The organism is Parvibaculum sp. (assembly GCF_049671045.1).
In the GTDB taxonomy this organism is placed as follows: Bacteria; Pseudomonadota; Alphaproteobacteria; order Parvibaculales; family Parvibaculaceae; genus Parvibaculum.
In genome coordinates this window covers 1-42,103 of sequence record NZ_JBATUH010000094.1, presented here as the reverse complement: position 1 = coordinate 42,103, position 42,103 = coordinate 1, and the positions used below count along the sequence as shown (strand labels likewise).

Genomic DNA, 42,103 nt, shown 5'->3' with positions numbered 1-42,103 from the left:
TGGACCCGTTTCGGCATGAAATACACCCTCACCCTCATCGGCAACAGCGCAACCTCGCTCGGCGACGAACTTGCCGCCGCCGCTTCCGGCCTGCTCCCCTCGCCCGCCGCGCCGGACTGGCTTGCGCCTGGGCTCGCCTGCGACATCGCCTTCGAGGCGGAGGACGGCAAGGCGATCGAAGCGGGGCTGCGCAAGCATTTCGAAGGCGCCCGCGTCGACCTCTCGGTCCAGACCTCGGGCAAGCGGCGCAAGAAGCTTCTCGTCGCCGATATGGATTCGACCATCATCCAGCAGGAATGCATCGACGAACTTGCCGCCGAACTCGGCATCAAGGAGCGCATCGCCGCCATCACCGAGCGCGCCATGCGCGGCGAGATCGCCTTCGAGCCGGCGCTCAAGGAGCGCGTCGCTCTCCTCAAGGGCCTCGAGCTTGCCTCGCTGGAGAAGGTCTATCGTGAGCGCATCGTCGAAACGCCGGGCGGGCGCGCCCTTGTCGGCACGATGCGCGCGAACGGCGCGACCTGCGCGCTCGTCTCGGGCGGCTTCACCTTCTTCACCGAGCGTGTCGGCAATGCCGTCGGCTTCAACGTCAATCAGGCGAACACGCTTCTCTTCGCCGACGGCAGGCTCACCGGCGAGGTGGCGGAGCCGATCCTCGGGCGCAGCGCGAAGATCGAGGCCCTGGTAAAACTCCGCGAGGAACTGAAGCTCGCGCCCCATGACACGATGGCGGTCGGGGACGGCGCGAACGATCTCGGCATGATCGAGGAAGCCGGGCTCGGCGTCGCCTTCCACGCGAAACCCGTCGTCGCCGAAGTCGCGGACGCCCGCATCGACCATGGCGACCTCACGGCGCTGCTCTATCTGCAGGGCTACCGGCAGCAGGACATCACGGGCTGAAGGCCGGCCGAGACGGTCCTAATCGACCGGCACGGCCGCGAAGCGCGAACTGCCCCCGCTCAGTAGCCGCAGCAGGACGGATTTGCGCCCGGCCTTCTTCGCGTCATTGACGGCCGCCACCACATCCTGCGGACCCTTCACCTGGGTTTGTCCGGCCTCGACGATGACGTCGCCCGGCTTGACGCCCTTTCCTGCGGCGGCGCTCGCGGGCTTGACGCCTGCCACCACCGCGCCGCCCGTCCCCGTCTCGAGCTTGAAGCGCGCGCGAACGTCCGGTGTCGCCGCGAGGAGATCGAGGCCCAGGATCTGGACCTTCTCTTGGGCGGGCGGCGGCGCGATCTTCTGCGCCACGGCCGCCTCGTCCGCCTCGACGAGCTTGGCGACCTTGATCTTCAGGCGCATTTCCTTGCCCGCCCGCATGACCACGATGGTCGCCTGCTTGCCGATCTCGGTTTCGGCAACGATGCGCGGCAGGTCGCGCATTTCGCGGATGTCCTGCCCATCGAACGATGTGACGAGATCACCCGTCTCGATCCCCGCCGTGGCGGCCGGTCCGCCGGGCGTCACGCCCGCGACGAGCGCCCCGTGAGGGTCGGCAAGCCCGAGCGTCGCGGCGATCTCCGGTGAGACGGACTGGATGCGGACGCCGATCCAGCCGCGCCGGATCTGGCCATAGCGAAGTATCTGATCGACGATCGGCGCGATCGTGCTCGATGGCGTCGCAAAGCCGATGCCGACGGATTCGCCCGAAGGCGAGATGATGGCCGTGTTCATGCCGATCACTTCGCCGCTCAGCGAGAAGAGGGGTCCGCCCGAATTGCCGCGATTGATGGCGGCATCGGTCTGGATGAAGTCGTCGTAATTGCCGGCATGAATGTCACGATTGAGCGCCGACACGATGCCCGTCGTCACGGAACCGCCAAGGCCGAACGGGTTGCCGATCGCCACCACCCAGTCACCGACGCGCAGCTTCCTCGAATCTCCGAACGCCACATAGGCCAGAGGCCGCTTCGTCTCGACCTTGAGTACGGCGATATCCGTCTTCTCGTCCCGGCCCTTGACCTTCGCCGGCAGGGTCGTGCCGTCGGAGAAAGTGACGTCGATCCGGTCGGCGCCCTCGATGACGTGATTGTTGGTGACGATGATGCCCGCCGGGTCGATGACGAAGCCCGAGCCGAGCGACTGGACCTTTTCGGGCCGGCCGGGCAAGGCCGGTATCCCCGGCTGCCCCTCGAAGGGCGCGCCCTCGTCCGGAATGCCCTCATCGTCCGGGCCCGCGCCGCCCGGCAGCGTCTGGCTCGTCGAGATGTTGACGACGGCTGGCGAAAGCTTCTGGGCAAGTTCGGCAAGGCTCTGCGGCACCATGCGCGCGGCCGCCTCGATCCGCGCCGTCCCCGCTGCCGACAGGACGAGAAGAACCGCGAATGCAAGCGCCGCCCGACGGCCCCATCCATCGCATAGCCACCGAACTCGGCTCATGAAACGCTCCCGATCGCCGTCACCAGAGCCCGTTCCCGGACTCTACCCCCGCACCAGCCAGACGAGCACAACACCGCTTGCCAGTGCAAGCAGTCCGCCTGCCCTGAGCGCCTGATCGGGCTGGGTTCCGAGAGATGCGAGCGCGCGCCGCATGGCCCCGGGAAAGGCCGCATAGAGCGCGCCTTCGATCGCAAGCACCAGCCCGAGCGCCGAGAGCAGCTCCGTCACTTGCCGCTCCCTCAGCGCTTCGCGCCCGTGCTGCCCGTTTCGCTGCCGAAATAGCTGAAGAACTCCGAATCCGGCGCGACCACCATGGTCGTGCTGTCGCCCTTGAGGCCCTTCTTGTAGGCCTGCATGGAGCGATAGAAGGAGAAGAACTCCGGATCCTGGCCGAATGCCTCGGCGAAGATCTTGTTGCGCTCGGCGTCGCCCTGACCGCGCGCGATCTGGCCGTCGCGTTCCGCATCGGCGAGGATCACGGTCACGTCGCGGTCGGCGCGGCTGCGGATGCGCTGGGCCTCTTCCTGGCCTTGCGCGCGGATTTCGGCCGCTTCCCGCTCGCGCTCCGTCTGCATGCGGCGGAAGATCGCCTGGCTGTTGGCCTCCGGCAGGTCGGCGCGGCGGATGCGCACGTCGACGATCTCGATGCCGAGATCGGTCGTCGCATGGCTGAAGGCCACCTGGATCTTCCGCATCAGCCCGGCGCGATTGTCGCGCACCAGCGCCTCAAGCGTGTTGTCGCCGAGCGTGTTGCGCAGCGCGGAGCCGAAGCTCGGCTGAAGCCGCGTCTCGGTCAGCCGGGGATCGCGAACCGCCTGATAGAACTTCAGCGCATCGACGATGCGGTAGCGCGCGAAGGCGTCGACAACGAGACGCTTCTGGTCGGAAGCGATGATTTCTTCCGTCGGCGATTCCAGATTGAGAAGCCGCTTGTCGATGTAGACGACGTTCTGGATGAACGGCAGCTTCCAGTGCAGCCCCGGCTTGGTGATGACGCCGCCGCGCGGATCGCCGAACTGCAGCACGATCGCCTGCTGCGTCATGCTGACGGTGAAGAGCGACGAATAAAGGACAATGATGGCGACGAGGACCGCTGCGCCCACGCCGATACCTACGGACTTGTTCATGGGCGTGCCTCCGAGCCGATCGGTGAAGCGGCGGACGATGTCGTATCCCCGGCGGGCGAGCCGGACCGCGCCTGCGGTCGCAAGCCCGAAAGCGGCAGATAAGGCAACACATTCTTCTCGTTGGGAGAGATGATCACCTTGTTCACGTCGCCAAGCACGCCTTCCATCGTTTCGATATAGATTCGACGGCGCGTCACATCCTTCGCCTTCTTGTACTCGTTGTAGATCGAGATGAAGCGCTTCGCTTCACCCTGCGCCTCGGCAACGATCTGCTCGCGATAGGCTTCCGCGGCCTGCGTGATCTGCGCCGCGTTACCGCGCGCCTTGGGTACGACGGTATTGGCGTAGGTGTTCGCCTCATATTGGAGGCGTTCCTGGTCGGCACGGGCCGCCTGCACGTCGCGGAATGCGTCGATGACGGCCGCGGGCGGATCGACCTTCTGAAGCTTTACCTCGGTGATGGAGATGCCGGCGCCGTAATCGTCGAGCGCCTGCTGCATCAGATCGCGCACCTTTGCCTGCACCTCGGTCCGGCCGGTCGTCAGCAGCACCTGGATCTTCGACTGGCCCACGACCTCGCGCATGGCGCTCTCGGCGATCGCCTTCACCGCGCGGTCCGGGTCCTCGACCTTGAAGAGATAGTTCGGCGCGTCCTTGATGCGCCAGAAAACGGCGAAATTGATGTCGACGATATTCTCGTCGCCCGTCAGCATCAGCCCTTCGTCGCCCCCGCCGCCGCCCTCGCGCGTGCCGATATCGGTGCGGTTGACGCGCGTCACCGTCGGGAACGCCACGCTCTCGATCGGGTAAGGCAGCTTCATGTGGAGGCCGGGCGGCGCCAGGCGCACGAATTCGCCGAAGCGCGTCACGATGCCTTGCTGGTCGGTATCCACCCGGAAAAACGAACTCCAGACGAGAAGCGCGACGATGAAGAGCCCGAAAACGATGAAAGGCCCGCTCGTGCCGCCTGTTCCGCCCGGCAGAATCTCACGGAGCTTCTCCTGCCCGCGCTTGATGAGTTCGTCGAGATCCGGCGGCTGATTGCCGCCACGCGATGGCCCCTGCCCCCAAGGGCCCCTGTTGCCGCCGCCGCCCTGCCAGCCGCCGCCGCCGTTCTGATTGCTCCAGGGCATCAAAAATCCTTTGAAATGAAGAGGATGATCCGGTGTTGGATTTGGACGTACCCGGGTTTATATGACACTCACCTTCCCGGTGCAACGCATTGGCGGGACAGTGCGCCGCAGGCAAAATCGCACGCAACGCATCTTTATCACGCTTATGATGCAGGTGGCGCGGCGCCGGTCCGCTCCGCCACGCGCGCGCAGACAAAACGCCGCAGAGAGAATCTCCCGCTGACCGATACCCCCGAGTGAAACCGATGAGCAGCGTAACCCAGAATGACATCGTCAAGGCGCTTTCTGGCGTCATCGACCCCGAGAGCGGCCGGAATGTCGTCGCCGCCGGCCTTCTTCGCGGACTGATCGTGCGCGATGGCCATATCGGCTTCAGCCTGGAGGTTTCGCCCGAGCGCGGCCCCTCGATGGAGCCGGTCCGCCGCGAATGCGAGGAGGCGGTGCGCAAGCTGCCCGGCGTTCTGAGCGTCACGGCCGTCGTCACCGCCCATCGCGATCAGCCGCAGCAGGCCCCGCGCCCCGCGCCGCAGGCCGCGCATGGCCACGATCATGGACACGGGCACGGGCAGCGGCGCACATCCGCCCATTCCGGCCCGATCCGCGTGCCCGGCGTCGCCGCGATCGTCGCGGTCGCCAGCGGCAAGGGCGGCGTCGGCAAATCGACCGTCGCCGTCAATCTCGCCCTGGGCCTTGCGAAACTCGGCCGCCGCGTCGGCCTGCTCGATGCCGACATATACGGCCCCTCCATCCCCCGCATGCTCGGCATAAAGGGCAAGCCCGAGGCCAATGCCGAAACGAAGAAGCTCATTCCCATGAGCAATTACGGCATCAAGACCATGTCGATCGGCTTCCTCGTCGATGAGGATACGCCGATGATCTGGCGCGGGCCCATGGTCCAGTCCGCGCTGACGCAGATGCTCATGGATGTCGAATGGGGCGAGCTTGACGTGCTCATCGTCGACATGCCGCCCGGCACGGGCGATGCGCAGCTCACCATGGCCCAGCGCGTGCCGCTGACCGGCGCCGTCGTCGTCTCCACGCCGCAGGACATCGCGCTCATCGACGCGCGCAAGGGCTATGCGATGTTCGAGAAGACGCATGTCCCCGTCTTCGGCATCGTGGAGAACATGGCCTATTTCGTCAGCCCCGGTTCGGGCGAGAAATCCTATATCTTCGGCCAGGGCGGCGCGCGGCGCATGGCCGAAACGCTGGGCTGCGACTTCCTCGGCGAGGTGCCGCTCCACATGACAGTGCGCGAAACCTCGGACGCCGGAACGCCGGTCGTCGCCACCGCGCCCGACAGCGAGGAGGCGCGCCCCTTCATCGAGATCGCCCGCCGCGTCGGCGCGCATCTGGACCGCGCCCTCTCATCGACCGAGCACAGGGCGCCGAAGATCGTCATCGAGGATTGAGACGAGACACGCGCGCATGGGTGAAAACGAAAATGGCCGGCTCGCAAGAACCGGCCATTCGCATTTCGAGCCTTTGGCGGCAGTTGTCAGCGGCCCGCCTTCAGCGTCGCCTGCTCCTTGCTACCGTCCGGCGCGGTCAGTTCCCACGCATCGCCCACATTGTGGGCTTCGGCCGCGACGCAATAGGGCTTGGCGTCCGGCGCCGCATTGTCCGCCGTGAAGCAACCCTGGCTGCCGTCGATCTTCCACTTGCCGCCGACCGACTTGCCGTCGGCGAGCGTCTGGGAATAGGTGCCATCCTTGTTGATGTGGACGGCGCGCTCGCCCTGCGCGTTCGAGACGACGACGGTGTTGTCGTAATAGTTGGCGAACGGATCGTCCGCAGCGAGCGAAAATCCGGTCAACGCAAAAAACGCAACAAGGACACTGAACATCAGGCGCATTTTCTTCTCCCTGATTGATGACCCTGTGCCCGCGGGGCATGGCATGGTGACATGCTCACATGCGCCCGCAAGGCCCGTTTCGAGACCGGAACAGCCCCGGCAAGACGGGTGTTCCGGTGAATTCCGGCTCAGCGGCCGGCCTTGATCGTGATGGTGGTCTGCGTTCCGTCGGCGCCGGCGACCTGCCAGCTATCACCGACATTATGCGCTTCGGCCTTGGCGCAGAAGGGCTTGGCATCCGCTGCCGGCGCCGGGTTCGTCTGCGTGTAGCAGGCCTGATCGCCGTTGATCGCCCAGGTGCCGCTGACCGTCGAGCCATCCGCGAGCTTGGTCTGGTAGGTGCCGTCCTGGTTGACGAAGGCGTGCATCTCGCCCGAATTCGGGTTCGAGAGCACGACCGTGTTGCCATAGTAGCTCTCGAGCGGATCGGCGGCATAAGCCGCACCTGCGAACGCAACCAACGCAACGACTGTCGTGAAAGAAATACGCATTCCAGCCTCCCCATTTCGTAATGCGGGTTTCCCCCGCTGGCGGCGGCATCATTGCATGCGATTCGCAACGGCGGAAGCGCCGTTCCGCAGCCGGAATTTCCGGCTGCGGACTTGTATCGCGCGATTACTTGTTGAGGAAATTGAGCGGCAGTCCGCTCACCGGCCAGTCCATCGAGATGAGCCGCCCGCTCGAGGAGAGCGTGATATAGGCCGTCTTCAGGTCCTTGCCGCCGAAGCAGATATTGGTGGTGAGGAAATCGTCCGTCGGCGTATGGGTGATCTTCGAGCCGTCGGGCGAGAAGGTCGTGATGCCGCCATTGAAGATCGTCGCGACGCATATATTGCCCTGCGAGTCGACGGCGAGACTGTCGAAGAAGCAGAGCTGCGGACCGGAGCCGACATAGCGGCCGGGAAGCGGCCCCGCCTGCTTGGCGATCTCGCCCGGCGCCACAATGTCGAACGCCCAGAGACGGCCGGGAATGGTATCGGCGACATAGACGGTCTTTTCGTCGGGCGAGAGGCCGACGCCGTTCGGCGAGACTATGGGGAAGACCACTTCCTTGATCATCGAGCCGTCGATCTTGGCGTAGTAGAGCCCGCCGCGATCCTGCGTGCGCCCGCGACCCTTGCCGAGATCGGTGAACCAGAAGCCGCCATGCTTGTCGAAGACGATATCGTTCGGGCCGTTGAGCGGAATGCCGTTGCATTCGCGGTAGAGCACTTCATGCTTGCCCGTCTTGAGATCGACGCGCTCGATGCGCCCGCCCGAATAGTCCGCAGGCGCATCGCCCGGAACGAGCGCGCCATCGACTTCATGGAACTCGAAGCCGCCATCGTTGCAGACATAGCATGCGCCATCCGGCCCGATGGCCGCGCCGTTCGGGCCGCCGCCCAGCTCGGCAATGACCTCGACCTTGCCGGCCGCGGTGACGCGCGTGAGCGTGCCGCGCTTGATCTCGACGAGAATGATGCTCCCGTCGGGCATGGCGATCGGCCCTTCCGGGAACAGCAATCCGCTGGCAATGAGTTTCGCGTTCGACATCAAATCCTCCCTGATCCGTTTCGATCTGATTTTTTGAATGCCGTCATTCTGTCAATGCGCCGCCTGGAGAGCAATGGCCGATCACGGCCGCCGCGCGCTCGACCGCCTCTATTCCGGAAAGGAACGCACCCTGAACGGTTGAGAACCAGCGCGGATGTACCGCCTCGCCGGCGAGAAAGACGCGCCCTCCAACGGGCTCGGCAAGGATGCGCCGGTCGTCCCCATGGCCCGGCAGCGCGCAGGAATAGGCGCCGAGTGTATGCGGATCGCTGCTCCATGCCGTCGCCACGACCTTTTCGAGATGCGCGAGGATCGACGCGCCGAACATGGTGACGAGCGCGTCGCGCGCCGTCTCGATCATCGCCGCCTCGCCTGCCGCCTCCATCTCGGCGGCGAAGCGTCCGCCGAGATAGGCGATGGCGAGTTCCGCGCCGAAGGGGCGGATCTGAAAGCTGAGCGCATGGCGCGAGGGCGCGCGCTCGTCCATGAAAGAGGCGTGGCTCGTATCGGGAAGGCCGAAGACATCGCGCGAGAATTTGAACGCCACCTTGTTCGCGGCGCCCGTCCGCACATTCTCGAGCGCGCCCTGAAGCCTCGCCGGAAGGCCCGGCCTGAAGCGGATGAGGCCGTGCGCGAGAACATTGGTCGAAACAGTGACGATGGCGCTCCGCGCCCGTATCGTGCCCTTCGGCGTTTCGATCGCGACGCCCTGCCCGCTCCAGTCGATGGAGGTCGCGACCGTCTCGAGGCTCACGGGGATGTCCGCGCCATAGGCTTCGATCAGCGCGCCATAGCCTCTCACCAGCGGCCAGTTCTCGCCCGTGTCCTCATAATGCCAGAGATCGAGCGTCGAAATTTCCTCCGGCGGCAATCCGCTGATCGCTTCATCGACATGCTCGATGAGCCTGTACCAGCGCGAACCCCGGTCGAGCGCCGCCGCCACGGGAACGTCGCGCCCCTCCGCGCCCAGGGCATCGGCGGCGCCGAATGCCGCGTCGATCGCGCAGGCATAGTCGTCGCATTCCCGCCCGTCGGCCCATCTCATGCCGAGATGGAGATGGCGCGTGCGAAAACTCTGCCGCATGAGATAGGGATGGCCGAGTTCATCCGCGATGCGCGTCAGCGGATTGACGGATGCGGAATGAAGCCAATGCGCGCCGCGATCCCAGGCCACGCCGAGCGAGGCCGTATCCGTATGCGTGCGGCCGCCAATGCGGGACTTCGCCTCGATGAGCACGAAGGCGAGCCCCAATTCCCGCGCGCGCTTCGCCGCCGCGAGTCCCGCCGCGCCCGCGCCGATGATCGCAATGTCGGCATCGCCCGCCATCATGTCTTGATCCAGTAGCTGAGCTTGGCCTTGCCCGTTTCGGCATCATGCGGGGTGAAGCCGTCCAGCACGCCGCCATTGGCGGCGATGACCTTTCTCGATGCCTCGTTATCCGCGTCGCACGTCACCAGCACGCGCCGCAAGCCCTCGGCGCGCGCCAGCGGAAGAATGAGTCGGAGCGCCCGCGTCGCATAGCCCAGCCTGCGCTTCCAGGGCACGATTGAATAGCCGATATGCCCCGGCACATGCGGCGGCAGCGCTTCCGTGCCGTGCTGGAAGCGCAGACCGATCGCTCCGCAGAACTCGCCGTCGTCGATCCAGAAAATGCGGAATGGCAGGCGCGGCATCCTGCTGCCATCGGCAAGCGTCACCATCCCCTCAGGGTCGGTGAGATCGCGGAGAAAGCCTTCCGGATCGGCCTCGACCGCCTCCAGCTCCTCCGCGCTCACATCGCGCATCGTATTGGGCGACCAGCCCGCGCGCAGCGCCGCCGCATACCCGCCGAGAAGCGCGGCACATGGTGCGACGAGGCTGATCTGCGATGCGCTCAAGCGGCTTCCCTCAATAGACGACCACCGAGCGGATGGACTTGCCCTCATGCATGAGGTCGAAACCCTTGTTGATGTCTTCGAGCGGCAGCGTATGGGTGATGAGATCGTCGATGTTGATCTTGCGGTCCATGTACCAGTCGACGATCTTCGGCACATCCGTGCGTCCGCGCGCGCCGCCAAAGGCCGAGCCCTTCCACACACGGCCGGTGACGAGCTGGAAGGGGCGCGTCGAAATCTCCTGCCCCGCGCCCGCGACGCCGATGATGGTCGAGACGCCCCAGCCGCGATGGCAGCATTCGAGCGCCTGCCGCATCGTCGTCACATTGCCGATGCACTCGAAACTGTAATCCGCGCCGCCGCCCGTCAGCTCGACGATATGGCCGACGAGATCGCCCTTAACCTCCTTCGGATTAACGAAATGCGTCATGCCGAACTGGCGGGCGAGCGCCTCGCGCGCGGGATTGATGTCGACGCCGACGATCATGTCGGCGCCCACCATCTTCGCGCCCTGGATGACGTTGAGCCCGATGCCGCCGAGGCCGAAGACGACGACATTTGCGCCCGCCTCGACCTTCGCGGTGAAGATGACCGCGCCGATCCCCGTCGTCACGCCGCAGCCGATATAGCAGACCTTGTCGAAGGGCGCGTCCTTGCGGATCTTCGCCACCGCGATCTCGGGGAGCACCGTGTAGTTCGCGAAGGTGGAGCAGCCCATATAGTGCAGCACGGGCTTGCCCTTCCATGAGAAGCGGCTGCTGCCATCGGGCATCAGGCCCTTGCCCTGCGTTGCGCGGATCGAGGTGCAGAGGTTCGTCTTGTGGCTCGTGCAGCTCTTGCACTGGCGGCACTCGGGCGTATAGAGCGGGATCACATGGTCGCCGACTGCCACTGAAGTGACGCCGGGGCCCACCTCCACCACGACGCCCGCGCCCTCATGGCCGAGAATGGCGGGAAAGAGCCCCTCGGGGTCTTCGCCCGAAAGCGTGAACGCATCGGTGTGGCAGATGCCGGTCGCCTTGACCTCGATCAGCACCTCGCCCGCCCGCGGCCCCTCGAGTTGCACCGTCTCGATCTCGAGCGGCTTTCCCGCCTCGAATGCCACTGCCGCGCGAACGTCCATCGCCATATCCTTCTTTCGAGTTTGAATTCACATATCCTGGCGGCGCTGCGCCAGCGCCTCAAGCCTTGTCGTCCGCCATCGCCGCGGTGAAGAAAGCGACGGCGTTGCGGTACGCCTTCTCTGTTGCGGCCGGATTGTAGCGCATGATCACGCGCCCGCCCTTGCCCTGATTGCCGAAGGGATCGCTCACCTCGACATCGACGCCCGGCATGTCGAAGCCGTGATGCGCCTCCGCCATGACCTCGATGCGGATTTTCGCGCGGTCGCTTTCATCGAGCGCGGCGACGAGCTTCGCCGAAATTTCCGGATCATTGTCATATTGGTCGAGCGCGCCGGTGACGAGCAGCAAGGGCGTATCGACGAGATTGCCGAACTCGAAGCCCGGCACGCAGTTGAAGATCCAGGCGGAGGGATAGACCGGCATGATCGCCCGAAAGGCGCCGTCCGGCAGGAAGACGTCATTATGCCGGCGCGTCGCCGCCAACATCGCCGTCACGCCGCCGAAGGAGAAACCGGCAACCCCGATGCGCGCCGCATCGACCTGCGGATGGGCGGCGAGAAAGGCCCGCGCGCCATAAAGGTCCGGCAGCGTCTCGTGAACGGATTTCGGCCGTCCCCCTGCCCCGCCGACAAGGCCGCGCGCCGCCCAGAGATCGGGTTCGAGTGTCACGAAGCCCGCCGCGTTGAGCGCGTCGGCATAGCCGCCCTCGCGCGCTGAAGGCCCGGCCGATCCGTGCAGCAGAATGACGGCAGGCATTTTCCCTTCGATATGCGAGGGAATTCTGAGTCGCGCGGCAATGATGAACGGCGTCTCATGCAGCGAGGGAAAGGTGATGTAATGAAAGCTCGCCGAAAGGTTCATCTCGGGGGTGGTCATTTCCGCTCCAGCACGACAAAGGAATAATCGGCGCTGTCCTTCTCGCCCGCGCCATGCCGCTCGCGCGAAACCTCGCGCCATGCCGCCCGGTCGAACGTGAAATATGTATCAGCCTCGGGCTTCGCATGAACTTCGGTGAGATAGATGCGCGTCGCCCGCGCCAGCGCCTGCTCGTAGATCTGCGCGCCGCCGATCACCATCGTCTCGCCGGCGCCAGCTTTCCGCGCCAGCGCCTGCGCATGGGCGAGCGCCGCATCGAGCGACGAAAAGACTTCCGCGCCCGCCGCCTCGAAGGCCCCGTCCCGCGTGACGACGAGGTTGGGCCGCCCTGGCAATGGCTTTCTCGGCAGCGACTCCCATGTCTTGCGGCCCATGATGACGGGCTTTCCCATGGTTACGCGCTTGAACCATGCCATGTCGCTCGAGAGCCGCCACGGCATGCCATTGTCACGGCCGATGGCGCCATTTTCCGCAATGGCGACGACGAGCGCGATATGAACCTTGTCCGTCATGGGGCGGGCGTTACCTGAGATGCTGCACGCGCAGAGGCTCGGGATCGAGCGGCCGCGTGTTGAGATTGATGGCGATCATCCCGCCGACGGCGAGCGCGAGCATGACGAGCGTCAGCAGCACGGTCACGAGACGCTGCCGCCTCACACCGCGACCGGGGCGGCGATGTGCGGATGGGCGTCGTAGCCCTCGAGCCGGAAGTCGTCATAGGTGAAATCGAAGATCGACTTCACATCAGGATTGATGTGCATGCGCGGCAGCGGCCTCGGCTCGCGCGAGAGCTGCAGGTTCGCCTGCTCCAGATGATTGAGATAGAGATGCGCGTCACCGAAAGTGTGGATGAACTCGCCTGCCTCGAGCCCCGTCACCTGCGCCACCATCATGGTGAGCAGCGCATAGGAGGCGATGTTGAAAGGCACGCCGAGGAAAATATCCGCCGAGCGCTGATAGAGCTGGCAGGAGAGCTTTCCGTCCGCGACATAGAACTGGAAGAGACAGTGGCAGGGCGGCAGCGCCATCTGATCGACATCGGCGACGTTCCAGGCCGAGACGATGAGGCGACGCGAATCCGGATTCCGGCAGATCTGCTCGACGACATTCTTGATCTGGTCGATTTTCTCGCCGGAAGGCGTCGGCCATGAGCGCCACTGATAGCCATAGACCGGGCCGAGATCGCCCTTCTCGTCCGCCCATTCGTCCCAGATGCCGACGCCGTTCGCCTTGAGATAGGCGATGTTGGTGTCGCCTGCGAGAAACCACAGAAGTTCGTGAATGATCGACTTCAGATGCAGCTTCTTCGTCGTGACGAGCGGAAAGCCCTCGGCGAGATCGTAGCGCGACTGCCAGCCGAAGACGCTGAGCGTCCCCGTTCCCGTGCGGTCGGTTTTCCGTGTGCCGTGGTCGCGCACATGGCGCATCAGATCGAGATACTGTTTCATCGCTGCCGCTCGATTCGAGTGTCCCGACAGTCTAGAACCTCGCGCCTGCCCCCGGTAGTGGAAAGCGCCCCGCGCATGGTCTGTGGATAAGTCGTATCCGCCGGAAATGGCGGATTTCAGTCGCCCGTCTGTGCCGTGGGCCGCGCCAGCCGCGACAGCAGCACCACCGGCAGAAGGCCCGCCAGCACGATCAGGAGCGCGGCGATCGCCCCGTCCTCATAGGTACCGCGTGCCGCCTCCGCATAGAGATGCGTCGAGAGTGTCTCGAAATCGAGCGGCCGCAGAAGCAGCGTCGCCGGAAGCTCCTTCATGCAATCGACGAAGACCATGAGCGCGGCGGTGGCGAGCGCCGGACGCAGCAGCGGCAGGTGAATGAGCCGCATCAACGCCATGCGGCTCGCGCCGAGCGTGCGCGCCGTCTCGTCGACGGCGAGGGAGATCTTCGCAAGCCCCGCCTCGAACCCGTTCACCGGCATGACGAGAAAGCGCGCCGCATAGGCATAGATGAGCGCCGCGCCGGAGCCTGAAAGGAGGAGCCCGGTCGATATGCCGAAGACGTCGCGCGCGAGCCCGTCGACCGCATTGTCGAAATTGGCAAGCGGCGTGAGAAGCGCGAGCGCCATCACCGTGCCGGGCACCGCATAGCCGAGCCCCGCCATGCGCCTGGTGAGCGCGGCGGCGGCGCCGGGCGTCACCCGCGCCGCATAGGCGACCGCGAAGCCCGCCGCGAGCGTCACAACCGTCGCGATGGAGGCGACGAAGGCCGTATTCGCCGTCTCCGTCACGATGGAAGGCGAAAGACCGTCCGCCCGCAGGCGGACGAGCGTTTCCCAGACGAGATAGCTCGATGGAACGAGAAAGCCGAAAATGACCGGCAGGCTGCCTGCGAAAAGCATCGCCGCGCCGGCAATCTGCCCCGGCCGCCGCACGGGCATGGGCTCGACGCTTTCGGAGGACACCGCCTCGTCTCCATGCCGCCTGCCCCATCGCTCGATCAGCATCAGCGCCACGACGATGGCGAGCATGATGAGCGCGATCTGCGCCGCGCCGGGTAGGCTCGAGCGGTTGATCCATGTCGAGTAGATCGAAACCGTGAATGTGCGCACGCCGAGAAATTCGGCCGCGCCAATATCGTTCAGCGTTTCGAGAAGCGCGAGGCTCGCGCCAACGGCGATGCCCGGCCGCGCGAAGGGCAACACGACGCGGAAGAAGACCGCCGCGCGGCTCGCGCCGAGCGTCTGCGCCGCCTCGATCATATTGGCGGGTTGCAGAAGGAACATCGCGCGGGTCGAAAGATAGACGTAAGGATAGAGCACGAGTCCCAGCAGCAGGATGCAGCCCCCCATCGAGCGGATGTCGGGAAGCCGCAAGGCGCGCGGATCGGCAATGCCGAAAATCTCGCGCAGTGTGCTCTGCACCGGCCCGATCGGATGGAGAATGTCGAGATAGGCGAAGGCCACCACATAGGTGGGAACGGCAAGCGGCAGCAGCAGCGCCCATTCGAGCACGCGCCTGCCGGCGAAATCATAGGCCGTCACGAGCCATGCCGCGCCGACGCCGATCGTGAGCACCATCGCCCCGACACCGGCCATCAGAACGATCGTTCGCGTCGCCGCGCCGGGAATGACATTCGCGACGAGATGTGGCCACAGATCGCCCGAGCCCTGCGCCGCGATCAGCGCCAGCGTGACGAGCGGCAGCAGGATCAGAAGGGCGACGCTGGCCGAAACGGCCAGCCAGCCGAATTCCGCCCGGCTGCGGCGAACCCGCCGGGCCGCCATCGTCGCGCACGCAAGGCTTCCCTGTATCAGCTATCGAACTCCACTTTGTCGACGAGCTCGCTTGCCTGCTTGCGATGCGCGGAAATTTCGGTCAGCGCAACCGGATCGACCTTGAGGGGCCCGAGCGCCTCGATCAGCGGCGCGATCCTGACGCCCTGCTTCACGGGATACTCGAAATTGGCTTCCGCATAAAGAGCCTGGCCCTCATCCGAGACGAGGAATTCGAGAAGCGCGATCGCCTCCTCCTTGTGCGGCGCATGTTTGGCGAGCGCGGCGCCCGACACGTTCACATGCGTGCCGCCCTTTTCGAAGGTCGGCAGCACGACATTGATCCCGTCGCCCCAAGCCTTCTGCTCCGGCTTGCCCTTGCCGCTGCGCATCAGCCCCACATAGTAGGAATTGCCGATGCCGATGTCGCAGATGCCGCCGAGAATGTCGCGGGCGATGTCGCGGTCGCCGCCGCCGGGCTTGCGCGCGAGATTGGCCTTCACGCCCTTGAGCCAGGTTTCGGTCGCGGCCACGCCGTGATGCGCGATATGGGCGGCGATCAGCGCCGTATTATAGGGATGCTGGCCCGAGCGCATGCAGATCCTGCCTTTCCATTTCGGATCGGCAAGTTCCTCGTAGGTGATTGAAGTAAGCGAGGTGAGCGATTTCGACGCATAGAGCACGCGGGCACGCGAGGAAAGCGCGAACCAGTTGCCGCCGGCGTCGCGCAGATTGGCCGGGATCGCGGCCTCGAGCGTTGCCGATTTCACCGGCTGGGTCACGCCCTTGTCGGCGAGTTCGATGAGGCTTCCGACATCGACGGCCATCAGAAGATCGGCGGGCGAGTTGCGCCCCTCGGCCGCGACGCGCTCGGCAAGCCCCTCCTTCATGAAGACCGTCTTCACCTTGACGCCGGTCTTCTGCGTATAGGCCTTGAGCAGCGGCTCGATGAGCCCCGCTTCCCGCGTGGTGTAGATATTGATCTCGCTCGCATGGGCGGCACCCGCAATGAGGCTGGCGGCGGCGGCTGCAAGCGCGAATAGGCGAAGGCGGCGTCTGATCGTCATCTCGTCCTCATTTTCGGGGGAATCGTGCCCCGGCAGCGTTCTTGGCGCGGCACTCTATTGGTGGTGAGAATGATTATCAAGAACAACCGCTATTTCCTGCCGGCCTGCGACCCCATGCCTTTATTTCGGCGGCGCCACTCCCTATATTCACCCCGTCGGCTTCGGCCGACTATGGCGATAAACGGGCTGTGTAATAAGCCATTCGGACCCGGGGGCGGTACCCGGCGCCTCCACCAGTTTCCCCTGTCGCGGCAGGGTCCATTGGGGGCGAAACAGGATCGACGAGGGTGTAAAGACAGTGCTTTTGCCCGGCATGGTTCCGCCGTTATCGGGCCGTCTTATAGTTGCCAACGACAACTATGCTGAGGCTGCTCTCGCTGCGTAATGCAGTGCCAGCACTTCAAATCAAGCCCTTGCTCCTAGCAGGGTAAGGCGGGGTTCGGGGGTACCTGGCAACAGAAACCCCCACTTCCTTCGCCGACGGGAGCTTCCCTGTCATGCCGAGTGCCGATCCGGGGGCTGATGAGCGCCCCTCCATAGAGCCGCGGAACATCCATTTCGATTTCGACGCGCGCCTGCCCGTCAACTGGCATTCGGGCGATCCCGCCATCGGCCATTTCTATGACGCGCTTTCCCTCACCTTTCCGGAGGGCGAACGCTTCTTCATCGAAAGCGTGCGCCGCTTCGCCGACCGCATCGAAGATCCGGCGCTGAGGCGCGACGTGCGCGCCTTCACCGCGCAGGAGGCGACCCACTCCCGCGAGCATTCCGCCTATAATCATCTCCTTGGCGCGCGAGGCATTCCGGTCGAGCGCTTCGAGCGCCTCATGCGCCGGGCGATGCGAGTGTCGCAGCGCTGGATTCCGCCGAAGACGCAGCTTGCCGTCACCTGCGCCTATGAGCACTACACCGCGCTCTTTGCCGAATCGATCCTCGGCGACCCGCGCGTCATGGCCGGGGCGCACCCGCTCTATCGCGATCTCTGGCGCTGGCATGCCATGGAGGAAGAAGAGCACAAGGCCGTCGCTTTCGATGTCTATCGCACGGTCGCTCCCGGCCTTTCCGGCTATCTCCGCCGCGTGCTCGCCATGGGCGTCGCGACCGTCGATTTCATGATCGCCATTCCGCTCCTTCAGGCGTGGCTCATGGCGATGAGCGGCGAGTTCTGGAACCTTCGTTCCTGGATGCGCGCCTTCCGCCACCTCTGGATTTCGCCGGGCGTCTGGCGGCGCGTCATGTTCGGCGTGTTCGCCTATCTGGCGCCCGGGTTCCATCCCTCGCGCCGCCGCCTCGCGCCGGAAGTGCTCGCCTGGCGCGCGCATTACCGCGCCACGAAGAACAGGACAGCGGAAATGAGTCCGGGCCTTTTCGGCGAAGGCTGAAAGCGCATCGCGGACTTGCGCGCGGCGCCCCTTTGCATCAGGAATGCCGCCTGCGCGTTTCCGCTGGCCATCTGGACCTAGCGGGCAAACGCTGATTGAATCATGACAATGCGCCCGGCTGCCCGAGTCGGGCCAGTTGCGTTGGGAGACGAGCTTGGCCGAAGATCTGATGCGGTACGACCTGATGGCGCAGGAAGCGCTGCGAGGCGTCATTCGCCGCGCCCTCGAAGTTGCGCAGAAGAAGGGTCTGCCCGGCGAGCACCATTTCTACATTTCCTTCCGCACGGATGCGCCGGGCGTGGAAATCTCGGAAAAGCTCCGCAAGCAATATCCCGAAGAGATCACCATCGTCCTCCAGCACCAGTTCTGGAATCTCGAAGTGCGCGAGGACGGCTTCTCCGTCGATCTCACCTTCAACAAGATCCCCGAAACGCTCGTCGTGCCCTATTCGGCCGTGCAGGCCTTCTTCGACCCGAGCGTCCAGTTCGGCCTTCAGTTCGAAGTGGCAAAGCCCGAAGGCGCGCCCGCCCCTGCGGAAGCGCCGAAGCCCGCGCCCGAGAAGGGCGAGCAGCCTTCATTGCCGGGCGATTCCGCCGTCGTCAGCCTCGACGCCTTCCGCAAGAAATAGCCGCCTCCGCCTGGCCGGAGACCGCGCCGGGCCCCCGCCCGCCGCGCGGGCGCTCCTTGGCCCCGCCTCCCGCGCGTGCTAAATCAGCGCCAAATTCGAATGGCCTGTAGAGGGAGAGCGCGAAATGACGAAGACCCGGACGGAAACCGATACATTCGGCCCCATCGAAGTTGCGGCCGACAGGTATTGGGGTGCGCAGGCGGAGCGCAGCCGCGGCAATTTCAGGATCGGCTGGGAAAAACAGCCGCTTCCCGTCATCCGCGCCCTCGGTATCGTCAAGCGCGCGGCCGCCGAAACCAACATGGCGCTCGGCAGGCTCGATCCCAAGATCGGCGAGGCGATCGTCAAGGCCGCGCAGGAAGTGATCGAAGGAAAGCTCGACGACCACTTCCCGCTCGTCGTCTGGCAGACGGGTTCGGGCACGCAGTCCAACATGAACGCGAACGAGGTCATCTCGAACCGCGCCATCGAAATGCTCGGCGGCGAGATGGGCTCGAAAAAGCCCGTTCATCCGAACGATCACGTCAACATGTCGCAATCGTCGAACGACACCTATCCGACGGCCATGCATGTCGCCTGTTCGGAAGAGATCGTTCACCGCCTCATCCCCGCGCTCCAGAAGCTGCGCAACGCGCTGAACGACAAGGCGCAGGCGTGGAAGTCGATCATCAAGATCGGCCGCACGCACACGCAGGACGCAACGCCGCTCACGCTCGGCCAGGAATTTTCGGGCTACACCCAGCAGATCGAGAACGGCATCGCGCGCATCGAGCAGACGCTGCCGATGCTGATGCAGCTCGCGCAGGGTGGCACCGCCGTCGGCACCGGTCTCAACGCGCCCGTCGGCTTCGCCGAGAAGGTCGCCGAGCGCATCGCCGCCATCACCGGCCTGCCCTTCACCACGGCGCCCAACAAGTTCGAGGCGCTTGCCGCACATGACGCGATGGTCTTCAGCCATGGCGCGATCAACACGGTCGCCGCTTCGCTCTTCAAGATCGCCAATGACATCCGCTTCCTCGGCTCGGGCCCGCGCTCGGGCCTTGGCGAGCTTGCGCTGCCGGAAAACGAGCCCGGCTCGTCGATCATGCCGGGCAAGGTGAACCCCACCCAGTGCGAGGCGATGACGCAGGTTTGCGCGCAGATCTTCGGCAATCACGCGACGCTCACCTTCGCGGGCAGCCAGGGCCATTTCGAGCTCAACGTCTTCAACCCCGTCATGGCCTACAACTTCCTCCAGTCCGTGCGCCTGATGGCGGATGCGGCGGTGAGCTTCACCGACAATTGCGTCGTCGGCATCGTCGCCCGCGAGGACAATATCAAGGCGGCGCTCGATCGTTCGCTGATGCTCGTGACCGCGCTCGCGCCAAAGATCGGCTATGACAACGCCGCGAAGATCGCCAAGACCGCGCACAAGAACGGCACCACGCTTCGTGATGAAGCCGTCGGCGGCGGCTATGTCACGAACGAGGAATTCGACGCCATCGTCCGGCCCGAAAAGATGATCGCGCCGGAGTGACCTGACCAAATCATGCCATCCCGGCCTCAGCGCCGGGATGGCATCCGAAGGATCGGCGCATGCCCGCAGAGATCAAGCGCTCCGTCACCATTGCCGGCCATCGCACCTCGATCTCGCTCGAACGCCCCTTCTGGGACGCGCTGAAGGAAATCGCCTGCTCGCAGGACGTATCGGTGAACGAGCTTGTGCGCCGCATCGACGAAGCGCGCGACAGCGATGGCAATCTTTCAGGCGCCGTCCGCGTCTATATTCTCGCGCATTTCAAGACTAAGGCCGCCTCCTGCGCGACGTGAACGCATGGCGCCCCAGCGCTTCCACCAAATGTGGGAGATGCTCTAGTTCAGCGACGCCTTGGGTTCCGGCCGCGCCATGGGCAACGGAACGCCTGCCGCTGCCGGGGCCTTGTTGGCAGCCTCATCCGCGCCAAGGCCGATGAGCTTCTTCAACTCCTTCGGGATGAACTTGAGGCCCGCCTTCTCGGCCGTCTCCTTGAGGAGCCGTGTCGAGACAAAATTCTGGAGCGCCGCCGTGTCGATGCGCCGCTCGATGGCGCCGGTCTTGCCAGCGGCTGTGATCGTGAAGGCGGGCGCGCCTTCGGGATCGGCGAGCGTCACCTCCAGCTCGCTGTCCGCGGCGAGCCGCGCCAGATCGAACATGGCGGCGAGTTTCGCCGTGCCGCCCTTGAGTTCGAGCCCTTCCTTGCGGAAGCTCACGACCGCATCCTTCATCGTGAAGTCGCCCTCGAGGCCGCTGACCGGCGTATTGCCCTTACCGAAAGCGCTTTCCTGCAATGCGGCAAACTCGTCGAGCGAGCGGAGCTTCTTCAGCCCGTCGCTGAAGGCAGGCAGGTTCATGGGCGTCAGCCCGGCGCTGCGCGTGCGAAACGAACCCGCGCCGGACACGGACGAGATGAGCGCGAGCCAGCTCCGCCCCTGCCCTTCGAGTTCGGCATTGATGTCCATCCTGCCCGTGCCGAAGGACGCGCCGAAGACTTGCGGCCCGACAAGCGCCATATCCGCTCCCTCGACGACGATATTGAGCCCGATGCCGGGCTCGCCCGAGGCGCCGCCCTCGAAGCGCGCGCCGATGGTGGCGTTGCCATCGGCAAATCTCGCCTTGAAGGGCGTCGCCGAAAGCACGCCCTTGGCGAGCGAGAGGCGCATGTCGCTCTTGTCGAGGCGAAGCGTGCCGAGTTTCAGCGTGCCGGCCTTCAGCGCCACATCACCATCGAATGTTCCGAGGACGGACCAGTCGAGCGGCGCGGCCGGCCATGTCGTGCGGTCCGCCTCTCCGGCCGAAGCCAAGACGGGCGTGAGGTCGATCGCATTCGCTTCGAGCTTCGCGCTCAGTTGCGGCAGCTTGTCCTCGCCGCCCGCGCCATAAGTCGCATCGCCTGAGAGGTGAAAATTTCCGGCCACGGTTTCGAGATTGGTGAGCGCGAGCGCCGCGCCATCCGCCTGCACATCGGTCGAGAGGACGAAGCTCGGCCCCCCCGCCTGCGCGACCGCGAAGGACGAGACCGCGGGAGACGCCCCCGCCGCGGCGAGAACCGACGTCATGGCCGAGGCCGAAATATCGACATGGCCAGCAAAGCTCGGCGTCCCCAGCGGATCGGTGAGCGCGCCCTTCGCGACGAGCGTTCCTTCGCCCACATTGACGCGCAGCGCGGTGTCGTATGGCTTGTCCGCCGCGCCGCTCAGCTGCAGCGACATGGTGCCCGCACCCGTCAGCCCGTCGCCGGGCTTCAATCCCAGAAGCCGCAGGAGCGCCCGCCCGTCGCCATTCATGGCGTTGGCGATGAGGTCCGCGCGGTCGACATTGCCGTCGGCGGTGCGCCCGCGCTTCAGCACCGCGTCGACGCGGCTCGAGCCGATCGCGCCTTTGACGACGATAGTGTCGAGCTTGGCCTGGCTATCCACCGCCTCGCCGGCCGTGCCGTCGAAGGCAAGCTGAACCGGCCCCTCGATGCCGGGCGCCGCGATGCCCGCGAGCCTGAGAAGCCCGTCGGCCTTCTCCGCGTCGATCGTGCCGTGGAAATTGCCCTGCAGCGCGGCGAGCCTCGCCGCCGTCATGCCCTGCACGGTTCCGGCAAATGCGATCTTCGCCCCGGCGAGATCGGCGGCATTGAAGCGGCGCACTTCGAGCCCGCTTGCCGTCATCGCGGCGGAGGCATCGAGCCCCGCCACCGTTTCACCGGCGATGGTGAGCCTGTCGGCCGTCACCGTCAGATCGGCGTCGCTGCCATCGAGAAGGTCCGGCAGTTTCGGCCCATCCTGCGGCCAGAGCGCGATAAGCGGATCGAGATCGAACTTCCCTGCCGCGAGCGTGCCGCTGACCTGCCTGCGACCATTGACCCCGGCGAAGGAAAGATCGCCCTTGAGCGCGGCGGGCTCCGGGCGCGCTGCATAGGCCGCCCTGAGATTGCGGAAGTCGAGACGGTCGGGCGTGAGCCTCACATCGGACGCGATCGAGAAAGGCCGGCCCGGCTCCTTCGCCAGCACCTGCGGCACTTGCGGCGCTTGCGAGGCGGGCGCGGCGCCATCGGCCTTCCTGTCGCCGGGCTCGACATGGAGCGAGGAAAGCCAGGCCGAGAGCGATGCGAGATTTCGGCTCGTCACGCCGACCTTGCCTTCGAACTGCCCCTCGCCATCATCCTGCTGCAGCGCGCCGCTCAGCTCGAACTGCGTGCCGCCGCCGATATCGCCCGCAGCGCGGCCGATGGTGAGCTTGCCGCCGCGCAACGAGAGATCGAGCACCGCCTCCTTGACGAGCACGTCATGGACGAGGAGGCCCGCCACGCGCACATCCGCATCGGCGTCGAACCATTGCGGCACCGGAAGGCCCGCCAGCGCCCCGAGCGGCACCTTGCCATCGGCGGCGAATTCCTCGAGGCGATCGACCACCGGATCGAGTGTCAGCGCCTCGCCCGCAAGGCTGAGCGACGCCTTCGGCCGGCCCGACCAGTCGGCCTTGCCCTCGCCCTTGAGCGTCGTCCCCGCCATGGCGACGACGAGATTGCGGAAATTCGCGCCATCTCCGCTCGCGACGACACCGGCCTCGACCCTGAACGGCGCATGCGCCTTCTGCCCGCCATCCGTCTTCGTCGTCCCGATCTCGAGGCTGCCCGTACCATCGATCCGCGAGGCCGACGAAAAGCCGGTCGAGACACCGGAAAAAAGCACCTTGGCGGGGGCGGCGCGGCTCTGCAGTTCGGCGGTTATGGGGAATGCTCTGTGGCCGGAGAAATTTCCGATGGCGAGCCGGAGCGCGAAAGGCGCATCGGCGACATCGAAGGCGAGATCGGCCCGCATCGGCCCCATGAGCGAGGTTGCGATCACGGCGCCTTCCAGATGGTCGACCCGCCAGCTCCGCCCGTTGCGATGGTCGGAATAGGTGATCGTGCCGTCGATGAACGACGCTTTTTCAAGGCTGACCGAGGAGAGGCCGAAAAAACCGTCCTCCTGCACCGGCCCGGAGACGAGCCCCTGCCAGTTTCTGGTTCCATCGGCCAGAACCTCGAAATGGATCTGCGGACGCGACACGGTCACGCTGGTGACGCTGATCTTTCCGCTGAGAAGCGGCGCGAGCGCGACCTCGGCGTCGATCTGTCCGAGGCGGGCGAAGTCGGAATTCTCCGCGCCGCCGAGATTGGCGAGCGAAACATCGTTGAGCGTGAGATGGGGCGCCGGCAGAACGACGAAGCTGATGTCGCCTCCGATCCTGAGTTCGCGCCCGGTGAGCTTTCCGCCCTGCGCCTCGATCTCGTTGCGGAAGCTGTTCCAGTCGATGAATGTCGGCCCCACCAGCGCCGCGATGAGCAGAACGACGATGATCGCTGCAATGGTGGACAGGACGGAATTCAACTCTATCTCCGGGTATCGGCGAAAACGGGCGTGGCGGCGAAAGCGATTTCACTCCGCCGGGAGTTTCTCGTCGTCCGGTGTTCGCCTAGACTCCGGCTCGGCGTAGAAGAAACGTTCTGGCGTAGATTGCTGCCAATTTGCGGGCAAATTATGGTTTCAGATAACGGCAATATCATAGACCTGTCCAAATTACGTAAAAACGAACGCGACGAGAAGAAGCGTCGCGAACGTGCCGAAAAGGAAACGCGCGCCGCGGCCAATCGCGTGCGTTTCGGCCGGACCGGGGCCGAGAAGCGAAAGGCGAAGCTCGAGCAGGAGCGCCAGTCGCGCCTCCATGAGGGAAACCGCCTCGAGCGCAAACCCGCCGCGCCGGATGACGACGACCTTACGCCGCCCGAAGGCTCGCAGGGATAGTTCGCCCCCTCCGCGCGCCCCTGCACATTCGCAAATTCGAGAACACCGGCCCTTGCGCACTCGTTCGCCCTGCTGTAACTTACTAACCAGTCAGTCATTAGTGAGGCGCCATGGCCCATCCAAGCAAGCGCCGGCGACGCAAGGAGGCCCGCCCCGCCGAAATCATGGCGGCGGCGCTGACGCTGTTTTCCGAGCGCGGCTTCGCGGCGACCCGCCTCGACGACGTGGCCGAAACCGCTGGCGTCAGCAAGGCGACGATCTACCTCTATTTCGACAGCAAGGTGGAACTCTTCAAGGCGATGGTCCGCGAGATCGCCTCGGCGCGGATCGGCGCCGCCGAGGCGCTGGTCGAGGGCTTCGAGGGCCCGTCGCCCGAACTCATCCGTGGGCTGATCGAAGTCCTTTCCGGCATCGTCGCCGTTCCGCAGATCCGCGCCATCATGAAGGTCGTGCTCGCAGAAGCCGGAAACTTCCCCGACATTGCCGCCTTCTACCGCGATGAAATTGCGCTTCGCGGCCTGAAGAGCGTTTCGCGCATCATCGAGCGCGGCATCGATCGCGGCGAATTCAGGCCCTGCGATCCCGTCGCCACGGCGCAGAGCGTCATCTTCCCCATTCTCATGAATGCGCTTGCCGGAGAGATTTTCGGCGCGATGAAGGAATTCGACGCCGCGAAATTCACGAGCAGCCATCTCGATTTCGTCCTGCGCGGCCTCGCCGCCGATGGAGGGGCCTGAACCCATGCGCCTCACGCCGATCCTGACGATATGCGCGGCAGCTCTTCTGCTGACCGCCTGCGAGCGCCGGCCGGAAGGAAGCTATCAGGGCTATGCCGAAGGCGAATATGTGCGCGTGGCGCCCATTGACGGAGGCACGATCGACGCCATCCCCGTGCAGCGCGGCGACAAGATGGCGGAAGGGGCGCTCCTCTTTCAGCTCGACCGGACGGCGGAGGTCGCGGCGCAAGCGCAAGCCGCGGCGGAACTCGGACGCGCGAAATCTCAACTCGAAGACTTGTCGAAGGGGCTGCGCGCGCCGGAGCTCGACCAGATCAGAGCCGCAAGGGCGAACGCCGCCGCGACATCCGAAAAGACGAGGCTCGATCTCGTCCGCGCGGAAAAACTCTACGCGAATGGCAATGTCGCGAAGGCCGCGCTCGATGCCGCCCGCGCGGCGCATGACGCGGCGACGGCCGCCGTGCGCGAACTCGATGCCAAACTGACGACAGGCAAGCTCGCCGCCCGGCAGGACCAGATCGACGCCGCAGCCTCCGCCGTGGCGGCGGCGGAAGCCGCGCTTGCCCAGGCGAACTGGCGGCTCTCGCGGCGCGAAGGCTTTGCGCCCCAGGGCGGCGTGGTGGATGACGTCTATTTCCGCGTCGGCGAATTCGCAGGCCCCAGCCAGCCCGTCGTTTCGCTGCTGCCGCCGGAGAACATCAAGATCCGCTTCTTCGTGCCGGAACCCGAGCTTGGCCGCGTGCATGTCGGCGACAAGGTGCGGCTTGCCTGCGACGCCTGCGCGGACGGGATCGAGGGAACGGTGCGCTTCATTTCCCCTCAGGCCGAATTCACGCCGCCCGTCATCTATAGCGAGCAGACGCGCGCGAAGCTCGTTTACATGGTCGAGGCATGGCCAGACCGGACGCCGGAAGCCTTCCATCCCGGCCAGCCCGTCGGCGTGACCCTGATCCCGAAGCCGGAATGAAACGATGGCAACCGCAGCCGGTAACGATCTGGCGATCGATGTCACGGGGCTCACCAAGAGCTTCGGCCGGCGCAAGGTCGTCGACAATGTCGACATGCAGGTGGCGCGCGGCGAGATCTACGGCTTCCTCGGCCCCAATGGCAGCGGCAAGACCACGACGATCCGCCTTCTTTGCGGCCTGCTCACGCCTGATGCCGGCCGCGGCACATGCCTCGGCTATGACATTCTGACCGAAAGCCCGAAGATCAAGCGCGAAGTCGGCTACATGACGCAGAGGTTCAGCCTCTATGAGGATCTGAGCATCCGCGAAAATCTCGACTTCGTCGCGAGCATCTATGGCGTGCCCGACAGGCGCGATGCGGTCGAGGCGACGCTTGCAAAGCTCCGTCTGACGGCCCGCGCCGACCAGCTCGCGGGCACGCTTTCCGGCGGCTGGAAGCAGCGCCTCGCCCTCGCCTCCAGCATCATGCACAAGCCGAAGCTGCTCCTTCTCGACGAGCCGACCGCGGGCGTCGATCCCAAGGCGCGCCGTGAATTCTGGGACGAGATTCACACCCTTGCCGAAGGCGGCCTCACCGTTCTCGTCAGCACGCACTACATGGACGAGGCCGAACGCTGCCACAAGATCTGCTATCTCGCCTATGGCCACCTCCTCGCGCGCGGCACGGCGGCGGAGGTCATCGCGAAGTCAGGCCTTGCGACGTGGAACGTCTCCGGCACCTCGCTGAAGCGCATCAACCGCCTCGCCGCCGAATTGAGCGGACGCGACGGCATCGACATGGTCGCGCCCTTCGGGCCGACATTGCATGTGAGCGGCCTCGACGCCGCGGCTCTCGAGCGCGCCATCGCGCCTCATCGCCACGATCCGGATCTCGCATGGCGCGCGGGCACGCCGACACTCGAGGACGTCTTCATCCTGCTCATGAAACGCGCACCGGACAATTTCGAGTGAACGGATATGCTGGGTGATCGCTTCAACACCGGCCGGTTTTCAGCCCTGATGCGCAAGGAATTCATCCAGATGCGGCGGGACCGGCTCACCTTCGCCATGATGGTCGGCATACCGATCCTTCAGCTCATCCTTTTCGGCTATGCCATTAACTCCGACCCGAAGCATCTGCCCACCGCCGTCTTCGCGCAGGATCACTCGATTTTCACGCGGAGCATCTTCACCGCGCTGGAGAATACGGGCTACTTCCGCATTGTAAGCCGCCCGGAAACGGCGGACGAGGCCGAGAAGCTCCTGGCGCGCGGCGAGGTGCAGTTCGTGATCGAAATCCCGCCGGATTTCTCGCGCGACCTCGTGCGCGGCGCCAACCCCGCGCTCCTCGTCGATGCCGATGCGACCGATCCCGCCGCAACCGGAAACGCGATTTCCGCCGTAAACCTGCTCGCCGCCCGCGCCATCGAGCGCGACCTCACCGGCCCACTCGCAAGCCGCAGGCAGGGCGCGCCGCCCTTCTCGCTGATCGTGCACCAGCGCTACAACGCCGAGGGGCGCACGCAATACAACATCGTGCCCGGCATCATCGGCGTGATCCTGACCATGACGATGGTGATGTTCACCGCGCTCGCCATGACGCGCGAAGTCGAGCGCGGCACGATGGAAAACCTGCTCACCATGCCTGCACGGCCGCTGGAAGTGATGATGGGCAAGATATTTCCCTATATCGCGGTCGGCTACATGCAGACCGCGCTCATCCTCGGCGCCGCGCGCTGGCTCTTCGACGTGCCGATGGAAGGAAGCCTCGTCCTTCTCTCCGCCGTCGTGCTCCTCTTCATCGCGGCCAATCTCGCCGTCGGCTTCACCTTCTCGACGCTCGCGCGCAATCAGCTTCAGGCCGTTCAGATGGCGGTCTTCTTCTTTCTGCCCTCGATCCTCCTTTCCGGCTTCATGTTTCCCTTTCGCGGTATGCCGCAATGGGCGCAATGGATCGGCGAGCTTCTGCCGCTCACGCATTTCCTGCGGATCATTCGCGGCATCCTGCTGAAAGGAAACGGCGTCGCCGATATCCGCGCCGATACGGTCGCCATCGCCCTCTTCCTGCTGGCAGCAACCCTCATCGCGCTCAACCGCTATCGAAAGACGCTCGACTAGCGCCTGTGCGCACCCCATACGGACTTGCCGTCGGGACCAAATTGGACGCTAGATGGGGTACGGACAATCCTGCCCGAGGAAATCCGATGCTCGGTTCCATTCGCCGCCACGCGCTCCATCATGGCCGGTTCTACTTCGCAAGCCTTGTCGGCCTCGCTGTCTGGCTCTCGATGTCACAGACGGCCGATCTTCCGATCCGCTTCTCGCTCGCGGGCGATGCGGCCTTTCTCGTCTATCTCGTCCTCACCGTCGCCTTCATGATCCGCCTCACGCCGGAACATTTGCGGCTGCGTGCCGGTTATGAAGATGAAGGCATCGGCCTCATCGTCGCCATCACGCTCGTCGCGATCTTCCTCAATATCGGAATGATCTTCCTGCTGCTCAATCGCGGAACGGGCGTCGGCTTGCCGGAACTTCTGCTCACGCTCGGCGGCATCCCGCTCGGCTGGGCGACGCTTCATGTGGTCATGGCCTCGCATTACGGTCATCTCTTCTATTCATCCGCCGATGGCGAGGCGAAGCACCGGCAGGACGCGGGCGGGCTCGCCTTCCCCGGCACGAAGGAGCCGACCGCCTGGGATTTCTTCTATTATTCCTTCGTCGTCGGAATGACGGCGCAGGTGTCCGATGTGCAAGTCTGCGCGACGCATATGCGCCGCCTCACCCTCGGCCACGGCGTCGTCTCGTTCTTCTACAACACGGTGCTTGTCGCCCTCGCCGTCAACATCATCGTGACGTTCGTGCGTTGACCGTCAGAGGGTGAACATCTTTCCGGGATTGAGGATGTTCAGCGGATCGAGCGCCTGCTTGATCGCGCGCATGACGGCGATGCCTTCCCCATGCTCCGCCTCGAGGAACCGGATCTTGCCCTCGCCGATCCCGTGCTCGCCCGTGCAGGTGCCGTCGAGCGCGAGCGCGCGTTCGACCATCCGGTCATGTATGCGCCTCGCCTCGGCCATCTCCGCCGCGTTCGACGGATCGACGAGCATGATGAGATGAAAATTCCCGTCGCCGACATGGCCGACAATGGGCGCGACGAGCGGCGAAGTGGCGAGATCGGCCTTCGTCCCCGCCACAGCCTCGGCAAGGCGCGAAATCGGCACGCACACATCAGAGATCATGCCCTTCTTTCCGGGCCGGAGCGCGAGCGCCGCATAAAGCGCATTGTGACGCGCCTCCCAGAGCCGCGTCCGCTCCTCCGCGCGCGTCGCCCATTCGAACGCGCCGCCGCCATTGTCGCGCGCGATTGCACCGAAGCGTTCCGCCTGCTGAACGACGGAAGCCTCGCTGCCATGAAATTCGACGAGCAGAAGCGGCGTTTCCGGGAGGGTGAGTTTCGAATAGCGGTTGCAGGCCGCTACCTGCACCTCGTCGAGAAATTCGATCCGCGCCACCGGAAGTCCGGACTGGATCGTCGCGATGACGGCGTCGATCGCGCCTTCGAATGCCGGGAAGGACACGATGCCCGACGAAATCGCCTCGGGTATGCCATAAAGGCGGACGGTCAGTTCGGTGATGATGCCGAGCGTGCCCTCCGAGCCGACGAGCAGGCGGGTGAGATCATATCCCGCCGCCGATTTCCGCGCGCGCCGCGCCGTGCGCACGATCCGCCCGTCGGCCATGACGGCGGTGAGGTTCAGCACGTTTTCGCGCATGGTGCCGTAGCGCACCGCATTGGTGCCCGAGGCGCGCGTCGCCGCCATGCCGCCAAGGCTCGCATCGGCGCCGGGGTCGATCGGGAAGAAAAGCCCGGTATCCCGCAAATAGGCATTGAGCGCCTTGCGCGCGACGCCCGCCTCGACATGCGCGTCGAGATCGGCGGCATTGACGGCGATGATGCGGTTCATGTGGCTGAGATCGAGCGACAGCCCGCCATGAGGCGCGGAAATATGTCCTTCGAGCGAGGTGCCGGTGCCGAACGGGATGACCGGAAAGCGATGGCGCGCGCAGATCCTGACGGCGGCCGAAACTTCCTCTGTCGTCTCCGCGAAGAGCACTGCGTCCGGCGGAACGCAGGGATGCCAGCTTTCGTCGCGCCCATGCGCTTCGCGCACAGCCGCCGATGTGACGAGCCGCTCGCCCGCAAGCGCCCGCAACTCTTCTATCGCGTCCTGTCGCGCTTTTTCCCCGGCACGGGCCATCGCTGCCTCTTGATCTCCAACCTTTCTAAACTAGCATGCCCCCGCGTCGATGATAACGACACCCGAGAGAGGAAAGATGACGAGCCCTGTCGAATGCCCGCCGCGCAAGGTCGAAAAAACCTGGGTGGATCTCAATGGCCATATGAACATGGCCTATTACCACCTGCTTTTCGATGAATCGCTGGGCAAGCCCTTCGGCGATCTGGGCATCGGCTGGGAGTACACGCAGGAAGGCGAAGGCACGACCTTCACGGTCGAGGTGCATGTCTGCTACCTCAACGAGCTGATGGAGGGCGATCCCGTCCGCATCACCTATCAGCTTCTCGACTGGGACGAAAAGCGCGTCCATTTCTTCGGCCAAATGTATCACGCCGAGAAGGGGTATCTCGCCGCGACATCCGAGCAGATGTGCGTGCATGTCGACATGAAGACGCGGCGCATCTCGCCCTTCTCCGAGGCGCATCAGGCAAGGATCGCCGCCATGATGGAGGAGCATCGCGCGCTCCCCCGCCCCGTTCAGGCGGGCCGCGTCATCGGCATCAGGCGGAAGACGGTGGCCTAGGCAGGAAGTTCTTCGAGAGGGCGTGATAGACGCCCTCCCGGCAGATCAGCCGCGATGTACCCTGCGCGATCAGCGCCGCGAGCATCAGCGGCACCAGAAGCTCGTGATTATCCGTCATCTCCGACACGATGACGAAGCCCGTGATTGGCGCCTGCACGACGCCGGTGAAATAGGACACCATGCCGAGCAGCACCAGCGCGCCAATCGGCGTTTCGGGAAAGAGCCGCGCGATCTCGGAGCCGACGCCCGCGCCGACGGAAAGCGACGGCGAGAAGATGCCGCCGGGCACGCCGCAGATCGAGGAGAAGACCGTCGCCAGCATCTTCAGCGGCGCATAGGCGACCGGCAACGCCTCCTGCGCATGCAGCGCGGCCTTGGCCTCGGCGTATCCCGTCCCGTGTATGGCGCCGCCTGAAAGAAACCCGCACAGCGCCACCGCCATGCCGCAGCCGATGGCGAAGAGGATGGGCCGCGACCTGATCCACCGCCCGGCGCGGCCCGGGAGCCCGGCGCCGAAGGCAATGAGGATGCGCGCGAAAAGCCCGCCCATGAGCCCGCCTGCGACGCCGCAGACAGGCACGACGAGCCAGTCGCTCCAGTTCTGGAGCACGGCCTCCGTCGTGCCGAAATATGTGTAATTGCCGAGGATCGCCATGGAGGTGACGCCGGCCGCGATGATCGTGCCGATGATGAGGCCGCTCGTCCGCGTCTCGAAGGAGCGGCTCATCTCCTCGATGGCGAAGACGATGCCGGCAAGCGGCGTGTTGAAGGCAGCGGCGACGCCCGCCGCCGAGCCCGCGAGAATGAGGCCGGATTGATGGCGCCGCGAAACGCGCCCCAGCGCGAACATGAGCGAGGCGCCCACCTGCACCGAAGGGCCCTCGCGGCCGGTCGAAGCGCCCACGAGCAGCCCCAGAAGGGTCAGCAATATCTTGCCGATCGCGATGCGGACGGAGACGAGCTTCCCGCGCTCGGCCGGATCGCTCAATGCGCGCGCGGCGATCGCCTGGGGAATGCCGCTGCCGCCCGTATTCGGAAAATAGCGGTTGGCGAGATAGGCGGTGAGGCCGAAGCCGAGCGGCGTGACCAGATAGACGGCCCATGGCGCCGCCTCGCGCAGCCGGTGAAAGGCGAGCATGGCCCGATCGGAGAGCATGGCCAGCGCCACCGCCGCCGCGCCGACCACGAGCCCGCCCGCGATGAAAATCAGCCTCCGCTGCCAGCGGCGGGACTGGACATAGAAATTCCGCGAAAAGCGGGTCGTCACAAGGGCCATCAGGGCGGCCTTCCATCGGGCTTGCAGGCAGGAGCCACAGCCTCTATCTATCGGCAACGCGGCGCGAAACCAAGCCACCACGGCAAAAAGGCGCGGAATTCCGTACCGAATCGGGCACGATCCTCGTGCTATACTCGCCCGCACACGAACCCGCACCCGTACCCTCTGGCACCGGCGAGATGACGAGCGACCCCTTCGACCTTGGGTCCATTCCCGAAGAAACGACTGCGCGCACGACGAGCGCGGCGGCGCTCGCCGGCATGCGCGCCCCCTATCTGGAGGGGCTCAACGAGGAGCAGCGCTCGGCCGTCGAGGCGCTGGACGGCCCCGTCCTCGTGCTCGCGGGCGCCGGGACCGGCAAGACCCGCGTGCTGACCACGCGGCTTGCCCACCTGCTTGCCACGCGCCGCGCCTGGCCGGGCCAGATTCTCGCCGTGACCTTCACCAACAAGGCCGCGCGCGAAATGAAGGAGCGCATCGGCCACCTCATCGGCGGCGTCGTCGAGGGCATGCAGTGGCTCGGCACCTTCCATTCGATCGGGGCGAAGATGCTCCGCCGCCATGCGGAGCTTGCGGGCCTCAGATCCGATTTCACCATTCTCGACGCCGACGACCAGATCCGCCTCATGAAGCAGATCATCGAGGCGGAAGGCATAGACGAGAAGCGCTGGCCCGCCCGCCAGCTCGCCACCCATATCGACGGCTGGAAGAACCGCGGGCTCACCCCCGGCAAGGTGCCCGCCGGAGAGGCGCACGCCTTCGCCAATGGCAAGGGGGCGGAGCTCTATCAGGCCTATCAGCTGCGGCTGAAGGTGCTGAACGCCGCCGATTTCGGCGACCTTCTGCTCGAGCCGTTGCGCATCTTCCAGGAGCATCCCGAAATTCTCGCCGAGTATCAGGATCGCTTCCGCTTCATGCTTGTCGACGAATATCAGGACACCAACGTCGCGCAATATCTCTGGCTCCGCCTTCTCGCGCAGAAGCACAGGAACATCTGCTGCGTGGGCGACGACGACCAGTCGATCTATGGCTGGCGCGGCGCGGAGGTCGACAACATCCTGCGCTTCGAGAAGGACTTTCCGGGCGCGAAGGTGATCCGCCTCGAACGGAACTATCGCTCCACGCCGCAAATTCTGGGCGCGGCCTCGGGCCTCATAGCCGCCAACGAGGCGCGCCTCGGCAAGACGCTCTGGACGGATGCCGACGAGGGCCAGAAGGTCAAGGTATCGAGCTATTGGGACGGCGAGGAGGAAGCGCGCAACATCGCCGAGGAAATCGAGCAGTTGCAGCGCAAGGGGCACATGCTCCACGAAATCGCGATCCTCGTGCGCGCCTCCTTCCAGATGCGCGAATTCGAAGACCGCTTCATCAATCTCGGCATTCCCTATCGCGTCGTCGGCGGCCCGCGTTTCTATGAGCGCGCCGAAATCCGCGACGCGAACGCCTATCTGCGCCTCGTCGCACAGCCCGACGACGATCTCGCCTTCGAGCGCATCGTCAACAAGCCGCGCCGCGGCCTTGGCGACGTTGCCTTGCAGACGATCCGCCAGCTTGCGCGCGCGCAGGGCGTGTCGCTGATGCGCGCCGCCCGCGCGCTCATCACGGCCGAGGAGCTGAAGCCCGCGCCGCGCCGGGCGCTGACGGGTTTCGTCGAGATGGTCGATCGCTGGCGCTCTCTCGTTCCCGGCATGCCGCATACGGAGCTTGCCGAAATCATTCTCGACGAGTCGGGCTACACCGAAATGTGGCAGAATGACAAATCGGCGGATGCGCCCGGCAAGCTCGACAATTTGCGCGAGCTCGTGCGCTCGATGGAGCATTTCGAAAGCCTTGCAGGCTATCTCGAACATATTTCGCTCGTAATGGAGATCGAGGCGCAGGAAACGGGCGACAAGGTAAACCTGATGACGCTGCACAGCGCCAAGGGCCTTGAATTCGACACGGTGTTCCTGCCGGGCTGGGAGGAAGGGCTTTTCCCGCACCAGCGCGCGCTCGACGAAAGCGGCGTCGCGGGCCTCGAGGAGGAACGCCGCCTCGCCTATGTCGGCCTCACCCGCGCGCGCAAGCAGGCGCATGTCTCCTTCGCCGCCAACCGGCGCGTCCACAATCTCTGGCAGAGCGCCGTCCCTTCGCGCTTCATCGACGAGATGCCGCAGGAACATCTTGAGGTCACGCAAAGCGCGATGGGCGCATCGAGCTATCAAAGCTATGCGCCAAGCCGCTTCGCGCAGGATTTCGCGCAAGGGAGCGACTATGCGAGCCCCGGCTGGAAGCGCGCGCAGACCATGGCGCGCACCATGTCGAAAACGCGCGCGCCCGATCTCGAGGTTCACGCCGATCTCGTCGCGACGAGCGATCCCGCCGCCGCGACCTATCGCCGGGGCGAGCGCGTGTTCCATCAGAAATTCGGCTATGGCGAAGTGGCGATGATCGACGGCAACAAGCTCACCGTCGATTTCGACAAGGCCGGCCGCAAGAAAGTGATCGACAGCTTCCTCGAACGGGCCTGACCATGGCCACATGGAAACTGTCCTTCATCGTTCCCCACTACGCGGCGGACGGTTTCGCAGATGCGCTGGGCGCGGCCTTCGAGCCCGAGGCGCTCGCCGTCTCCACCAGCGAGGCGAATGAAGGCGCGGCAACGCTCGTCCAGACATCGTCGGAATGGAACGAGGTCGTCGCGCATGGCGACTGGCGCATCGAGGTGCTTTACGCCGACGCGCCGGACATGGGGGCGATACGCACCCTCATTGCCCCCATCGAGCATGAAACGGGTGTCGACGTGGCCGAGCTCGCCATCGAGCAGATGCCCGAGATCGACTGGGTGACGAAATCGCTCGAAGGGCTCGATCCGGTTCAGGCCGGGCGGTTCTTCGTCCATGGCAGCCACGACGCCGACAAGGTTCCCGCCAGCGCGATCCCCATCCTCGTCGATGCGGGCCAGGCTTTCGGCACCGGCCACCACGAGACGACCATGGGCTGCCTCGAATATATCTCCGACATCGTGCGGCAAGGTGTGAGGCTCAACGCCCTCGACCTCGGCACGGGAACGGGCGTGCTCGCCATCGCGATCGCAAGGCTCGCCCGTTGCGCCGTGCTCGCAAGCGACATCGATCCCGTCGCGGTCAGAACCGCGCGGGAGAATGCGCGCAAGAACGGCGTTGGCTCGTTCGTGGCCGCCGTCGCTGCCGCGGGCTTCGGCCACCCCGCGCTCGCGGCGCGTGCGCCCTATGATCTCATCGTCGCCAACATCCTTGCCCGCCCGCTCGTCTCGCTCGCTCCCGCCTTCCGCGCCCATTTGCGGCCCGGCGGCACGCTCGTGCTCTCCGGCATCCTCCGCATACAGGAGGCCATGGTGACGAGCGCCATGCGGGCGCAAGGTCTCTACCTCCGCTCGCGCAAGCCCATGGGCGACTGGGTGACGCTGCGAATAGAGGGTTAGCCGATCCCCGTTGCCGCCCGCGCGCGCAGGACATACATTCCTTTCATGTTCCAGACCTTCGACGACACGGCCGACCCCACCCTCGGCATCGAACGCGCCCGACGCCTCCGCGAAGAGCTGAAGCGGCGCGGCCTCGATGGCTTCCTCATTCCCCGCGCCGACGAACACCAGGGCGAATATGTGCCGCCCCATGCCGAGCGTCTGCGCTGGCTCACGGGCTTTTCGGGCTCGGCGGGCATGGCGATCGTGCTTCTCGACAAGGCGGCGATCTTCGTCGATGGCCGCTACACCTTGCAGGTTCGCGCGCAGGTCGATGTGGCGACCTTTCAGCCCCATCATCTGGTCGAGGAGCCGCCGGCGCGCTGGATCGAGCAGAACCTCGCGAAGGGCGCAAGGCTCGCCTACGATTCATGGCTGCACACGGTCGATGCCGTGGCGCGCTACAAGGTGGCGGCGGAGAAGGCCGGCGCGACCCTCGTCGCGGTCGACGGAAACCCGCTCGATGCCGTCTGGGTCGATCAGCCCGAGCCGCCGGCCGCGCCGGTCACGCCGCACCCGATCGGGTTCGCGGGCGAGCCCGCCGCCGAAAAGATCGGCCGGCTGACGAGCGCCCTCATGAGCGACGATGTCGATGCCGCCATCCTCACCATGCCCGACTCGATCGCCTGGGCCTTCAACATTCGCGGCGCGGACGTGCCGCACACCCCGCTCCCCCTCTCCTTCGCGATCCTCCATGAGGACGGCACCGCCGATCTTTTCATCGACGAGCGGAAAGTCGGGCCTGACGTCCGCGCGCATCTCGCGCCCGTTGCGCGGCTGCATCCGCGCGAGGCGCTCGGCCACGCGCTGAACGAGCTTGGCGCGAAGAAGGCGACCGTTCTCATCGATCCCGCAACCTGCGCGGCATGGATCCATGACCGGCTGAAGGCCGCGGGCGCCGAGGTGAAACGCGGCTCCGATCCCTGCGAACTGCCCAAGGCGTGCAAGAACGAGGCGGAGATCAAGGGCACGCGCGCGGCGCATCTGCGCGACGGGCGCGCGCTGACGAAGTTTCTCGCATGGCTCGGCCGCGAAGCGCCCAAGGGCGGCGTCGATGAAATAGCGGCGGCGAAGACGCTCGAAGCCTTCCGCGCCGAGACGAACGAGCTTCGCGATCTGAGTTTCGATACGATTTCCGGCGCGGGCGCCAATGGCGCCATCGTGCATTACCGCGTGACGACGGCGACCAACCGCCCGCTCGAACGGGGCGAACTCTTCCTCGTCGATTCGGGCGCGCAATATCTCGACGGCACCACCGACGTGACGCGAACCGTCGCCATCGGCGAGGCATCGCCCGAGCAGCGCGACCGCTTCACCCGCGTTCTGAAGGGGCACATCGCCATTGCGACGGCTCGCTTCCCGGAAGGCACGTCCGGCGCGCAGCTCGACGCCTTCGCGCGCATGGCGCTCTGGAAGGCGGGCCTCGACTACGACCACGGCACGGGCCACGGCGTCGGGTCATATCTCTCCGTACACGAAGGACCGCAGCGCATCTCCAAGCTCGGAACCGTGCCGCTCAGGCCCGGCATGATCGTCTCGAACGAGCCCGGTTACTACAAGACGGGCGCATATGGCATCAGGATCGAGAATTTGCTGGTGGTGACGCCGGCTTCGATGATCGATGGCGGCGAGCGGCCGATGCTCGGCTTCGAGACGCTGACGCTCGCGCCCATCGATCTCAACTGCGTCGAGCGCGCGCTCCTCACGCAGGAAGAAGCCGACTGGCTCAACGCGTATCACGCCCGCGTGCGCGAGGCGCTGGCACCCGGCCTCGATGCGGCGACGGCCGCGTGGCTCGAAGGGGCGACCCGCGCGATCTGAGCGCTCGTGCCTGGGCTCCGCATGGCGGATGAGTCGAGAGCTGTTCCACAATCTCCGCCGTCACCCCGGGCCCCAGCTTCTGCACTACGCAAGTCGCAAAGATGGATGCCGGATCAAGTCCGGCATGACGGATGAACCGGCAGCCCATCGCCGAAGCTCACTGGCTGCCCGCCATCTCCATCCATTCATCTTCGCTGATGACCTCGATGCCGAGTTCCGTCGCCTTGGCGAGCTTCGACCCGGCGCCGGGTCCGGCGACGACGAGATCTGTCTTGGCGGAGACGGAGCCTGCCACTTTGGCGCCCATCTGCTCGGCGCGCGCCTTCGCTTCCGAGCGCGTCATGCGCTCGAGCGAGCCGGTGAAAACCACCGTCTTGCCCGCGATGGGCGAAGTTGTTTCCTGAGCCGGCAAGGGAATGGCGCGAACGCCCGCCTTGCGCAGCGCGGACAGCACTTCGCGATTGTGCTTCTCGGCGAAGAAATCGACGACCGCTTCGGCGAGCACCTCGCCCACGCCGTCGATCGCATTGAGTTCGCGCCATGCCTCGCTGTCGTGATCGGCCGCCTTTTCCATCTGGTCGACGAAATGCTCGAGCGTGCCATAGCTCCGCGCAAAGAGGCGCGCCGTCGTCTCGCCCACATGGCGGATGCCGAGCGCGAAGATGAAGCGGTCGAGATCGACCTCGCGGCGCAGATTGATCGCGCGGAAGAGATTGCTCACCGAGGTTTCGCCCCACCCCTCGCGGTCTTTCAGCTTCTTCAGGCTCTTCTTGTCGCGCTCCTCGAGCGTGAAAATATCGGAAGGCTGGGCGATGAGCCCGTCCTGATAGAAGCCGGCAATCTGCTTTTCGCCGAGCCCTTCGATGTCGAAGGCATTGCGCGAAACGAAATGGCGAAGCCGCTCCATCGCCTGTGCCGGGCAGATGAGGCCGCCCGTGCAGCGGCGCACGGCATCGACCTTGCCGGTCTTCTCGTTCATCTCGCGCACCGCATGGCTTCCGCATTCCGGGCATCGATCCGGAAAATGGAACTTGTGGGCGCCCTTCGGCCGCTTCTCCTCGACCACGCTCACGATCTGCGGAATGACGTCGCCCGCGCGCTGGACGACCACCGTATCGCCGATGCGTATGTCCTTGCGCTCGATCTCGTCTTCATTGTGGAGCGTCGCATTGGAGACGACGACGCCTCCGACCGTCACCGGCTTCAGCCGCGCCACCGGCGTCAACGCGCCTGTGCGGCCGACCTGAATGTCGATGCCTTCGAGCACGGTCATCGCCTTTTCGGCCGGAAACTTGTGCGCCAGCGCCCAGCGCGGCGAGCGCGAAACGAAGCCCAGCCGCTGCTGCCAGTCGAGCCGGTTCACCTTGTAGACAACGCCATCAATGTCGTAGCCGAGACTGGCGCGGTTCTCCTCGATCTCGTGATAGAAGCCGAGCAATTCATCCGCCGATGTGCAGACGCGGAAGAAGGGGTTCACATGAAAACCCCAATGCTGTAAGCGCTCGATCATGCCCGAATGCGTGCCGGCCGGAATTTCGGTCGCCTCGCCCCAGGCATAGGCGAAGAAGCGCAATGGGCGCGAAGCCGTCACCCTTGGGTCGAGCTGGCGGAGCGAGCCCGCGGCCGCGTTGCGTGGATTGGCGAAGGGCGGCCGCCCCGCCTCCGCCTGCCTTTCGTTCAGCTTCTCGAAGTCGGCATGGCTCATATAGACCTCGCCGCGCACCTCGAAGACATCGGGAATGTCGCGCCCCTTGAGCGTCTCCGGCACATCGACGATCGTTTTCAGATTCTCCGTGACATTCTCGCCCTCGCGCCCGTCGCCGCGCGTCGCGCCGAGCACGAACCGTCCCTGCTCATAGCGCAGCGCGGCCGACAGCCCGTCGATCTTAGGCTCCGCCGTCACGGCAAGTTCGACACCGTCCGTCAGATTGAGGAAGCGGCGGACGCGCGCCCAGAATTCGGTGACGTCCTCGTCCGCAAAGCCGTTCGAGAGTGAAAGCATCGGAACCTTGTGGACGACCTTGCCGAAGCCTTCGGCGGGCGCGATGCCCACGCGCTTCGAGGGGCTGTCCTCGCGGATTAGTTCCGGATAGCGCTTCTCGATCTCCTCGTTCCGCCGGCGGAGCGCATCATATTCGGCGTCCGATATCTCCGGCGCGTCCTTCTGATAATAGAGCTTGTCGTGACGCGCGATCTCCCCGGCGAGCCGCTCCAGCTCCTCCGCCGCTTCCTCGAAGGTCAGTTGCCCCGCGGGCTTGTCATTGGCATGCGCGCTCACGGACCGTTCTCGATCAATCGGTCGGCGGCGGCCCGCGCCTCATCGGTCACAGTTGCGCCCGCCAGCATGCGTGCGATCTCCTCGCGGCGATCCAGATGATCGAGCACATCGACGCGGGTTGCGACGCGCGCATTCCTGGCTTTGGTTTCCCCGCCCTTGGAAATTCGCAAATGATGGCGCGCCAGCGCCGCCACCTGCGGCGAATGCGTGACGACGAGCACCTGCGCGGTCCTGGCAAGTTCCGCGAGGCGCCGGCCCACCGCTTCGGCGACAGCCCCGCCGACACCGGCATCGACTTCATCGAAAATGAGCGTCGGTGCGCTGCCGCGGGAAGCGAGCGCCACCTTGAGCGCGAGCACGAAACGTGAAAGCTCGCCGCCCGAAGCGATCTTGATGAGCGGCCCGAGCGGAGCGCCCGGATTGGTCGAAATGAGGAAGGACACTCGGTCGAGCCCGTCCGGGCCCGCATCTTCCGCCGCGAGCACATTGACCTCGGTCCTGAATGTCGCCTTGTCGAGCTTCAGCGGCTTCAGCTCGCGCGCAACCGCCTGATCGAGCTTTGCCGCCGCCTTGATGCGCTGGGCGGAAAGTGCCTCCGCCGCCTTGAGATAGGCGGCGCGCGCCGCATCGGCCGCCTGCGAAAGCCTCGCAAGCTTCACCTCGCCGCCTTCTATGTCCGCAAGCTGCTCGCGCAGCCTGTCGGCAAGGGCGGCAAGATTGTCCACGGCGACATTGTGCTTGCGCCCGGCGGCGCGCAGCGCGAAGAGGCGCGTCTCGGCCTTCTCGAGCCGCGCGGGATCGAATTCGAGAGAGCGCATGGCACGTTCGATTTCATCGCGCGCCTCCGCCGCCTCGACCAGCGTGCGGTCGATCGCGGCGATGGCCTGATCGAGGCGCCCGCCCGCCTGCTCCGCCACGCGGGAAAGGCGCCGCAATGCCTGATTGAGCCGCGCCTCGAGGCCGCTATCGCTGGAAATCGCGTCCGCCGCCTCGGCAAGATCGCCCGCGATCTTTTCCGAATGCATCATGAGGGCGCGTTCTTCGGCGAGCTTCGTTTCCTCGCCGGGCTCCGGCGAAAGTTCGTCGAGTTCACCGACGACATGCCGCAGATAATCCTGCTCTGCCCGCGCCCGCGCGAGAGAGGCTTCATGCTCGGTGAAGGCGAGCCGCGCTTCCGCCGCCGCGTTCCAGAGCCGGCGCACCTCGGCGGCAGCGGCATCGAGCCCGCCGAAACTGTCGAGAAGCGCCCGATGGCCCGATGGATCGAGAAGCCCGCGCTCGTCATGCTGCCCGTGAATTTCGACAAGCGCATCGCCCACCTGCCGGAGAAGGCCGACGCTCACCGCCTGATCGTTGATGAAGGCCCGCGTGCGCCCGTCCTTGGCCTGCACGCGGCGAAGAATGAGTTCGCCTTCCGCATCGAGCCCGTCATCGCGGAGAATGGCGCGGGCCGGATGGTCGTCCGGCACGTCGAAAACGGCGGTGACGCTTCCCTGCTCGGCGCCCTGGCCGACGAGCCCCGCATCGGCGCGCGCGCCGATGGCGAGCCCCAGGGCATCGAGAAGGATGGATTTTCCGGCGCCCGTTTCGCCCGTGAGCGCGCACAGCCCGCGGGCCAGCGCGAGTTCCAGCCTATCGATGAGGACAATATCTCTGATCGACAGCGCCGACAGCATTGAGCAACGCCTCTAGAAGACGGTGTGCCACGCCCTGCTGATCCAGGACCCCTTGTTCTCCTCGGGCTTGAGCCCCTGCCCGGCGAGGAGCGCGTAGCTGTCCTGATACCAATCGCTTCCGGGATAGTTGTAACCGAGGACTGCCGCGGCCGTCTGCGCCTCCGGCTTGACGCCGAGCGAGAGATACGCCTCGACGAGGCGGTGCAGCGCCTCCGGCACATGGGTCGTGCTCTGATAGTGCTCCACGACGATGCGGAACCGGTTGATCGCGGCGATGTAGTCGCGCTTCTTCAGATAGTAGCGGCCGACTTCCATCTCCTTGCCGGCGAGATGATCGAGCGTCAGATCGAGCTTCAGGCGCGCGTCGCGCGCATATTCGCTTTGCGGAAAGCGCTGGATGAGCGCGGTGAGCGAGGCGAGCGCGTCTTCCGTCATCTTCTGGTCGCGGCCGACGTCGGAAATCTGTTCGTAATAGCAGAGGGCGACAAGGTAGTAGGCGTAGGCGACATCCTTGCTGCCCGGATGGAGCGCGATGTAGCGCTGCGCGGTGACGATGGCGTCGTCGTACTCGTTGACCTTGTAATGCGAGTAGGCCGACATGAGCGTCGCGCGGCGCGCCCAGATCGAATAGGGATGCTGGCGCTCGACCTCGTCGAACTCCTGCGCCGCCTTCTGGTAGCTACCATCGGCGACGTAATCCATCGCCTTGTTGTAGATCTGCTCGACCGGCCTTTCCTGATAGGGAAGCTCGTCATCAGACGAACAGCCGCCGAGAAGAACGAGCGCACCGGCAAGGAAAGCGCCGATCACCGCGCTTCTCACCCGCCCCGTTTCGAGGCCGATGCCGGAAGTCGCCTTTGCCTTGGAGCCGCTGATAGTCAGAAGAGCCTCACGCATGCCGGTCAAAGTCCATTTCGTTCGGTCACCCGGCAGGATTGCCCGAAAACCGTTTTCGGGACAAGGCCATATCGAAGCGAGTCCGGAGGCTCATGGAAGCCGGCACTGGCCGCCGGCGCCCAATCGGGCCAGTGCATGTTTCTAGCCTAAATAGGGTGCGGAAACCATAGCGGGCCGGCA

Annotated in this window: 37 protein-coding genes and 1 other RNA gene; 17 read left to right on the top strand and 21 right to left on the bottom strand. The window is 65.4% G+C overall.

From position 1 onward, the window contains the following. Nucleotides 1-15 precede the first annotated feature (15 nt). Nucleotides 16-900: a phosphoserine phosphatase SerB gene (gene serB / locus WBG82_RS10745; protein WP_424424523.1), complete on the top strand. Its 885-nt coding sequence runs from the start codon at nt 16-18 to the stop codon at nt 898-900. Nucleotides 901-918: 18 nt separating this feature from the next. On the opposite strand, the gene WBG82_RS10740 is transcribed toward serB, so the two are convergent. Genes WBG82_RS10740 through hflK form a run of 4 tightly spaced genes read right to left on the bottom strand, consistent with a single transcriptional unit; the run spans nt 919 to nt 4,639 of the window. Next, nucleotides 919-2,379, bottom strand: a complete 1,461-nt coding sequence (locus WBG82_RS10740) for a Do family serine endopeptidase (protein ID WP_424424521.1) — start codon at nt 2,377-2,379, stop codon at nt 919-921. A gap of 42 nt (nt 2,380-2,421) precedes the next feature. Next, on the bottom strand, nt 2,422-2,607 hold the full coding sequence (locus WBG82_RS10735) for a DUF2065 domain-containing protein (protein ID WP_324297817.1): 186 nt from the start codon (nt 2,605-2,607) through the stop codon (nt 2,422-2,424). Between the two features lie 11 nt (nt 2,608-2,618). Continuing rightward, entirely contained in the window at nt 2,619-3,506 is an 888-nt protein-coding gene (gene hflC / locus WBG82_RS10730) for a protease modulator HflC (protein WP_424424520.1), read from the bottom strand. Beyond that, complete coding sequence (hflK, locus tag WBG82_RS10725; protein WP_424424519.1) at nt 3,503-4,639, bottom strand: FtsH protease activity modulator HflK; 1,137 nt, start codon at nt 4,637-4,639, stop codon at nt 3,503-3,505. The genes hflC and hflK overlap by 4 nt, the downstream gene beginning before the upstream one ends. A gap of 245 nt (nt 4,640-4,884) precedes the next feature. Between hflK and WBG82_RS10720 the strand changes: the two genes are divergently transcribed. Beyond that, on the top strand, nt 4,885-6,051 hold the full coding sequence (locus WBG82_RS10720) for an Mrp/NBP35 family ATP-binding protein (RefSeq protein ID WP_424424518.1): 1,167 nt from the start codon (nt 4,885-4,887) through the stop codon (nt 6,049-6,051). A gap of 86 nt (nt 6,052-6,137) precedes the next feature. On the opposite strand, the gene WBG82_RS10715 is transcribed toward WBG82_RS10720, so the two are convergent. The 11 genes from WBG82_RS10715 to WBG82_RS10665 form a co-directional block, all read right to left on the bottom strand. Continuing rightward, entirely contained in the window at nt 6,138-6,485 is a 348-nt protein-coding gene (locus tag WBG82_RS10715; protein ID WP_424424517.1) for a hypothetical protein, read from the bottom strand. Nucleotides 6,486-6,622: 137 nt separating this feature from the next. Beyond that, complete coding sequence (locus WBG82_RS10710) at nt 6,623-6,985, bottom strand: hypothetical protein (RefSeq protein WP_324297826.1); 363 nt, start codon at nt 6,983-6,985, stop codon at nt 6,623-6,625. Nucleotides 6,986-7,109: 124 nt separating this feature from the next. Then, nucleotides 7,110-8,027, bottom strand: a complete 918-nt coding sequence (locus tag WBG82_RS10705; protein ID WP_424424516.1) for an SMP-30/gluconolactonase/LRE family protein — start codon at nt 8,025-8,027, stop codon at nt 7,110-7,112. Between the two features lie 43 nt (nt 8,028-8,070). Continuing rightward, the gene (locus WBG82_RS10700; RefSeq protein WP_424424515.1) at nt 8,071-9,357 is read right to left on the bottom strand and encodes a flavin monoamine oxidase family protein; all 1,287 of its coding nucleotides are present in this window, start codon (nt 9,355-9,357) and stop codon (nt 8,071-8,073) included. Further along, nucleotides 9,354-9,905: a GNAT family N-acetyltransferase gene (locus tag WBG82_RS10695; RefSeq protein WP_424424514.1), complete on the bottom strand. Its 552-nt coding sequence runs from the start codon at nt 9,903-9,905 to the stop codon at nt 9,354-9,356. Before WBG82_RS10695 ends, WBG82_RS10700 begins: the two co-directional genes overlap by 4 nt. A 10-nt stretch (nt 9,906-9,915) precedes the next feature. After that, nucleotides 9,916-11,025: an S-(hydroxymethyl)glutathione dehydrogenase/class III alcohol dehydrogenase gene (locus WBG82_RS10690; RefSeq protein ID WP_424424522.1), complete on the bottom strand. Its 1,110-nt coding sequence runs from the start codon at nt 11,023-11,025 to the stop codon at nt 9,916-9,918. Nucleotides 11,026-11,083: 58 nt separating this feature from the next. Next, nucleotides 11,084-11,902, bottom strand: a complete 819-nt coding sequence (locus WBG82_RS10685) for a dienelactone hydrolase family protein (RefSeq protein WP_424424513.1) — start codon at nt 11,900-11,902, stop codon at nt 11,084-11,086. Then, nucleotides 11,899-12,414 (bottom strand): dihydrofolate reductase, encoded by a 516-nt coding sequence (locus WBG82_RS10680; protein WP_424424512.1) that lies wholly within the window; start codon nt 12,412-12,414, stop codon nt 11,899-11,901. The genes WBG82_RS10685 and WBG82_RS10680 overlap by 4 nt, the downstream gene beginning before the upstream one ends. A gap of 141 nt (nt 12,415-12,555) precedes the next feature. After that, the gene (locus WBG82_RS10675; RefSeq protein WP_424424511.1) at nt 12,556-13,350 is read right to left on the bottom strand and encodes a thymidylate synthase; all 795 of its coding nucleotides are present in this window, start codon (nt 13,348-13,350) and stop codon (nt 12,556-12,558) included. 116 nt (nt 13,351-13,466) lie between these two features. Continuing rightward, the gene (locus tag WBG82_RS10670; RefSeq protein WP_424424510.1) at nt 13,467-15,131 is read right to left on the bottom strand and encodes an ABC transporter permease; all 1,665 of its coding nucleotides are present in this window, start codon (nt 15,129-15,131) and stop codon (nt 13,467-13,469) included. A 26-nt stretch (nt 15,132-15,157) separates the two neighbouring features. Next, nucleotides 15,158-16,186, bottom strand: coding sequence for a Fe(3+) ABC transporter substrate-binding protein (locus WBG82_RS10665; protein WP_424424509.1), 1,029 nt, complete (start codon nt 16,184-16,186; stop codon nt 15,158-15,160). Between the two features lie 115 nt (nt 16,187-16,301). Between WBG82_RS10665 and ssrA the strand changes: the two genes are divergently transcribed. From ssrA to WBG82_RS10640, 5 genes are all read left to right on the top strand, one after another. Continuing rightward, nucleotides 16,302-16,656, top strand: a transfer-messenger RNA (tmRNA) gene (ssrA, locus tag WBG82_RS10660). A 27-nt stretch (nt 16,657-16,683) separates the two neighbouring features. Further along, on the top strand, nt 16,684-17,568 hold the full coding sequence (locus WBG82_RS10655) for a metal-dependent hydrolase (protein WP_424424508.1): 885 nt from the start codon (nt 16,684-16,686) through the stop codon (nt 17,566-17,568). A 154-nt stretch (nt 17,569-17,722) separates the two neighbouring features. After that, complete coding sequence (locus WBG82_RS10650) at nt 17,723-18,196, top strand: SspB family protein (protein ID WP_424424507.1); 474 nt, start codon at nt 17,723-17,725, stop codon at nt 18,194-18,196. Nucleotides 18,197-18,320: 124 nt separating this feature from the next. Continuing rightward, on the top strand, nt 18,321-19,712 hold the full coding sequence (gene fumC, locus WBG82_RS10645; protein WP_424424506.1) for a class II fumarate hydratase: 1,392 nt from the start codon (nt 18,321-18,323) through the stop codon (nt 19,710-19,712). A gap of 59 nt (nt 19,713-19,771) precedes the next feature. Continuing rightward, nucleotides 19,772-20,005: a ribbon-helix-helix domain-containing protein gene (locus WBG82_RS10640; RefSeq protein ID WP_424424505.1), complete on the top strand. Its 234-nt coding sequence runs from the start codon at nt 19,772-19,774 to the stop codon at nt 20,003-20,005. 42 nt (nt 20,006-20,047) lie between these two features. Here WBG82_RS10640 and WBG82_RS10635 read toward each other — a convergent pair whose 3' ends face one another. After that, nucleotides 20,048-23,575, bottom strand: a complete 3,528-nt coding sequence (locus tag WBG82_RS10635) for an AsmA family protein (RefSeq protein WP_424424504.1) — start codon at nt 23,573-23,575, stop codon at nt 20,048-20,050. A gap of 30 nt (nt 23,576-23,605) precedes the next feature. On the opposite strand from WBG82_RS10635, the gene WBG82_RS10630 reads away from it, so the two are divergent. The 6 genes from WBG82_RS10630 (at nt 23,606) to WBG82_RS10605 (ending at nt 28,540) form a co-directional block, all read left to right on the top strand. Further along, complete coding sequence (locus tag WBG82_RS10630) at nt 23,606-23,989, top strand: DUF4169 family protein (protein WP_424424503.1); 384 nt, start codon at nt 23,606-23,608, stop codon at nt 23,987-23,989. Nucleotides 23,990-24,099: 110 nt separating this feature from the next. Next, entirely contained in the window at nt 24,100-24,726 is a 627-nt protein-coding gene (locus WBG82_RS10625) for a TetR/AcrR family transcriptional regulator (RefSeq protein ID WP_424424502.1), read from the top strand. 4 nt (nt 24,727-24,730) lie between these two features. Then, entirely contained in the window at nt 24,731-25,693 is a 963-nt protein-coding gene (locus tag WBG82_RS10620; protein WP_424424501.1) for an HlyD family secretion protein, read from the top strand. 4 nt (nt 25,694-25,697) lie between these two features. Continuing rightward, nucleotides 25,698-26,645: an ABC transporter ATP-binding protein gene (locus WBG82_RS10615; RefSeq protein WP_424424500.1), complete on the top strand. Its 948-nt coding sequence runs from the start codon at nt 25,698-25,700 to the stop codon at nt 26,643-26,645. 6 nt (nt 26,646-26,651) lie between these two features. Next, nucleotides 26,652-27,791: an ABC transporter permease gene (locus tag WBG82_RS10610; RefSeq protein WP_424424499.1), complete on the top strand. Its 1,140-nt coding sequence runs from the start codon at nt 26,652-26,654 to the stop codon at nt 27,789-27,791. An 86-nt stretch (nt 27,792-27,877) separates the two neighbouring features. Next, a complete protein-coding gene (locus tag WBG82_RS10605) occupies nt 27,878-28,540 on the top strand; it encodes a DUF1345 domain-containing protein (RefSeq protein ID WP_424424498.1) in 663 nt (220 codons plus the stop codon). A gap of 3 nt (nt 28,541-28,543) precedes the next feature. Here WBG82_RS10605 and WBG82_RS10600 read toward each other — a convergent pair whose 3' ends face one another. Beyond that, nucleotides 28,544-29,932 carry an FAD-binding oxidoreductase gene (locus WBG82_RS10600; RefSeq protein WP_424424497.1) on the bottom strand — a complete coding sequence of 463 codons (1,389 nt, stop codon included), beginning with the start codon at nt 29,930-29,932 and terminating at the stop codon, nt 28,544-28,546. 76 nt (nt 29,933-30,008) lie between these two features. Between WBG82_RS10600 and WBG82_RS10595 the strand changes: the two genes are divergently transcribed. Continuing rightward, nucleotides 30,009-30,494, top strand: a complete 486-nt coding sequence (locus WBG82_RS10595; RefSeq protein ID WP_424424496.1) for a thioesterase family protein — start codon at nt 30,009-30,011, stop codon at nt 30,492-30,494. On the opposite strand, the gene WBG82_RS10590 is transcribed toward WBG82_RS10595, so the two are convergent. Next, nucleotides 30,472-31,770, bottom strand: a complete 1,299-nt coding sequence (locus WBG82_RS10590; RefSeq protein ID WP_424424495.1) for a chloride channel protein — start codon at nt 31,768-31,770, stop codon at nt 30,472-30,474. The two genes, WBG82_RS10595 and WBG82_RS10590, sit on opposite strands and share 23 nt — an antisense overlap. A 179-nt stretch (nt 31,771-31,949) precedes the next feature. Between WBG82_RS10590 and WBG82_RS10585 the strand changes: the two genes are divergently transcribed. The 3 genes from WBG82_RS10585 to WBG82_RS10575 are packed head-to-tail and all read left to right on the top strand — an operon-like array spanning nt 31,950 to nt 37,072. Next, a complete protein-coding gene (locus WBG82_RS10585; RefSeq protein WP_424424494.1) occupies nt 31,950-34,280 on the top strand; it encodes an ATP-dependent helicase in 2,331 nt (776 codons plus the stop codon). A 2-nt stretch (nt 34,281-34,282) separates the two neighbouring features. Beyond that, nucleotides 34,283-35,212: a 50S ribosomal protein L11 methyltransferase gene (locus WBG82_RS10580; RefSeq protein ID WP_424424493.1), complete on the top strand. Its 930-nt coding sequence runs from the start codon at nt 34,283-34,285 to the stop codon at nt 35,210-35,212. A gap of 45 nt (nt 35,213-35,257) precedes the next feature. Beyond that, complete coding sequence (locus WBG82_RS10575) at nt 35,258-37,072, top strand: aminopeptidase P family protein (protein WP_424424492.1); 1,815 nt, start codon at nt 35,258-35,260, stop codon at nt 37,070-37,072. 157 nt (nt 37,073-37,229) lie between these two features. On the opposite strand, the gene ligA is transcribed toward WBG82_RS10575, so the two are convergent. From ligA to WBG82_RS10560, 3 genes are read right to left on the bottom strand one after another with little or no spacing between them, the layout of a single operon-like run. After that, nucleotides 37,230-39,350, bottom strand: coding sequence for an NAD-dependent DNA ligase LigA (gene ligA, locus WBG82_RS10570; protein ID WP_424424491.1), 2,121 nt, complete (start codon nt 39,348-39,350; stop codon nt 37,230-37,232). After that, nucleotides 39,347-41,026 (bottom strand): DNA repair protein RecN, encoded by a 1,680-nt coding sequence (recN, locus tag WBG82_RS10565; RefSeq protein WP_424424490.1) that lies wholly within the window; start codon nt 41,024-41,026, stop codon nt 39,347-39,349. The genes ligA and recN overlap by 4 nt, the downstream gene beginning before the upstream one ends. A 12-nt stretch (nt 41,027-41,038) precedes the next feature. Then, nucleotides 41,039-41,923, bottom strand: a complete 885-nt coding sequence (locus WBG82_RS10560) for an outer membrane protein assembly factor BamD (RefSeq protein WP_424424489.1) — start codon at nt 41,921-41,923, stop codon at nt 41,039-41,041. Between the last annotated feature and the right edge of the window lie 180 nt (nt 41,924-42,103).

What these genes read in the sequence shown, in the direction of transcription:
- serB (WP_424424523.1), top strand. Translation starts at nt 16, where the DNA reads ATGAAATACACCCTCACCCTCATCGGCAACAGCGCAACCTCGCTCGGC.
- WBG82_RS10740 (WP_424424521.1), bottom strand. Translation starts at nt 2,379, where the DNA reads ATGAGCCGAGTTCGGTGGCTATGCGATGGATGGGGCCGTCGGGCGGCG.
- hflC (WP_424424520.1), bottom strand. Translation starts at nt 3,506, where the DNA reads ATGAACAAGTCCGTAGGTATCGGCGTGGGCGCAGCGGTCCTCGTCGCC.
- hflK (WP_424424519.1), bottom strand. Translation starts at nt 4,639, where the DNA reads ATGCCCTGGAGCAATCAGAACGGCGGCGGCGGCTGGCAGGGCGGCGGC.
- WBG82_RS10720 (WP_424424518.1), top strand. Translation starts at nt 4,885, where the DNA reads ATGAGCAGCGTAACCCAGAATGACATCGTCAAGGCGCTTTCTGGCGTC.
- WBG82_RS10715 (WP_424424517.1), bottom strand. Translation starts at nt 6,485, where the DNA reads ATGTTCAGTGTCCTTGTTGCGTTTTTTGCGTTGACCGGATTTTCGCTC.
- WBG82_RS10710 (WP_324297826.1), bottom strand. Translation starts at nt 6,985, where the DNA reads ATGCGTATTTCTTTCACGACAGTCGTTGCGTTGGTTGCGTTCGCAGGT.
- WBG82_RS10705 (WP_424424516.1), bottom strand. Translation starts at nt 8,027, where the DNA reads ATGTCGAACGCGAAACTCATTGCCAGCGGATTGCTGTTCCCGGAAGGG.
- WBG82_RS10700 (WP_424424515.1), bottom strand. Translation starts at nt 9,357, where the DNA reads ATGATGGCGGGCGATGCCGACATTGCGATCATCGGCGCGGGCGCGGCG.
- WBG82_RS10690 (WP_424424522.1), bottom strand. Translation starts at nt 11,025, where the DNA reads ATGGACGTTCGCGCGGCAGTGGCATTCGAGGCGGGAAAGCCGCTCGAG.
- WBG82_RS10685 (WP_424424513.1), bottom strand. Translation starts at nt 11,902, where the DNA reads ATGACCACCCCCGAGATGAACCTTTCGGCGAGCTTTCATTACATCACC.
- WBG82_RS10680 (WP_424424512.1), bottom strand. Translation starts at nt 12,414, where the DNA reads ATGACGGACAAGGTTCATATCGCGCTCGTCGTCGCCATTGCGGAAAAT.
- WBG82_RS10675 (WP_424424511.1), bottom strand. Translation starts at nt 13,350, where the DNA reads ATGAAACAGTATCTCGATCTGATGCGCCATGTGCGCGACCACGGCACA.
- WBG82_RS10670 (WP_424424510.1), bottom strand. Translation starts at nt 15,131, where the DNA reads ATGGCGGCCCGGCGGGTTCGCCGCAGCCGGGCGGAATTCGGCTGGCTG.
- WBG82_RS10665 (WP_424424509.1), bottom strand. Translation starts at nt 16,186, where the DNA reads ATGACGATCAGACGCCGCCTTCGCCTATTCGCGCTTGCAGCCGCCGCC.
- WBG82_RS10655 (WP_424424508.1), top strand. Translation starts at nt 16,684, where the DNA reads ATGCCGAGTGCCGATCCGGGGGCTGATGAGCGCCCCTCCATAGAGCCG.
- fumC (WP_424424506.1), top strand. Translation starts at nt 18,321, where the DNA reads ATGACGAAGACCCGGACGGAAACCGATACATTCGGCCCCATCGAAGTT.
- WBG82_RS10640 (WP_424424505.1), top strand. Translation starts at nt 19,772, where the DNA reads ATGCCCGCAGAGATCAAGCGCTCCGTCACCATTGCCGGCCATCGCACC.
- WBG82_RS10625 (WP_424424502.1), top strand. Translation starts at nt 24,100, where the DNA reads ATGGCCCATCCAAGCAAGCGCCGGCGACGCAAGGAGGCCCGCCCCGCC.
- WBG82_RS10620 (WP_424424501.1), top strand. Translation starts at nt 24,731, where the DNA reads ATGCGCCTCACGCCGATCCTGACGATATGCGCGGCAGCTCTTCTGCTG.
- WBG82_RS10615 (WP_424424500.1), top strand. Translation starts at nt 25,698, where the DNA reads ATGGCAACCGCAGCCGGTAACGATCTGGCGATCGATGTCACGGGGCTC.
- WBG82_RS10610 (WP_424424499.1), top strand. Translation starts at nt 26,652, where the DNA reads ATGCTGGGTGATCGCTTCAACACCGGCCGGTTTTCAGCCCTGATGCGC.
- WBG82_RS10605 (WP_424424498.1), top strand. Translation starts at nt 27,878, where the DNA reads ATGCTCGGTTCCATTCGCCGCCACGCGCTCCATCATGGCCGGTTCTAC.
- WBG82_RS10600 (WP_424424497.1), bottom strand. Translation starts at nt 29,932, where the DNA reads ATGGCCCGTGCCGGGGAAAAAGCGCGACAGGACGCGATAGAAGAGTTG.
- WBG82_RS10595 (WP_424424496.1), top strand. Translation starts at nt 30,009, where the DNA reads ATGACGAGCCCTGTCGAATGCCCGCCGCGCAAGGTCGAAAAAACCTGG.
- WBG82_RS10590 (WP_424424495.1), bottom strand. Translation starts at nt 31,770, where the DNA reads ATGGCCCTTGTGACGACCCGCTTTTCGCGGAATTTCTATGTCCAGTCC.
- WBG82_RS10585 (WP_424424494.1), top strand. Translation starts at nt 31,950, where the DNA reads ATGACGAGCGACCCCTTCGACCTTGGGTCCATTCCCGAAGAAACGACT.
- WBG82_RS10580 (WP_424424493.1), top strand. Translation starts at nt 34,283, where the DNA reads ATGGCCACATGGAAACTGTCCTTCATCGTTCCCCACTACGCGGCGGAC.
- WBG82_RS10575 (WP_424424492.1), top strand. Translation starts at nt 35,258, where the DNA reads ATGTTCCAGACCTTCGACGACACGGCCGACCCCACCCTCGGCATCGAA.
- recN (WP_424424490.1), bottom strand. Translation starts at nt 41,026, where the DNA reads ATGCTGTCGGCGCTGTCGATCAGAGATATTGTCCTCATCGATAGGCTG.
- WBG82_RS10560 (WP_424424489.1), bottom strand. Translation starts at nt 41,923, where the DNA reads ATGCGTGAGGCTCTTCTGACTATCAGCGGCTCCAAGGCAAAGGCGACT.